The following is a 57,209-nucleotide window of genomic DNA, read 5'->3' as shown; positions in this document are numbered from 1 at the left end:
TCCCGCACCTACCAGCCGAGCCGGCCGCATCTGGAGAGTCGGCTCCGCGCCCGGATCGGGGATCTTGCGAAGATCAAGATCATCGACGAGTGCCAGGTCACCGGCCTCGAGACCACCTCGGACAATGACGCTGTCACCGGTGTGCGTGTCAGGTACGTGGGCAGCGGCTCCGAGGATGTGATCCCCGCCGATCTGGTGGTGGACGCGACCGGCCGGTCTGGACGGACCACCAAGTGGCTGGTCGAGATGGGATACGAGCCGCCGCTCGAGGAGCGTATCGACGTCGACATCATGTACACCAGCCGGTATCTGCGGCCGGCCCCTGGTTCGATGGGCCGTGAGAAGGTCGTGATCATCGGGCACGCACCGGGGAGCCCCAAGGGCGCGGAATTCCTGGAGGAAGAGGACGGCCGCTGGGTCCTGACGCTGATCGGTTACCGCGACCACCATCCGCCGACCGACCCGGCCGGGTGGGTGGAGTTCGCCAGGCCGTTGGTTCCCGAACACGTCTTCGCGGCGATCCGCGACGCTGAGCCGCTCAGCGAGATTTCAGCGCACCGGTTCCCGGCGAGCGTGCGCCGTCGCTACGAGAAGCTGCCCCGATTCCCGCGCAGGCTGCTGGTGGTGGGCGATGCGATATCCAGCTTCAACCCCATCTACGCCCAGGGGATGACGGTGGCCTCGCTCCAGGCGATGGCGCTGCGTGACTCGCTGAGCGGTGACCTGGATCAGGTCGCGCAACGATTCTTCCGCAAGGCCGCCAAGCCCATCGGCGTCGCCTGGAAGATGGCGACCGGCAGTGACCTGGCCCTGCCTCAGATCGAAGGCCCGAGGCCACTTCCCGTGCGGCTCATCAACTCCTACATGGACAAGGTGCTCGCCGCAGCCGAGACGGACATGGTCGTGGCCGAGAAATTCCTGAAAGTCCAGTATTTGCTCGAACCGCCGACAGCATTGTGCACCCCGGGCATCATGTGGCGCGTTTTGGCGGGAAATCGCCGGCGGCGTTCCCCGGCACACACCAGTTAATGGAGGTAACCAAATGCCCCTCTCCATCGCCGACAAAATCCTTCGGCTCTCCCTGACCACGTTCCCGTTCATAGACGCGTCACAGTTCTTTCCGTCGCTCTCCACGTACAAGGTTGACAGGGCCTTCGAGCTCGCCGAGTTCGAGGAGGCCATGGAGCACTTCTTCCGGGGGAATCCGCTCTTCTCCAAGTGCCACTTGGTAGAGCTGACCTTCGACACTCCTGAGGATTTCCCCCTCTCGTCGTTCCAAGCGCTCCTTGCGGAAAAGTACGAAAGCTATTACGACAGCTTTCTGCTCGCCTCCGTCACCTATCGCTCCGACCCGCACCTGCAGGGCATCTTTACGTGCATACCGTTTCCGCTGCAGGACGGATACAAGGTTTTCCGATTCCACCAGGCTCTGATGAAGACCCTGAAGACTCGGCAGGACGGCTTCCGGATCGCCGAAGGCCTCGCAGAGCTGGAGATCCGGGCTGATGAGCTGGCAGCCTTCTTGCCGCCCGCTCAGACTTCGCCCTCCGGTGCGAGCAAAGAACTCCCCGTCACCTTCACCGAAGGCTCTGAGTCGCCGGTCAAGATCGGCCCCTTCATGGAAAAGATGAGGGCAGATTTCCTTGACCGCGACAGCGCGAACATGTTCGTCCTCAAGAACAGCCTTTACTCGCCGAAGCTGCCCCTTGGCAACACGCTTCGGTTTCTGACGGTGCCGCGAAGCGTCATCGAGCAGAGCACGGGAATCCAGATCCGTGACTACTATCGCGCCGAGGAGCAGCGCGAGATAGACGCACTGTCTCGCATCGAGAGGCGAGAGGACTTCATTGAAGCCGGCCAGGCCCGGATCGGGAAGATGATTGCCACGCCCGACGTCTTTGCCGTCAACAACTACGGCAATGTATCGGCGCACGACGGCTCGGACGCCCATGCGGATCAAGGCACGCTCGTGAAGTACGAGTGGCATATGCCGCTGATCGTGTTGGGACTTACCGTGGGCGAGAGGTCCGGACTCTCGTGGACAATCACCATTCGCGACAAGGCGTTCAACTTTGCGACGGTCCGAAATTCCCCGCAGGATGACACCGCCAAGGTGGCCGCCGGAGCCAATCCGGCAGCATCCGTCGCATGAACCGCCGGTGTGCCGCTAGTATCCGCATCCTGCTTCAGGAGGTTTGGGCGCGGCGGTGACGTGCAGGAACGAGGGGTCTGAGACTCGGCCTCAGAGTAAATGGCTTGATTATGCGTGAAACACTCGAAGATTTCACGAATAATCAAAGACCGCTCGTCTTCCACCGGTCGGGTGGCCAGGGGCTCGCGCCCCTGGCCACCCGACCGCGTCCCTGCCTCCGCCGCACGTATGGAAGCTTGCCCAATGGACGCGCCGAGCGGTCCGCAACGATGCCGTGAACAGACCCGAGAGGCCTTCGGATGAGTATCCCCGCCCCGCAGACGTTAACCCTCGCCGACGACCTGAGCATCACTCGAATGGGATACGGCGCGATGCAGCTGACCGGTCCCGGTGTCTTCGGGCCGCCCAAGGATCGCACTCGGGCGATCGCCGTGCTGCGCGCAGCGGTCGAGCTCGGCATCACCCACATCGACACCAGCGACTTCTACGGGCCGACTGTCGTCAACAAACTGATCAAGGAAGCCCTGCACCCCTACCCGGCCGGTCTGCACATCGTCACCAAGGTCGGCGTCCGCCGCAGCGCCACCGGCGGCTGGATCACCTCCCTGGACCCCGCCGACCTCAAGGCCCAGGTCCACGAGAATCTCCGGCACCTCGGCCTGGAGACCCTCGACGTGGTCAACCTGCGCACGGCCGCATTCGACGGTGACGGGGCCTCCATCGCCGAGCCGTTCGGCACCTTGGCCGACCTGCGTGAGCAGGGCCTGATCCGGCACCTCGGCCTCAGCGGGATCACCGACGCACAGCTCACCCAGGCCCAGGCCATCGCCCCCGTGGTCACCGTGCAGAACCAGTACAACCTGGTCGACCGCGGCGACGACGACCTCGTCGATCGCTGCGCCGCGGAGAACATCGCCTACGCCGCGTTCTTCCCCCTCGGCGGCGGATTCCACCCACTGCGGTCACGGATCCTGCGCGAAGTCGCCCGCCGCCTCGGCGCCTCCGAGCAGCAGGTGGCGCTCGCCTGGCTGCTGCAGCGCTCGCCGTCGACGGTGCTGATCCCCGGAACCTCCTCCGTCGCTCACCTGCGGGAGAACATCGCCGCGGCTGACCTGCAACTGCCCGACGAGGCGATCGTCGAACTCAACACCATCGGGCAGTGACCCTGTGGGCACTGGTTGACGACAGCTCGAATAAGACCAGCAGGATCACGCGACACTAGAGAAGGTGGCAACCAATGAAAATTCGAGACCTCCACAACGAATTCACCGCGGACCGCGCCGCCGCCGAGCGTGCCTACTATGGGAAATTCCTCACTCTCGAGGGAATCTCGATCCGAACGGGCGAAAGCCAGTATGGTACGCCGGTGGTGGAGGTGTCAGATACCCCCGGAGGCCCGCACCTCGCCATCTTCGTGCTGCCGTTTGACCACCGAATCAAGGAATCATTCCGGCTTGTGCGAAGCGTCCCCCTGGGCGTCACCGTCACCGTCAAGGGAGAATGTCGGGTCTTCAGCGAGGACGGAACAGTGCTGGTCATCAAGGAGTGCGAACTCCTCACCCCATGAGTCCCTGCGGGCCATTTCCCAGAGCGGCAAAAGACCGGCACACGTGAGGTCGATCCAAGCTTGATCTTCAGCCTGTGCGGCATGCACTGTTTCGCCTGGCAGGGCTTCGGCGAAGTCGGCTGGCGTCCGGTTCGTGACGGTCTGCCGGGCAGGGCGGGCCAGGAAGCGTGACAGGCACGGTCTCCCGGATCATGGACTTCTCTACGCCCCGTGATCCGAATGGAAGACCGTGCCTGCCTGCGCGTCATCGTCGTCATCGCCCGCTCTTGCACCCGCTCCGCGAGGCAGTGCCGGTGCTGCCCGGCGACGCCCCGGGCCTGCTGGAACGTCTCGCCGAGGTACCGGACCCGCGTGATCCGCGCGGGGTGCGCCACCCGCTGGCCGTCGTCCTCGCCCTGGCCGCGTGCACGGTCCTGGCCGGGGCCACCTCCCTGCCGGCGGTGGGCGAGTGGATCGCCGACGCGCCCGCCCACGTGCTCGCCCGGCTCGGCGTCCGCCCCGATCCGGTGCTCCCCGCCCGGCAACGGCCCTCCGAGTCCGCGGTGCGGCGGCTGCCGGCCCGGATCGACGGCGACGCCCTCGACGCGGCGGTCGGGCGCCGGCTCGCGGACCGCCGCCCCCATGCGGCCGGGCCGCGCGCGCCGGCCGTGGACGGCAAGAGCCTGCGGGGCGCCGCGAAGGACGGCGGCCGGAGAGCCACCTGCTCGCCGCCCTGGACCACGCCACCGGCCTGGTCCTGGCCCAGCTCGACGTCGGCGACAAGACCGGCGAGATCACCCGCTTCCAGCCGCTGCTGGGCACGGTCGCCGACCTCGCCGGGGTCGTGGTGACCGCCGACGCCCTGCACACCCAGCGCGAGCACGCCGCCTACCTGCTGGGACGCCAGGCCCACTACATCGTCATCGTCAAGGGCGACATGAAGAGGCTCCGCAGGCAGCTCAAGTCCCTTCCCCGGAAGGACATCCCGCTCCAGGGCCGGGTCCGGGGCACAGGCCACGGCCTCACGGAGATCCGCCGGATCAAGGTGGCCACCGTGAACAACCCGCTGTTCCCCGGGACCCGGCAGGCCATCCAGATCAAGCGGCGGCGCACCGACCGCAAGACCGGCAAGACCACGATCACCACGTCTACGTGGTCACCAGCCTGACGGCCGAACAGACCTCCCCGCCCAGCTCGCCAAACTCGTCAAGGGGCACTGGCAGGTCGAAGCCCCGCACCACGTCCGCGAAACCGCCTTCGCCGAGGACGCCTCCCGGCTGCGGACCGGCAACGCGCCCCGCGCCATGGCCGGCTGCCGCAACCTCTCCATCGGCGCGCTCAAGCTCGCCGGGGCCGTCAACATCGCCGCCGGCCTCCGCCGCAACGCCCGCAACCCACACCGACCCCTCGCACTCCTCGGCCTCGGATGATCACAAACCGGACGCATCCCGACTACGCCGAAGCCCTGGGGCGTTGGGGGTGCGCGTGAATATCCACCACCCGGACGGTCGTCGGTGGAACGAGTCCGTCAATATTGCGTGACAAACACCGCTCGGATCACCGACTGCCTTTACTTACAGGGACACAGTCGCTCGTTCCGAAACGATCGCCCTTTCAAAGCGATCGAGAAGAACGCATGACCGCGGACACGGCCGACCCGCTCGCCAATATTGACAATGGGGACGCACACGGGTTCGCGTCCTACACGAGAAATGGAACAGTCAGTGACCACCAATCGCACCCTCGTCATTGTCGCCCACCCGAACCTCGCGGAATCCCGTGGCAATGCCACCTGGCTCGCCGGGATCAAGGACTTGGACAACGTCACCGTCCACGACCTCTACGAGACTTACCCCGATTTCAAGATCGATGCCGCACGCGAGCAGCAGCTGCTGCGCGAGCACGACACCGTCGTTCTCCAGTTCCCGGTCTACTGGTACAGCGTAACCCCGCTGCTCAAGGCCTGGTTCGACGCGGTGCTGGTGCACGGTTTCGCCTTCACCTTCGACGGTTCCGCCTCCGCGCTGCAGGGCAAGAAGGCTTGGCTGGCCGTCACGGTCGGCAGCACCCTGGAGACCTACGCCGCGGACGGCCTCGCCCGACGGACCCTCGAGGAGTACCTCGCCCCGGTCGCTCAAACGCTGGAGTTCTGCCAGCTTGACTATCAGGGTTTTCACTCCGTCTACGGCATGATCTTCGACCCGCTGGACGAGGACCTCGTCCTGAACGCCAAGGAATACCGCAGGCTCATCGCGACCAGTGAGACGCCGGTCGGCTGACCTCGATTATTCGTGAATTCTTGGAGTTCACGATTAATCGCGATGTTTGCTCTGGGGCCCCGCCCCAGGCCGCGCGTTCCGGCATGTCACTGCCGCTTCCTTCGCCGAACTCGACGGGAGTTCAGCGAAGGAAGCTCGACTCAGGCTCGGTGAAGCAGTCTTGAAACCTTACGGGCGGCGGCCGAACCAACTCCCCCTGTGCCTCCCCGCACGCCGTGCGGCCGGGGCCCGTCTGCGACCAGCAGTTCAGATCACAGTGAGGGGAGAACGGTATGTCCGCCGTGGCCGGGCTGCTCGCGATTCGTGAGCAGGTGTTGGCGGGGCCGAGTGCGGCGGCGACGGAGGCGCAGCACGCGAAGGGGAAGCTGACCGCGCGTGAGCGGATCGGGCTGCTGCTGGACGAGGGTTCGTTCAACGAGGTCGAGCCGCTGCGCCGGCACCGTGCCACCGGTTTCGGCCTGGAGGCGAAGAAGCCCTACACCGACGGCGTGATCACCGGCTGGGGTACCGTCCACGGCCGCACGGTGTTCGTGTACGCGCACGACTTCCGGATCTTCGGCGGCGCGCTGGGCGAGGCCCACGCCCAGAAGATCCACAAGATCATGGACATGGCCATCGCGGTCGGTGCTCCGCTGGTGTCGTTGAACGACGGCGCGGGCGCCCGGATCCAGGAGGGCGTCACCGCCCTGGCCGGTTACGGCGGCATCTTCCAGCGCAACACCCGCGCCTCGGGTGTGATCCCGCAGATTTCCGTGATGCTCGGCCCGTGCGCGGGCGGCGCCGCCTATTCGCCGGCGCTGACCGACTTCGTGTTCATGGTCCGTGAGACCTCGCAGATGTTCATCACCGGCCCGGACGTGGTCAAGGCCGTCACCGGCGAGCAGATCTCCCAGAACGGTCTGGGCGGCGCGGACGTGCACGCCGAGGTCTCCGGTGTGGCGCACTTCGCCTGCGACGACGAGCGGACCTGCCTGGAGGAGGTCCGGTTCCTGTTGTCGATGCTGCCGCAGAACAACCGCGAGACCCCGCCGGTGGAGATGACCGAGGACCCGGCCGACCGCCGCTGCGAGGCGCTGCTGGACCTGGTCCCGGCAGACGGCAACCGCCCCTACGACATGCGCAAGGTGATCGAGGAGCTGGCCGACGAGGGCCAGTTCATGGAGATCCACGAGCGCTGGGCCACCAACGTCATCTGCGCGCTCACCCGCATGGACGGGCAGGTCGTCGGCATCGTCGCCAACCAGCCGCAGTCGCTGGCCGGTGTGCTGAACATCCACGCCTCGGAGAAGGCCGCGCGGTTCGTGCAGCTGTGCGACGCCTTCAACATCCCGCTGGTCACCCTGCTGGACGTGCCCGGCTTCCTGCCGGGCGTGGACCAGGAGCACGGCGGCATCATCCGCCACGGCGCCAAGCTGCTGTACGCGTACTGCAACGCCACCGTGCCGCGGATCTCGGTGGTGCTGCGTAAGGCGTACGGCGGCGCGTACATCGTCATGGACTCGCGCTCGGTCGGCGCGGACCTCGCGTTCGCCTGGCCGACCAACGAGATCGCGGTGATGGGCGCCGAGGGCGCCGCCAACGTCGTCTTCCGCCGCGAGATCGCCGCCGCGGACGATCCGGAGGCCAAGCGCGTGGAGATGGTGCAGCAGTACAAGGACGAGCTGATGCACCCCTACTACGCCGCCGAGCGCGGCCTGGTCGATGACGTGATCGACCCCGCCGCCACCCGCGAGGTGCTCATCCGCTCCCTGCGGATGCTCCGCACCAAGCACGCGGACCTGCCCGCCCGCAAGCACGGAAACCCACCCCAGTGAGCGCACCGAAGGGGCAGCAGATGGACCAGGGGGACCTCCGCATCATCCACGGCGATCCCACTCCCGAGGAACTCGCCGCGCTGATCGCGGTTCTGGCGGCCCGCACCGCCGCGCAGCGTGCCGCCACTCCGCGGTTCGCCCATGGCAACCCCCGGCCGCAGGCCCGCTGGCGCCGCCTCGAGCGCGTGGCCGGCTACCGCAGCCCCGTCTCCTGGCGCTGAGGCAGCCCGCCTCGGTTCAACGTGGTTCGACCGAACGGCGTCAGCACCATGTTGTAGGCGAAGGCGAAGGCGACGGTCAGGAAGCCGATCGCCCGAGCGTCGTCACCGTGTGCAGGACGCGCCCGGTGCGACCCCACCACTTCCGCCGCCAGGCGGCTGCCGTGGCGACGACCATCGCGGCCGTCGTCGGCGTCGCCACCGAGTTCAGCGCGAGCAGCGTGGGTCAGTGAGGCCGAGCCGAGGATGACCGTCTCGTTGAAGGCGTTGCCGTCCGAGGTCGTCGTCACGAAGCCGAGGGTGAACGTCGTGGCGAGCGCGCCGGTGACGTGCGTGCAAGCGCAAACTGCGACGTGCCTCAGGGACATTCCAGGGACTTTCCGCTGCGTAAGCAGGGAAGGCCCTGACAGCGCTGAAAGAAACGAACGCGCTGGTCAGGGCCCTTTTCCCTAGCACTCGATGATGTTCACCGCGAGCCCGCCACGCGCGGTCTCCTTGTACTTGACGCTCATGTCGGCGCCGGTCTCCTTCATGGTCTTGATGACCTTGTCCAGGGAGACCATGTGGGAGCCGTCGCCGCGCATGGCCATCCGGGCGGCTGTGACGGCCTTCACCGCGGCCATGCCGTTGCGCTCGATGCAGGGGATCTGGACCAGGCCGCCCACCGGGTCGCAGGTCAGGCCGAGGTTGTGCTCCATGCCGATCTCGGCGGCGTTCTCGACCTGCTCAGGGCTGCCGCCCAGCACCTCGGCGAGCGCACCGGCCGCCATGGAGCAGGCCGAGCCGACCTCGCCCTGGCAGCCGACCTCGGCGCCCGAGATGGAGGCGTTCTCCTTGAAGAGCATGCCGATCGCCCCGGCCGCGAGCAGGAACCGTACGACTCCGTCCTCGTCGGCGCCCGGCACGAAGTTGATGTAGTAGTGCAGCACCGCCGGGATGATGCCCGCCGCGCCGTTGGTGGGGGCGGTGACGACCCGGCCGCCCGCCGCGTTCTCCTCGTTGACCGCCATCGCGTAGAGGGTGATCCACTCCATCGCGTGGGCCAGCGGATCACCCTCGGCGCGCAGCTGGCGGGCCGAGAGGGCGGCACGGCGACGGACCCGCAGACCGCCGGGCAGGATGCCCTCGCGGGTGATGCCGCGCGAGACGCAGGCCTGCATGACGCGCCAGATGCCGAGGAGCCCCTCGCGGATCTCCTCCTCGGTGCGCCAGGCCCGCTCGTTCTCCAGCATCAGGGCGGAGATCGACAGACCGGTCTCCTTCGCGAGCCGCAGCAGCTCGTCACCCGTGCGGAACGGGTACTTCAGGACCGTGTCGTCGAGCTTGATGCGGTCCTCGCCGACCGCGTCGTCGTCGACGACGAAGCCGCCGCCCACCGAGTAGTACGTCTTCTCCAGGACGAGCTCGCCCGAGGCGTCGTACGCGAAGATCGTCATGCCGTTGGCGTGGTACGGCAGGGCCTTGCGGCGGTGCAGGACCAGGTCGTCGTCGAAGGAGAAGTCGATCTCGTGCTCGCCGAGCAGGTTGATCCGGCCCGAGGACTTGATCCGCTCGACCCGCTCGTCGGCGCCCTCCACGTCCACGGTCCGGGGTGAGGCGCCCTCCAGACCGAGCAGCACCGCCTTGGGGGTGCCGTGGCCGTGGCCGGTCGCGCCCAGGGAGCCGTACAGCTCGGCGCGTATCGAGGTGACCGGGGCCAGCAGGTCCTCGTTGCGCAGCCGCCGGGCGAACATGCGCGCGGCGCGCATGGGGCCCACCGTGTGGGAGCTGGACGGGCCGATGCCGATCGAGAACAGGTCGAAGACCGAGATGGCCACGGGAACTCCTTGCTGGTTTCGCCGGACGCCGTTGTCCGACGGAGGTGGTGCGGGACTGCATGGAACGGGGCACCGCGCTCTGCTTCCAGTGTGCGCGGTGCCCCGGATATCCGTACGAAGAGAAAACGTACGGGTGAAAACATATGGCGAAGAGCCTACGAAACTACTTCAGGCCGGGGTACAACGGGTGCTTGTCGGCCAGAGCGGACACGCGGGCCTTCAGGGACTCCGTGTCGTAGGACGGCTTCAGCGTCTCGGCGATGACGTCCGCGACCTCGGTGAAGTCCTCGGCCGTGAAGCCGCGGGTGGCGAGGGCGGGCGTGCCGATGCGCAGGCCGGAGGTGACCATCGGCGGGCGCGGGTCGTTCGGGATGGCGTTGCGGTTGACCGTGATGCCGACCTCGTGGAGGCGGTCCTCGGCCTGCTGCCCGTCCAGCTCGGAGTTGCGCAGGTCGACCAGGACCAGGTGCACGTCCGTGCCCCCGGACAGGACGTCCACGCCGACGGCCTTCACGTCGTCCTGGACCAGACGCTCGGCCAGGATGCGCGCGCCGTCCAGCGTGCGCTGCTGGCGCTCCTTGAAGTCGTCCGAGGCGGCGACCTTGAAGGAGACGGCCTTGGCGGCGATCACGTGCTCCAGGGGGCCGCCCTGGAAGCCCGGGAAGACCGAGGAGTTCAGCTTCTTCGCGAAATCCTTCTTCGCGAGGATGATCCCGCCGCGGGGACCGCCGAGCGTCTTGTGCGTGGTGGAGGTGACCACGTCCGCGTACGGGACCGGGTTCGGGTGCAGACCCGCCGCGACCAGGCCCGCGAAGTGGGCCATGTCGACCCACAGGAAGGAGCCGGCCTCGTCCGCGATCCGGCGGAACTCGGCGAAGTCGAGCTGCCGCGGGTACGCCGACCAGCCCGCGATGATCACCTTCGGGCGGTGCTCCTTGGCGAGCCGCTCGACCTCGGCCATGTCGACCAGGCCGGCCTCGTCCACGTGGTACGCGACCACGTTGAACTGCTTGCCCGAGAAGTTCAGGCGCATGCCGTGGGTCAGGTGGCCGCCGTGGGCCAGGTCCAGGCCGAGGATGGTGTCGCCGGGCTGGGCCAGCGCGAACAGCGCGGCCTGGTTGGCGGAGGCACCCGAGTGGGGCTGCACGTTGGCGTACTCGGCGCCGAACAGCTCCTTGACCCGGTCGATGGCGATCTGCTCGGCCACGTCGACGTGCTCGCAGCCGCCGTAGTAGCGGCGGCCCGGGTAGCCCTCGGCGTACTTGTTGGTCAGGACCGAGCCCTGGGCCTCCATGACCGCGACCGGAGCGAAGTTCTCCGAGGCGATCATCTCCAGCGTGGACTGCTGGCGGTGCAGCTCGGCGTCGACGGCGGCGGCGACGTCCGGGTCGAGCTCGTGCAGGGGGGTGTTCATGAGCGACATGTGCGGTGGACTCCTCAGCCGGCCGTGAAGGCGGTGTACTCGTCGGCGGACATCAGGTCCTCGGGCTCGCCGGCGACGCGCACCTTGAACAGCCAGCCGCCCTCGAAGGGAGCGGAGTTCACCAGGGCCGGGTCGTCCACGACGTCCTGGTTGGCCTCGACGACCTCGCCGTTCACCGGGGAGTACAGGTCGCTGACCGACTTGGTCGACTCCAGCTCGCCGCAGGACTCGCCCGCGGCGACCGTGTCACCGACCTCCGGGAGCTGGGCGTAGACGACATCGCCGAGCGCGTTGGCCGCGTACTCGGTGATGCCGACCGTCGCGACGCCGTCCTCGGCGACGGACAGCCACTCGTGCTCCTTGCTGTAACGCAGCTGCTGGGGGTTGCTCATGACCTGAATTCTCCTGTACGCGGTGGAGTGCTGATGGAGGGAAGCGTGGGTGACCGGGCGGATGTGCCCAGGGTCACGTCCGGGGCCCGGCGAAGGGCGCCCGTCGGTACCGGCGCCCGACAGGCATCCGGTTCATGTCCGGCCGGTGCGGACCAGTGTCACTTCTGCCGCTTGTAGAACGGCAGCGCCACGACCTCGTACGGTTCGTGGCTGCCCCGGATGTCCACGCCCACACCGGTCGTGCCCGGCGCGGCGTGCGCGGCGTCGACGTACGCCATGGCGATGGGCTTGCCCAGGGTCGGGGACGGGGCGCCGGAGGTGACCTCGCCGATCACCTTGCCGCCGGCGACGACGGGATACCCGGCGCGCGGCACGCGGCGGCCCTCGGCGATCAGCCCGACGAGCACGCGCGGCGGCTCGGAGGCGGCACGTTCGGCGGCTTCGGCCAGGGCCGCGCGCCCCACGAAGTCGCCGTCCTTCTCGAACTTCACGACCCGGCCGAGGCCCGCGTCGAAGGGGGTCAGCGCGGTGGTCAGCTCGTGCCCGTACAGCGGCATGCCGGCCTCCAGGCGCAGCGTGTCGCGGCAGGACAGGCCGCAGGGGACGAGACCGGCCGGGGTGCCCGCGTCGGTCAGCGCCTGCCACACCTTCTCGGCGTCGGCGGGGGCGACGAACAGCTCGAAGCCGTCCTCGCCGGTGTAGCCGGTGCGGGCGATCAGGGCCGGAACGCCGGCCACCGTGCCCGGCAGGCCCGCGTAGTACTTCAGGCCGTCGAGGTCCGCGTCGGTGACCGCCTTGAGGATGCCGGGGGACTCGGGGCCCTGCACGGCGATCAGCGCGTACGCGTCACGGTCGTCGCGCACCACGGCGTCGAAACCGGCGGCACGCCCGGTCAGCGCGTCCAGCACCACCTGGGCGTTGGAGGCGTTGGCGACGACCATGTATTCGTGATCGGCCAGCCGGTAGACGATCAGGTCGTCCAGAATGCCGCCGTCCTCCTGGCAGATCATGGTGTAGCGGGCGCGGCCGACGCCGACGGTGGCGATGTTGCCGACCAGCGCGTGGTTCAGGAGGGCCGCGGCCTCGGGGCCGGTGACGGTGATCTCGCCCATGTGGGAGAGGTCGAAGAGACCGGCCTTCGTGCGGACGGCTACGTGCTCGTCACGCTCCGAGCCGTAGCGCAGGGGCATGTCCCAGCCCGCGAAGTCGGTCATGGTCGCGCCGAGCGAACGATGCAGGGCATCGAGCGCGGTGTGACGGGGTGCATTGCTGCTCATCGGTCTGGCTCCCAAGGCATGACGGCGAGGTCGTTCCTCCCCATCTGTCATCGGAACCTGAGAGGTTCATCACGACCACACGAATCGGTGGTCCTGACTTGCACCTTGGGTGGAGCCGCCGGAGCGGCCCGCTTTTCAGATGTGCCTCGCCCGCGCGGTAACGGTGCCTGAGAGATTCAAGGGAGGGACTTGCTCCTTCGGCGCCCGGGTACACGTACCCAGGACTCTCCCGCGCGGATTCAAGCGGCCGGTATGCAGTTGGCGCGGCCATCATCGCACGCGCTGTCGGATCACGGCAGCCCGCCATCTGTGACCGGGCTGTGGCAGTCCGCGTACGGAAATGGGAAGCGCCGGGCATTACCTTCTCTTTACACTCGATGGGGATGGGACTCCACATCCCAGGGGAGGACGGTCACGGTGAACAGGACCACGGCGTACGCGACGACCTCGGGTCTCGCACTGCCCGAGCAGCCCGGCGCACCGGCCCGGGAGGCCCGCGGAGCGCGTCCCGCGGTCGTCGTGCGGGATCTCCGCGACCGGGTCGGGCGCAGTCCGCACGGCCTCCGCTTCGGGGCGCAGGACCTCGTCGTCGTCACCGGGCTGCCCGGCAGCGGCAAGTCGACGCTGATGCGGCGGGCCGTGCGGGGCACCCGCGTCGACTCCCAGGACACCCGCGAGCGCTGGGACGGCCGGATGGCCGGCCTGCTGCCGTACGCGGTCTACCGTCCCCTCGTCCGCCTCGCGCACTACGCCGGCCTGCGCCGCGCCCTGCGCGAGGGCGGCGGACTCGTCGTGCACGACTGCGGTACGCAGGCCTGGGTGCGCCGCTGGCTCGCCCGCGAGGCCCGGCGCCGTGGCGGCGCGCTGCACCTGCTGCTGCTCGACGTCACACCCGGCACCGCGCTGGACGGCCAGCGCGAGCGAGGCCGGGGCGTCTCGCGCTACGCCTTCGCCCGCCACCGCGGCGCGGTCGCCCGGCTGCTGCGCTCCGCCGAGACGGGAGACCTGCCCGAGGGATGCGGCTCGGCGGTACTGATCGACCGGGACGCGGCGGACGTGCTGCGCAGGATCGACTTCGGCCACTGACCGGTCACGGTGGCCCACTAATCTTTCCAGCCGGAACAGTGGTTCGAAGCGGGCGGTAGACAGATGGACTTTCCGGCACAGGCACACCCCCATCCGCACAGCGGTTGGCCCGGCAACGAGCTGGAGGAGGTGTTGTCCTCCTCCCTGGGCGTGCCCGGGCCCTCGGCGGGCGCTCGCATCGTCGAGGTGCTCGGCCGCAGCTTCGTATGGGTGCCGCTGCCCAATGGCGGCGGCCCGAACAGCGGTCCGCTCGATCTGCCCACGATGGACATCGGGGGCCAGGTCTTCGTCCCCGTCTTCAGCTCCGAGGAGCAGTTCCGCCAGGTCGTCGGCGGTCACATGTCGTACACGATCGCGCCCGCCGTGGAGTTCGCCCGCGGACTTCCCCCGCAGGTCGGCATCGTGGTGAACCCGGACGGCGTGGTCGGCGTGCCGCTGCCGCCGATGGCCGTGGCCGAATTGTGCCGGGCCGGGCGGAGCGAGCTGGACGGGGCGGCCAGCGGCGGCCGGGTGCGGCTCTTCGAGCCCGACTGGCAGGACGATCCGGTGGACTTCCTCGCCGCGGCCTCGGCGGAGTTCGCCGCGACGGGTGTCGTCCTGAGCGCCCGCCGCTGTCTGGCCAGCATCGAGGGCGACGAACCGGTCATGTTCATCGGCGTCGAGCTCGCGGCGTGGGAGGGCGACGCCCGCGCCCTGCCGCTGGACGCCCTGGGGCGTGCCCTCGGCCGCGTCCCGGTCGGTATTCCGGTGAACCTGGTCCTTCTCGACGTGACGCAGGACCCGGTCGGCGACTGGATGCGTGCCCAGGTGCGCCCCTTCTACCAGCACGGTCACTGAACGGCGCCCGCGCCGGGAGTGCCCGGCCGGACCTCCGGCCCGCCGCGCGGGGCCCTCGGCCGCCCCGCGCGACGGTTCCCGGCTCTCGACTGCTTCCCCCGGCGGAGCACGATCGCCGCATAAGCTGGTTTCATGGCCTGGTCGAGGTGTTGACGCATGTCGGTAACCGGTGCCTCGGGCGTAAGGGATGAGTTCGTCGTGAATTGTTCGCGAAGGGGCGGTTGAAGGTGAGCGCGTCGGGCACGGCCGCGGCCGGGCAGGTCGAGCACATGCTGCGCCAGGTGACTCCCGGGCGTTACGACGCCTACGAGGCGCTCCTTCGCGCGCTCGCGACCCCGTCGTCCGGCCAGGTGTGGATGCTGCTCTGGCACGGGCAGGCCGGCTCCCCGGACGCCCAGTACGGGAACATGCAGGTGGACGGCTTCGGGTACGCGCCCTGTGTCACCTCCGCGCAGGAACTCTCGGCCAGTGGCTGGAACCGCAGCTACGAGGTCGTGGACGGGCTGGACGTCGCCCGCACCCTGTACCCCGACCACTTCGGTCTCTGGCTCAATCCGCATGCCCCGGGCGGCGGCCTCGGCATCCCGTGGCTGGATCTGCGCCGGATCGCCACGGGCCTGGAGCGACAGCCCGCGGGCCCGCTGCGACTGTCCGAACCGGCCATCGAGATCCCGCAGTTCTACGCCCTGCTCACGCAGAACGCCCATCTCACCCCGGCCGTACGGTCGTTGCGCCGAGCCTGGGTCCAGCCCACGCTCGGGGCGCCGTATCTGGCCATCGGCCTCGACGTGTACGACACTTCACCGCCCGCCGTCGACTCGGTGCGGGCGATGATGCAGCAGTCCATCGGCGCCGTCCCGGACGGGCTGCCCGTCTCCACCGTCGCGATGTCGGACGAGTTCGACCCGGTGGCGATGTGGCTGCGTGCCAACGCACGCCCGTTCTACGACCGCGAGGCGCACGCCGCTCCGGCACAGGCGCCGACAGCGGGCGGTTACGGCTATCCGCCGGCCCGCGGCGGCTACTGAGAGCGTCCCGAATTCCGGACCTGTCGCATGCCCGTGCGAGAACGGCTGGCATCATGAGTCTGCACACGGCCTTCACGAGGTGTGCGCTCCATGCTGCTGACCTGCGGGGAAGCGGACGCATGCGTCAATTGTCCTATTTTGGTGGGACTTCTGATTCAAAAGACCCTTATGGGTTCTTTGGGGTCAATTGGCAGTCGTCCGACTCCTGTTACCCACTGTTCGGATAACGGAATCCCCCAACAAGCATCACGGTTGCGCATAGTTTCTCCATGAGGCCTGGCAACTGATCGTGGCGGCACTGAAGACTCGCCCATCAGACACGGGACATCGCTCCTGTGAGCGAGTGCCAGTCGAATCATCAGCCGGGTCATCGGACCGCACCATCTGCGGTCAACCTCCCGGCGAGCAAGTGAACCAAGCCGCAGACAGCGGCAGTCGTAGGCCGGTCACCACCGGCGAGAGGGGTCGGGTCACTGTGACCGCACCGATCGAGACCACCGCGGCGGCATCGGAAGCGCAGCCAGAGGCTGTGCTTGCCGGAGCCGGCAAGGGGCAGATCGAGGGCCGTTCCCTGGGACAGATCGCCTGGACGCGCTTCAAGCGCGACAAGGTGGCGGTCGCCGGCGGTGTCATCGTCGTACTGCTCATCCTGGTGGCGATCCTCGCCCGGCCCCTTCAGTCGATGCTGGGACTGGACCCGAACGCCTTCAACCAGGACCTGATCGACCCGAACACCTCGCTGCCCAAGGGCGGTATGGGTGGCATGAGCGGTGACCACCCGCTCGGTGTGGACCCGAAGTTCGGCCGCGACCTCGCCACCCGCCTCCTGGAGGGTTCCTGGGTGTCGCTGGTCGTCGCCTTCGGCGCCACCATCCTGTCGAACGTGATCGGCGCGATCCTGGGCGTCGTCGCGGGCTTCTACGGCGGGCGGGTCGACTCGATCATCAGCCGTCTGATGGACACCTTCCTCGCCTTCCCCCTCCTGCTGTTCGCGATCGCCATCTCGGCGACGCTGCAGGGCGGCGCGTTCGGCCTCGAAGGGCTCCCGCTCCACCTGAGCGTGCTGATCTTCGTGATCGGCTTCTTCAACTGGCCCTACCTGGGCCGGATCGTCCGAGGCCAGACCCTCGCCCTGCGTGAGCGGGAATTCGTGGACGCCTCCCGGGGCATGGGCGCCAAGGGCCCGTACATCCTGTTCCGGGAGCTGCTGCCCAACCTGGTCGGCCCGATCATCGTCTACTCGACGCTGCTCATCCCGACCAACATCCTCTTCGAGGCGTCCCTCAGCTTCCTCGGGGTCGGCATCCAGCCCCCGCAGGCATCCTGGGGCGGCATGCTCCGTGAAGCGGTGACCTACTACGAGGTCGACCCGCAGTTCATGATCGTGCCCGGCCTCGCCATCTTCGTGACCGTCCTCGCCTTCAACCTGCTGGGCGACGGTCTCCGCGATGCTCTCGACCCGCGCAGCCGCTGATGCCTGACGGACACCGAGAGACCACCAAGTTTCCTACAATGAAGGGGAACCCGCCCATCATGCGAAGGTCAGCGCTGGCCGCAATTGCGGCCATCGGCTCCGCGAGTCTGCTCGTTGCAGGCTGCAGCAAGGCCGATGACAACAAGAACACCGACAACACGAAGTCAGCTGGGGCCAACGCAGCGACCACGGACGTCGTCAACGCCTCCACCCAGAAGGGGGGCACGGTCACGTACGAGTACTCCGACGTGCCGGACTCCTTCGACCCGGGCAACACGTACTACGCGTACATGTACAACCTCTCGCGTCTGTACGCCCGCCCGCTGATGACGTTCCAGCCCGGCGCCGGCGAGAAGGGCAACACCCTTGTCCCGGACCTCGCGGCCAGCGCGGGTGTCCCGAGCGACGGCGGCAAGACCTGGACGTACAAGCTGCGTGCGGGTCTGAAGTACCAGGACGGCACCGCGATCACGTCCAAGGACGTCAAGTACGCGGTCGAGCGCTCCAACTTCGCGCGTGACGTGCTCTCCCTCGGCCCGAACTACTTCCAGCAGTTCCTCGTGGGCGGCGACAAGTACAAGGGTCCCTACAAGGACAAGAGCGCCAAGGGCCTCTCGTCCATCGAGACCCCGGACGACACCACCGTCGTCTTCCACCTGAAGACCGCCTTCCAGGAGTTCGACTACCTGGTCGCCTCGCCGCAGACGGCGCCGGTCCCGCAGGCCAAGGACAACGGCGTCGACTACGTCAAGAACATCGTGTCCTCGGGCTCGTACAAGTTCGAGAGCTACGCCGACGGCAAGCAGGCCGTCCTCGTGCGCAACGAGAACTGGGACGCGAAGACGGACCCGCTGCGCAAGCAGTACCCGGACAAGATCGTCGTGAACCTGAAGGTCGCCGCTGAGACGATCGACAAGGACGTCCTCGCGGGCGACGCGATCGACCTCGGTGGTGGCGGTGTCCAGGCCGCGACCCAGGCGCAGGTCCTGAGCTCGGCCGACAAGAAGGCCAACACGGACAACACCTACGGTGGCCGTCTCGTCTACATGGCGATCAACACCAAGGTGAAGCCGTTCGACAACGTCGCGTGCCGCAAGGCCGTGCAGTTCGCGATCGACAAGGTCTCGGTGCAGACCGCCGAGGGTGGTCCGGTCCGCGGCGACATCGCCTCCACCGTCCTCCCGCCGGACATCCCGGGCTACGCCAAGTCGGACGTCTACGCGTCCGCCGGCAGCAAGGGTGACGAGGCCAAGGCCAAGGACCAGCTCAAGGCCTGCGGCAAGTCGTCGATCAACACCAACATCTCGGCTCGCAGCGACCGCCCGCAGGAGATCGACGCGGCCACCGCGATCATCAACTCGCTGAAGAAGGTCGGCATCAACGCCAGCCTGAAGCAGTACCCGTCGGGCAAGTACTTCACCGACTACGCGGGTGTCCCGAAGTTCACCGAGAAGAACAACATCGGTCTGATCATGATGCAGTGGGGTGCCGACTGGCCCTCCGGCTACGGCTTCCTGCAGCAGATCCTGAACGGCTCCGCGATCGGCGCCTCGGGTAACACCAACCTGTCGCAGTACGACAACAAGGACGTCAACGCCCTCCTCGAGAAGGCGATCGGTACGCAGGACAACGCCGCGCGCAACGGCCTGTACACCGAGATCGACAAGAAGACCATGGACGACGCCGTCCTCGTGCCGCTGACCTACTTCAAGGTTCTGCTGGCCCGACCGCAGTACGCGACCAACCTGGTCTCCACGGCGGCCTTCAGCGGTCAGTACGACTACCTCAACATCGGCACCACGAAGAAGTAGCAGCCCCGGAAGGCAGGTGAAGGCATTGGTGCCCGCGGGCTTAGCGGCCCGCGGGCACCAGCGCCGATCCCCGTGATCTCGTACATCCTCCGTCGGACGGCAGCGGCAGTGATCCTGCTCCTGGTCGTCTCCGCGGTCACCTTCGCCATCTTCTTCCTGCTGCCAAGACTGGCCGGCCAGACCGCCGACCAGCTCGCGCAGCAGTACATCGGGAAGAGCCCGTCGAAGGCCGACATCCTCGCGGTCAAGCACAACCTCGGTCTGGACCAGCCCGTCTACGTCCAGTACTGGCACTTCATCAAGGGGATCGTCAGCGGCGCGACCTATGACCTGGGTCCCACCACGGCGCACTGCGACGCACCGTGCTTCGGGTACTCCTTCAAGACGCACCAGGCTGTCTGGCCGGAGCTCACCTCGCGCCTCCCGGTGACGCTCTCGCTCGCCGTCGGTGCCGCGGTGCTGTGGCTGGTGTCCGGTGTGACGGCCGGTGTGATCTCGGCGCTCAAGCCGCGTTCCATCCTCGACCGCACGTTCATGGGCATCGCGCTCGCCGGTGTCTCGCTGCCCATGTTCTTCACGGGCAACCTGGCGCTGCTGCTCTTCACCATCAACTGGCCGATCTTCGGCCGGACCTACGTCCCGTTCACCGAGAACCCCGCACAGTGGGCCAACACCCTCTTCCCCGCGTGGTGTTCTCTCGCTCTCCTGTACTCCGCCATCTACGCGCGGCTCACCCGCTCGGGCATGCTGGAGACGATGAACGAGGACTTCATCCGCACGGCCCGTGCCAAGGGCCTGCGCGAGAGCAAGGTCGTGGTCCGGCACGGACTGCGCGCCGCCCTCACTCCGATCATCACCGTCTTCGGCATGGACATCGGTCTGCTGCTCGGCGGCGCCGTGATCACCGAATACGTGTTCTCTCTGCACGGCATCGGCCAGTACGCGGTGCAGGGCATCACCGACAACGATCTGCCGAAGATCCTCGGTGTGACCCTTCTCGCCGCGTTCTTCGTCGTCGTGGCAAATCTTCTGGTGGACATGCTCTACGCGGCCGCCGACCCGCGGGTGAGGCTCTCATGACCGAACTGTCCAAGACCGGCGCCGCGCTGGGCGAGCCCGTCTCGTCGCCGTCGAACGCTCCCAAGGCGTTCCTCGACGTGCGCGACCTCAAGGTGCACTTCCCGACCGACGACGGTCTGGTCAAGTCCGTCGACGGGCTCAGCTTCTCGGTGGAGAAGGGCAAGACCCTCTGCGTCGTCGGCGAGTCGGGTTCCGGCAAGTCCGTGACCTCGCTGGCGGTCATGGGCCTGCACCGGCTCGGCGCGCGCGGCAAGAACGTCCAGATGTCGGGCGAGATCTGGCTGGACGGCAAGGAACTGGTCAACGCCTCCCCGGACGAGGTGCGCAAGCTCCGCGGCCGCGAGATGGCGATGATCTTCCAGGACCCGCTGTCGGCGATGCACCCGTACTACACGATCGGCAACCAGATCGTGGAGGCGTACCGCAACCACCACAAGGTCAGCAAGAAGGTCGCCCGCACCCGGGCGATCGAGATGCTCGACCGCGTGGGCATCCCGGAGCCGGGCAAGCGCGTCGACAGCTACCCGCACGAGTTCTCGGGCGGTATGCGCCAGCGCGCGATGATCGCGATGGCGCTCGTCAACAACCCCGAGCTGCTCATCGCGGACGAGCCGACGACCGCCCTCGACGTCACCGTCCAGGCGCAGATCCTCGACCTCATCCGCGACCTGCAGAAGGAGTTCGGCTCCGCGGTCGTCCTCATCACCCACGACCTGGGTGTGGTGGCCGAGATCGCCGACGACGTCCTCGTGATGTACGGCGGCCGGTGCGTGGAGCGCGGCTCCGTCGAGCGGGTCTTCGAGCAGCCGCAGCACCCCTACACCTGGGGCCTGCTCGGCTCGATGCCGCGTATCGACCGCGACACCTCCGACCGGCTCATCCCGGTCAAGGGCCAGCCGCCGAGCCTCATCAACATCCCCTCGGGCTGCGCCTTCCACCCGCGCTGCCCGTACGCGGACCTGCCCAAGGGCAATGTCACCCGCACCGTGCGCCCCGAACTGCAGCTTGTTGGCAGCGATCACTACACCGCCTGCCACCTCTCGCAGGAGGACCGCACGCGGATCTGGACCGAAGAGATTGCGCCGAAGCTGTGAGTGAGAACAACAAGACGGACGGCGCCGGCGCGGTGATTCCGCAGCAGGCCGCGGGTCCCGCGCACCGCGCGAAGTCCTCGGACAGCAGTGAGGTCCTCCTCCGGGTCCAGGGGCTCCAGAAGCACTTCCCCATCCGGAAGGGCGTTCTCCAGCGTCAGGTCGGTGCGGTCAAGGCGGTCGACGGCATCGACTTCGAGGTCCGCAAGGGCGAGACGCTCGGCGTCGTCGGCGAGTCCGGCTGCGGCAAGTCGACCATGGGCCGGGTCATCACCCGTCTCCAGGACCCGACCGGCGGCACCATCGAGTTCGAGGGCCAGGACATCACCCGGCTCAGCGCCTCGAAGATGCGTCCGCTGCGCCGTGACATCCAGATGATCTTCCAGGACCCGTACGGGTCGCTGAACCCCCGTCACACCATCGGCTCGATCGTCTCGGCGCCGTTCCGGCTCCAGAACGTGCAGCCCGAGGGCGGTGTGAAGAAGGAGGTCCAGCGGCTCCTGGAGCTGGTGGGTCTGAGCCCCGAGCACTACAACCGCTACCCGCACGAGTTCTCCGGCGGTCAGCGCCAGCGCATCGGCATCGCCCGCGCGCTCGCCCTGAAGCCGAAGCTGGTCGTGGCGGACGAGCCGGTCTCGGCGCTCGACGTGTCGATCCAGGCGCAGGTCGTGAACCTGATGGACGACCTCCAGTCCGAGCTGGGCCTGACGTACGTGATCATCGCTCACGACCTCTCCGTCGTGCGCCATGTCTCGGACCGCATCGCGGTGATGTACCTCGGCAAGATCGTCGAGCTCGCCGACCGCTCCTCGCTGTACGAGGCGCCGATGCACCCGTACACCAAGGCCCTGATGTCGGCCGTGCCGGTGCCGGACCCCAAGCGCCGTGGCGCCAAGAGCGAGCGGATCCTGCTGCGCGGCGACGTGCCCTCGCCGATCGCGCCGCCGAGCGGCTGCCGGTTCCACACCCGGTGCTGGAAGGCCACGCAGGTCTGCAAGACGACCGAGCCGCCGCTCATCGAGCTGAAGCCCGGTCAGCAGGTCGCCTGCCACCACCCGGAGAACGCCGCGGACCAGGCTCCGCAGGACGTCGTCCTGCTCTCGGCCGCCCGCGAGGCCGTCGAGCTGGTGTCCGGCGTGGAATCCGCCGAGGTGTCGGGCGAGGCTCCGGCCGAGCTCGCCGCCACCGGTGAGGAGGCCGACTCCGCGTCGGACTCCGCGGTTGCGGAAGCCGATCGTCAGGAGTCAACCGGCAAGTAGGCCGTGACGACTTGGCAAAGTCATGAACATGCCTGAACGGGAGAGTGCAGAGTCCTGCGTGTCCGTCTGATCGGAAACGATCGGCACGCGTACGAAAGGGACGCTGATGGCACTCTCCCGTTCGGCACGTTCAGGGGCACTCGCGACCGCGATCGCCTCCTTACTTCTCGTCGCCGCCTCCTCCGCCCCCACCTCCGGCGCGGACGGCATCGGTGACACGTACTTCCCCCAGCTCGGCAACGGCGGCTTCGACGCCCGCCACTACGCCCTCGACGTGGCGTACGACCCCGGCACCGACCGCCTCGACGGCCGTACGACCCTCACCGCCCGCGCCACCCAGAACCTCTCCGCCTTCGACCTGGACCTCCAGAAGCTGGACGTCACGAGGGTCGAGGTGAACGGCAGAGCGGCCCGCTTCACGCGGGAGGGCGACGAGATCCGCATCACCCCGCGCGGCACGCTGCCCAAGGGCAAGAACTTCACGGTGACCGTCACCTACGGCGGAGTCCCCGAGCCGCTCAACGGCCCGATCGTGTTCGGCTCCGACTACGGGTGGATGAAGACCACGGACGGCGTGTTCGTCGCCTGCGAGCCCAACGCCGCCTCCACCTGGTTCCCCTCCAGCGACCACCCGTCCGACAAGGCGACCTACGACATCCGCATCACGGCCCCCAAGGGCCTGACGGGGGTGTCCAACGGACGTCTGGTGTCGACCCGCGACAAGGGCGCCGTCACGGTCACGCACTGGCGCGAGAGCCGCCCCATGGCCACCTATCTCGCGACGGCGACCATCGGGAAGTTCGACGTGAGGACCGGCACGACCCCGGCCGGGACACCGATCTACGTCGCCATCGACCCGGTGCTCGCCAACAGCAACAGCGTCGACGTGTACGCCGTCACCGCCGAGGCCACCGACTACTGGTCGCAGGTGTTCGGCCCGTACCCCTTCGAGGAGACCGGCGCCATCGTCGACGACATGCCCGAGGCGGGATTCTCGCTGGAGGTCCAGTCGAAGCCCGCGTACTCGGCGGTGCGCTCGGAGTTGACCATCGTGCACGAGCTGGCCCACCAGTGGTTCGGCGACTCCGTCTCGGTGGCGCACTGGAAGGACATCTGGCTCAACGAGGGCTTCGCGACCTACGCCCAGTGGCTGTGGGCCGAGCACAAGGGCGTCCGCTCGGCGCACGACTCGTTCGTCGCCGGGTACAAGCAGCGGCCCGCGGACGCCGCCTTCTGGCAGACCACGGTCGGTGACCCGCAGCGGGACACGATGTTCGCCTCGGCGGTCTACCAGCGGGGTGCGATGACGCTCCAGATGCTGCGCGAGCGCATCGGTGACACGGCCTTCTTCAAGCTGCTGCCGGCGTGGACGAAGCTGCACCGGTACGGGAACGCGGACACCGCCGCCTTCATCGCCCTCGCCGAGCGGATCTCCGGCCAACAGCTCGACGACCTCTTCGGGACCTGGCTGTTCACCACAGGCAAGCCGGCCGTCTAGACCTTCCTTCGTAGGGTCGAGCCTGCCCTCCAGGCCTTCTTTCGTAAGGTGCATACCCCGCGACAGGTGAGAATGTGGGGGTGCTCCAGCAACTGTTCAATCCCTCCGTCCAGCACACGCTCGACCTGATCGGCATCTTCGTCTTCGCGATCTCCGGCGCCCTGCTGGCCGTCCGCAAGAACTTCGACGTCTTCGGGATCGCCGTCCTCGCGGAGATCACCGCGCTGGGCGGAGGGCTGCTGCGCGACGTGATCATCGGTGCCGTACCCCCGGCGGCCTTCACCGACCTGGGGTACTTCACCACACCGCTCGTCGCCGCCCTGCTCGTGTTCTTCATGCACCCGCACGTGGAACGCATCCAGGTCGGCGTGAACGTCTTCGACGCGGCCGGGCTCGGACTGTTCTGTGTCACCGGCACCGTCAAGGCGTACGACTACGGGCTCGGCCTGACCGCCTCCGCCGCCCTCGGCCTCGCGACCGCCGTGGGCGGCGGTGTGCTGCGTGACGTCCTCGCCAACGAGGTCCCCTCCCTGCTGCGCTGGGACCGTGACCTCTACGCGGTCCCGGCGATGGTCGGCGCCACGATGGTGGTGCTCTGCATCCGCTTCGACGCGCTCACCCCGTTCACCAGCGGTCTCGCCGTCGTCACGGCCTTCGTGCTGCGCCTGTTCGCGATGCGGTTCCACTGGCGGGCTCCGCGCGCGTGGAACCGCCGTTCGACGGTTCGTGAGGAGGAGAGCCCTTGATCCGGTCGGCGCCGACCGCTCCGCCGGCGTCTCCGGGACCGCCCGTCCCGCTCTCCGCCCCTTCCGCCCTTTCCGTCCCTGGAGTCCCTGCCGCGCCGACCCCGCCGGAGTCGAACCGTTCGGTCAGCCAGCGGAACACCTCCGGGAGCTGCGGCCGCCACAGTCCCATGTCGTGGCCGCCCGCGCTGCGCGGCAGCAGCACCACGTCCACGCTCGTCGGCGGTTTCGCGATCGCCTGGATCGCGGTGCCCGCCTGGTATCCGTCACCGGACTCGCCGGAGAAGTAGAGGGCGATCCGGGGGTGGACGGGGGCGGCGCGCAGCAGCAGGCGGGGATTGTTCCGCCGGCGCAGTTCGAGGGTCCGCCCGGCAAGTGAACTGCGTTCGCCCCGGGGGTCGTTGTAGCCGGACATGCTCACCGCGGCCCGGTAGCGGTCGGGATGGGCGACGGCCAGCTTGGTGGCGCAGTGCGCCCCGGCCGAGTATCCGGCCGCGGCCCAGCCGTCCGGGGCGGGCTCGGCGCGGAAGTTGTCCATGACCATCCGCGGTACGTCGATGCTGAGCCAGCTCTCCGCGTTCACCGTTCCGGGGATGTTCGCGCAGCCGGTGTCCGCGCGGGCCAGCAGGTTGGTGCGGGGCGCGACCAGGATGAAGGGCGCGACCCGGCCGTCGAGCATCATCGGCCGCAGTTGCTCGTGCACCCTCAGGGAGCCGAACCACGCCTTGGCGGAGCCCGGATATCCCGGCAGCAGCTCCACCACGGGGAACGCGCGGTGCCGGTAGGCGGGTTCGTCGTACTGCGGCGGCAGCCAGACGTAGACCTCGGCGTTCACCCCCGAGATCCGTCCCCTCAGGTCGGTGACGCGCACTCCGCCGGCCTGTCGCATACGCGGCCCGCCGGCCTGCCGGAAGGTCTGCCGCACCGAGGGCAGGTTCTTCGGCGAGATCCCTCCGGTGCCGTCCACGCCGAGGTCGGCGGCCTGCTGGACGTGGTTGCCGGTGCCGAGGAGGTCGGCCCAGTCGTCGTACAGGTTGTTGGCGTTGTTCACGAGGACGAACACGAGGCTGATCGCCGTCCCCTGGACGAGCAGCAGCATCAGGAGCCGGGCCGCGGCGCGCACCGGCGCCGGTCCTGGCACCCGGGACCACAGGACCAGGGGCAGCAGAAGGGCGACGGCGCACAGCACGAAAGAGGTCAGGAGGAATGATGTCCCGGTGAGGCTCATGTCCCATCAGAGGAGAACCCGGACCGATTGGTTACGGATGATTACGGACACTTGACAGGAAATTGCCGAATCCTCACCTGAACGGTCGGATGATGGGGGAAGCGACGGGGGCGCCCGCGCCTCCGAATGGGTGAAAGCTACCGCTTAGTAATTTCCTGTTGTACCGTTCACGTATGCCAGAAGCAGCTTCGGTACAGGCCGCACGGGCCACGATCGGCGACAGCGAGTTCGACCGGGACACCGCCGTCACCCCGCGCGGGGCCGGCGTCTACGACGTCGACCTCTCCGCCGGGTGGACGATCATCAACGCCGTCAACGGCGGCTATCTGCTGGCCGTCCTCGGCCGGGCGCTCGCCGACGCCCTCCCGCACTCCGACCCGTTCACGGTCTCCGCGCACTATCTGACCGCGTCCCAGCCGGGTCCCGCCGTCATCCGCACGGACGTCGTACGCACCGGCCGGACGCTGTCGACCGGACAGGCCTCCCTCTTCCAGTACGACGACGAGGGCCGCGAGGTCGAGCGCATCCGCGTGCTCGCCTCGTACGGCGATCTCGACACCCTGCCCGACGACGTCCGCACGACCGCGCTGCCGCCCGCGATCCCGCCCATGGACCAGTGCTTCGGTCCCCAGGACGCGCCCGCCCCGATCCCCGGCAGCTCGGCGATCACCGACCGGCTGTTCCTCAAGCTCGACCCCGCGACCCTGGGCTGGGCGCTCGGCGCGCCCTCCGGGAAGGGCGAGATGCGGGCGTGGTTCGGACTCGCCGACGGCCGGGACGCCGACCCGCTCTCGCTGCTCCTCGCGGTCGACGCGCTGCCGCCGACGGCCTTCGAGATCGGCCTGTCCGGCTGGGTGCCGACCGTCGAACTGACCGTGCACGTGCGTTCCCGCCCGGCGCCCGGCCCGCTGCGGGTGTCGATCACCACCCGTAACCTCGCCGGGGGCTTCCTGGAGGAGGACGCGGAGGTCTGGGACAGCGAGGACCGCCTGGTCGCCCAGTCCCGCCAACTCGCCCGCGCCCGCCTCGCCTGACCCGCCACGGCCGCTTCCGGCCCGCCCCGGACGGCCGGGGCTCCGGACCCCGGCCTCCGAGCCGTGAGCCCGGTGCGGGACAGCCTGCGGCGCTCTCGCGGCTTCGGAGGCACCCCTGCCTGCCCGGGTGCCCCGTCCCGCCCGTGGTGCGGTGCTCCGCGCCGTCGGGCGGCCACCGTCAGGTCGCCACCGTCAGGCAGTCGGCAGCGGGAGCCGGCCACCAGCGGGCAGTTACCGTCAGGCGGTCACCAGCGGGCGGCGGCCCATCCAGGCCGCCAGCCGCCCGTACGCGTCGGCACCGTCGGGAACCGGCGCCACCGCTCCGAAGGGCAGTTCGGGGTCCTCGCGCCCCTCGTCGGGCAGCACCCGGGCCGCGATCGTGAGCGCGAACTCGGCCAGTTCCGGATCGAGTTCGAGCGGCCGCCCCAGCGCCTCCGAGAGGTCCCAGGTGTGCGTGACGGCCTCCATGACGTACCCGGCGAGCGCGATCCGTCCGGTCGCCTCACCCCACGGCACCCGCACCGGCGCCTCCAGCCGCGCGTCGTCCGCCCATCCGGCGCGGACCTGGGCCCTGGCCTCCTCGTACGCGGCGCTCCAGCCGTCGTCCGGCACCCCGTCGGCGAACGGCCGCACCGCGAGCCCGTCGCCGCCCGCCCCGATCACGGCGATCCGCCGGGTGCCGCCGACCATGTGCGACAGCAGCAGCCGTACGTCGAACTCGGTGCACGGGGTGACACCGCCGAGCTGCTCCGGCCGGACGGTCGCGATCAGCGACGCGATCTGAGCGGCGGCGCGGGCGTACAGGGGGCGGGGGTCCATGGCGTTCATGACTACCTCTTCCGTGTCTCGGTGTGCCCTCACCCTCGACGCATAACCTGACAGTTTCCGTCAGCATTTGTGGACGGCCCGAGGCGGGCGCGATCCTGGGCGCGTGAAGTCCGACCGCCTGCTCTCGATCCTGCTGCTGCTCCAGACGCGCGGACGCGTCCCGGCGCACGAACTCGCCGAACGGCTGGAGGTGTCGGTGCGCACCATCTACCGGGACGTCGAGGCCCTGTCCGCCTCGGGCGTCCCGGTCTACGCCGAACGCGGGCGGCACGGCGGTATCGAGCTGCTCGCCGGATTCCGTACGGACGTCACGGGACTGACCGCGGACGAGTCCCGCTCGCTGTTCATCCTGGCCGCGCAGGGCGCGCACGCCGCCCTCGGCCTCGACGCGGCGCTCGGCTCGGCCCTGCGCAAGGTGATGGCCGCGCTGCCAGCGCCCTTCAGACCCGCCGCCGAGGTCACCAGCCGGCGGATCCTCGTCGACGCCACACGCTGGAGGGGCGGTCCCCGGCGGGCGGTGGATCTGGACGTGCTGCAGGACGCCGTCTTCTCCGACCGCCGGCTGCGGCTGCGCTACCGCCACGGCGGGGACACCGAACCGAGCACCTGCACCGTCGACCCGTACGGCCTCGTCTCCAAGGCCGGTGTCTGGTACCTCGTCGCCGACCGGCGCGGAGCTCCGCGGCTGTTCCGCGCCGACCGGGTCCGTTCGGCCACCCTGCTGCCGGACCCGGTGCGGCGCCGTCCGGGCGTCGAACTCGCCGACGCCTGGGAGGTGCTGCGCCGTCAGGTCGAGGAGCGGCCGGGGGGTGTCGACGTCACGGTTCGGGTACGGCGCTCCCGCCTCGACATGTTCGTACGCCTTCACGTGGCCTCCCTCGCGGAGCTGCCCGAGGACGACGGCGACGGCGAGTGGGTCACCGCGCGCCTCTCCCTCGGCTCGGTGCGTGAAACCCGCACGCTGCTGGCCTTCGGGGACGCGCTGGAGGTCCTCGCGCCGGCCGAGGCACGCGAGGAGCTGGCGGAGACGGCGGCCGCCATCAGCGCGGTGTACGAAGGGGGTTGAGCACCGGCGCCGGGCCCGCGCCGCACAGCAAGGCACAGCTCCGGCACAGCGCGGCCCTACGTGGATCTGGTCCGCTGTCTCCCGCTCGTCCGGCCCTCGTCGGCCGACTTACGTGACCTGACCGGGAGTTGCCCCATGAACCGTCGTGCACGACTCGTTCCCTTCGTCGCCGTCCTCGCGCTCTCGCCCCTGCTGGCGGCCTGCGGCTCCGGTGACTCGTCGTCCTCGGACGGCAAGACCTCCGGCGGGCAGAACTGCACGCGTCCGTCCGGGATGCCGGGCGGAGCCTCCGGACGCCCCAGCGGTGCGCCCTCGGGCATGCCCTCGCGGTCCGGTGCCCCTTCGGGCATGCCCACCGGGAACGCCCCCTCCGGGTTCCCCTCGGGTATGCCGAGCGGTGGCCCCGGCGGTGGCGCGGGCGGCGGTCAGGGCGGCTGCGGCGGCGGTCCCGGCGGCGGCCAGATGAGGCAGGGGCAGTCGGCCGCTCAGGGCTGAGACGGGGGAGGACCCGCTGCCGTACGGAGGCGGTGTCACGCCGGTACGGCGGGGCCCGCGGAGCCGAGGGCGAGTGACGGTGCGGCGCGTCCGGGGAACGGGCGCGCCGCCGGCCTGTGTCGCTGTCCTGGCCCCGCGGCGGGGCTGATCAGCCGAGCCAGTGGCGGCGGCCGATGCTGATCAGCCGCATCTGGCGGCTCGCCGTCCTGGCCACCCGTTCGCGTTCCGCCGGGGAGCCGTCCAGCGCCTCCAGGAACGCCGAGGCGGCCATCAGCATGTGGTCGACGTACAGGCCCGCCAGCATCAGCAGATCGTCGTCGTTCCACCCCGCCGACTCGGGGTGCTCGGCCAGCGCGTCCCTGACCTCCTCGGCGAACCGGGCCAGTTGCTCGCTGATCGCGTCCCGCACCGGCTGGACACCACCGTGCCGCTCGCGTGCGATGAAGCGGACGTGCGCCGGGTGCGTCGCGACGTGGTGGGCGATCAGTTCCACGGCGCGCGCGATGCGTTCGTCGCCGTCGCCGGCCGTCGACACGATGTCCTCGATCATCGGGTGCAGGCTGCCGAGCGCCTCCTCGACCAGCGCCGCACCGAGATCCGCCGTCGAGCGGAAATGCCGGTAGAAGGCGGTCGGAGCGACTCCGACGGCGCGGGTGACCTCCCGCAGTCCCAGGCTGCTCAGGCTCTGATCCTCCAGAAGCCCCAACGCGGCGTCCAGCAGCGCCTGTCGGGTTTTCTGCTTCTGCGCCTGGCGGATGCCGAGAGTGTGACTCATGCCATGCAGTTAACAACTGTTCTCCGGAATTTTAAAGCCGTGGAGCGCGCTAGACTCAAGAGTCAGTGAACAACTGTTACTACAACCGTTCACTGAGCTGTCAAGTCCCGGAAACATCGGGCCCTCACCGTTGAGGTCCCGGATGTTCCAGGACCGGACTTCGAGACTTCTTCGAGAGGCATCTCATGCTGTTCCTCGTCGCCGCACTCCTGCTGCTCGGCGTCGTGATGGGCTCCGTGGCGCACGCGCCGCTGTCCTTCACCCTCGTTGCCGCGGCCGTCATCGGCGTCTGGCTGATCGTCTTCGCGCTGCGCGAGCGCGGGGCCCGCCGGCGCCACCCCTCCGCCAACTGACCGTTGGTCCCGCACCTTTGCCGGCCGGCCGTTGGTCCCACACCTTCACCGACTGACCGTTTGGAGCTGACTCACGTCATGGAACTCACCGCGCGCACCACCGGCACGACCCGCTCGCCCCGCACCACCGCGACGCCCCGCACCGCCGAAGCCGTCCGCACCGCGGGCGCCACCGAGACCGTCCGCGTCACGCGCCGGACCGGCGTCAAGGACGCCGACGGCATGGCCGTGGCCTCCTTCGTCCTCGGCCTGCTCGGCCTGCTCGTGCTGAACGTCTTCCTGGGCCCCGTCGCCATCGTCCTCGCCTCCGTCGCCCTCTGGCGCGGCACGGCCCGCCGGGGCCGCGCCTTCCTCGGCCTCGGCCTGGGCATCGCCGACCTGGTGGTCCTGGTCGCCTTCATGCAGGTCGACAACACGGTGTCCTGGAGCTTCTGAGGCCGCCGCGACGGTCGGGGCCGAGGTCACGGCCCACGGCGAGCGGCGCCGGGCCGCCGTGCGAGGACCCGGGCGCGGCGCCGTGGAGCGCGCCGCAGGCCCGCGGCGCGAGGCGGGGCGGGCCGTCATGCCGCCGGGGGCAGGGGAGTAGGGGGAACGGGCCCGTAGAATCGAGCCCACCATGGCTTACCTCGACCACGCCGCGACCACCCCCATGCTTCCCGAGGCAGCAGAGGCCCTGACCGCCCGACTGAGCGTCACGGGCAACGCCTCCTCCCTCCACGCCGCCGGCCGCACCGCGCGGCGGGCCGTCGAGGAGGCCCGTGAAACCCTGGCGGACGCCCTCGGCGCCCGTCCCAGCGAGGTGGTCCTCACCTCCGGCGGCACCGAGGCCGACAACCTCGCGGTGAAGGGCCTGTACTGGTCCCGCAGAGACGCCGATCCGGCCCGTACCCGCGTTCTCGCGAGCCCCGTCGAGCACCATGCCGTCCTCGACGCGGTCCACTGGCTCGGCGAGCACGAGGGCGCCACGGTCGAGTACCTGCCCGTCGACGCCTACGGTCGCGTCCACCCCGACGCCCTGCGCGAGGCCGTCGCCCGCAACCCCGCGGACGTCGCCCTCGCCACGGTCATGTGGGCCAACAACGAGATCGGCACCATCATGCCGGTCCGCGAACTGGCGGACGTCGCGGCCGAGTTCGATGTCCCGCTGCACGCCGACGCGGTCCAGGCCTTCGGGCAGGTCCCGGTCGACTTCGCGGCCTCCGGCCTCGCCGCGATGACGGTGTCCGGCCACAAGATCGGCGGTCCCTACGGGATCGGCGCGCTGCTTCTCGGCCGCGAGTACAGCCCCGTGCCCGTGCTGCACGGGGGCGGTCAGGAGCGCCATGTGCGCTCCGGCACCCTCGACGTCCCCGCCACCGTGTCCTTCGCGGTCGCCGGGCGGCTGGCCGCCGAGCGGCAGGAGTGGTTCGCCCGCGAGATCGGCGCCCTGCGCGACGACCTGGCCGACGCCGTCGTCAAGGCCGTGCCCGACGCGATCCTCGGCGGTGACCCGGAACCCGGGGGTCGGCTGCCCGCCAACGCGCACTTCACGTTCCCCGGCTGCGAGGGCGACTCGCTGCTCCTGCTGCTCGACGCGCAGGGCATCGAGTGCTCCACCGGCTCGGCGTGCACGGCGGGCGTGGCCCAGCCGAGCCACGTCGTCCTCGCCACCGGCACCGACCCGGACCTCGCCCGTGGCACCCTGCGCTTCTCCCTCGGCCACACGTCCACACGGGCGGACGTCGCGGCGGTGGCGCGGGCCATCGGCCCGGCGGTGGAGCGGGCGCGCAGGGCGGGTCTGACCTGACGTCCCCCCGGTGAGGCGCCGGGGGATCCTCGGCAGGCGGGATTCCTCGGCAGACGGGATTCCTCGGCAGACGGGATTCCTCGGCAGACGGGATTCCTCGTCAGGCCGCTGCCGACCGGGCCCGCCGTACTAGCCGTATGTACCGGTCCCAGTCCCAGTACCGTCCGGGATCCGTGTGGTCCGTGCCCGGGACCTCGATGTGTCCGATGATGTGCTCGCGGTCCACGGGGATGCCGTACCGCCCGCATATCCTGGCCGTCAGCCGCGCCGAGGCCTCGTACATCGCGTCCGTGAACGACGAGGGGCGGTCGACGAAACCCTCGTGCTCGATGCCGACGCTGCGTTCGTTGTACGCGCGGTTGCCCGCGTGGAACGCCACGTCCAGCTCGCGGATCATCTGCGTGACATGACCGTCCCCGCGGACGACGTAGTGAGCGGCCGCCTCGTGCTTCGGGTCCTGGAAGGCCCGCACCGCGCTCGCGAAGCTGCCCTGGGTGACGTGGATGACCACCCGGTCTATCCCGTAGTCGTCGGGGCGGTCGGCCCGCCGCCAGTTCGCCGCCGAAGCCGCCACCCACTGCGCGCCCCGGAAGTCCACCGTCCCCGCGACGCGTGCCTTCTCCACGCCCGGCAGCCGCCACCACAGGTGCGACAGCTCCTCCCGGGCGAGCCCGGCCGCGCTCACGGCCGCCGCCAGACCGCCGATGAGCAGCACGCGGCGTCCGGGCGGCCGGTCGCCGTCCTTGGCTCCCGCCGCGGCCCCACCGCTCCGTGGCTTTCCCGGCTTCCCCTTTTTCGCCCCCATGCGATCTTCAACGGATACTCGCGGGTTCCGGTTCCCGCGGCCCCGTACTCTGGAGGGGTTATGACTGACACCTCGCAGCGCCCCCTCCGCGTCCTCGCCGCCATGTCGGGCGGAGTGGACTCCGCCGTAGCCGCCGCCCGTGCCGCCGAGGCCGGGCACGACGTGACGGGTGTGCACCTCGCCCTCTCGGCGAACCCGCAATCGTTCAGGACCGGCGCGCGCGGCTGCTGCACCATCGAGGACTCGCGCGACGCCCGCCGGGCCGCCGACGTCATCGGCATCCCGTTCTACGTCTGGGACCTCGCCGAGCGTTTCCGCGAGGACGTCGTCGAGGACTTCATCGCCGAGTACGAGGCCGGCCGCACCCCGAACCCGTGCCTGCGCTGCAACGAGAAGATCAAGTTCGCCGCCCTGCTGGACAAGGCGCTCGCGCTCGGCTTCGACGCGGTCTGCACCGGCCACTACGCCCAGGTGATCGTCCGCGAGGACGGCACCCGCGAGCTGCACCGCGCCTCCGACATGGCCAAGGACCAGTCGTACGTCCTCGGCGTCCTGGACGACCGCCAGCTCGCCCACGCGCTGTTCCCGCTCGGCGACACGGTCACCACCAAGGACGAGATCCGCGCCGAGGCCGAGCGCCGGGGCCTGGCCGTCGCCAAGAAGCCGGACTCGCACGACATCTGCTTCATCGCCGACGGCGACACCCAGGGCTTCCTGGCGAACCGCCTGGGCAAGGCGGAGGGTGACATCGTCGACGAGGCCGGAGCGGTCATCGGCTCCCACGAGGGTGCGTTCGGTTTCACGATCGGGCAGCGCAAGGGGCTGCGCATCGGCACCCCCGCCGCCGACGGCAAGCCGCGCTACGTCCTGGACATCTCGCCGGTGAACAACACGGTCACGGTCGGCCCGGCCGCCTCCCTGGACGTGTCCGCCCTGACCGCGATCAAGCCCCGCTGGTGCGGCGCCGCCCCGGTCGGTCCCGGCACCTACACCGCCCAGCTGCGCGCCCACGGCGGCGAGACCGAGGTGAGTGCCGGCCTGGTCGACGGCGAGCTGCGGGTCACCTTCACCGAGCCGGTCCGGGGCGTCGCCCCCGGCCAGGCGATCGTCCTGTACGACGGCACCCGCGTGGTGGGGTCGGCGACGATCGCGACGACCACGCGCGCGACGGCGGACGTCTAGACCGGCCTGCCCGGCCGGTACGGGAGAGCCCTCGGGCCGACCGGGCCGGGCAGGTGAGGGACCTCGGTGGGGCCCTCGGCTAACCGTCCGTGCCGAAGAACTCCGCCAGCACCGGGGCGAGCGCCTGGGGATCCACCATGTGGGTCTGTCCCTCCAGCGTGCGGTACGACCCGTTCGGCGCGGCCTCCGCGATGGTCCGGGCCGCCTCGCGCATCCACGCGGGGCTCGCGTCGCCCGCGACGGACAGCAGCGGCACGGAGAGCGCGGCCAGCCGTTCGCGGGGCACCCGGCCCCCGCCCATCGCGGCGTCGTCGTACGCCAGGGTCGGAGCGAGGGCTTCCATACCGGGCCAGGCGTGGGACATGCGCACTCCGGCGATCATCTCCGGGGGCGTGCCCACGAGGGTCAGGAACAGCTCGACCGCGTCACCATGACGACCCTGGCCGAGCAGCTCGGTCAGCCGCCCGGTGTACTCCGCCCGCTGCTCGGCCGCCACCTCGTCGACGGCGAACGGCGTCTCGTAGACGGCGACTTCACGGACGGGCAGCCCGCTCGCGGCCGCCTCCAGGGCCAGCGCGCCGCCCGAAGAGATGCCGTAGAGCGCCGCGCTGTCCCCGAAGGCCTCGACCAGCGCCGCGATGTCCTCGATCTCCCGGGCCACCGCGAAAGGCGCCGTGTCGCCGCTGCCGCCACGGCCCCGCCGGTCGTAGGTGACGGCGCCGAAGCGGTCCGAGAGGGCCTCGGCGAGGGGCGCGAGCGTGGCACCCGTGCACATGGCACCACCCACCAGCACGAGCGTCGGGCCGTCACCGTGGCGTTCGTACGCGATGGGTGTCCCGTCGCGCGAGATCGTCTTGTTGTCCATGCCTGTAGAGACTGCCGGGCCGGCGCGAACTCATCGCGTCACCACGCCCGCGTCCGCCCGGATCTCAGGACACGTCCGCCTCGTAGAAGCAGAGGTGGTCCTTGATCTCGGCGACGTCGGGCTTGGGATCGGGGTAGGCCCACACGAGATCGGCCGCTCCGGGCCGCGACCAGTAGGACGCGGTGCCCTTGAAGGGGCAGTACGTGTGGGTGTCGGAGGGCGTCAGCAGCTCCAGACGGACGTCCTCGGGCGGGATGTAGTAGCGGACCGGACAGCCCGTCTCGCGCAGCACCAGGGGGCGGTCGCTCTCCGCCAGAACCTGGCCGCCGTGCACGACGCGGACATGGCGCGTGCCTTGCTCGATCGTGATCGTGTGTCCTTCAGCCATACCGGGAAAGCGCTCGCGGGCCCCGAATCCTTCCCGCGTACGGTGAAGTCATGAACATCTGTGTCTTCCTCTCCGCCGCCGACCTCGACGACCGCTACACGCGCCCCGCCCGGGAGTTCGCCGAACTCCTCGGCAAGGGCGGCCACACACTCGTGTGGGGCGGCTCCGACGTCGGCCTGATGATGAAGGTCGTCGCCGACGGGGTGCAGCAGGCGGGCGGACGACTGGTGGGCGTCTCCGTGGACTTCCTGGCCGCCAAGGCCCGCCCGGGCGCCGACGAGATGGTCGTCGCCCGGGACCTGGCCGAGCGCAAGGCGCTGCTCCTGGCGAAGGCCGACGCGGTGGTCGTCATGGTCGGCGGCACCGGCACGCTCGACGAGGCGACCGAGATCCTGGAGCTGAAGAAGCACGGGAAGACCGAGAAGCCGGTGGTCCTGCTCAACACGGCCGGCTTCTACGACGGCCTCAAGGAGCAGTTCCGGCGGATGGACGCCGAGGGCTTCCTGCCGCGCCCGCTCACCGACCTGGTGTTCTTCGCCGAGGAGCCGGTGGGGGCGCTGGCCTACCTGGAGGAGAGCGTCGGCACCCGCTGAGGCGCGACAGGCACCCGCCGAGGCGCCGGGCAGGCGGTTCGAGACCGGCGCCCGGTGATGCGAGCATGGCGTCCATGGCTACACATGTGATCACCGGGGCCGGTTCCGGAATCGGCGCGGCCGTCGCCCGCCGTCTGCACGCGCGCGGGGACGAACTCGTGCTCCACGCGCGTGACGCCGGCCGCGCCAAGGAACTGGGCGCCGCGTTCCCCGGGGCGAAGACCCTGGTCGGCGACCTGGCGGACCCCGAGAAGCTCTCCTGGGCGTTCTCGCACCAGTCGCTCCCGGGCCGGATCGACTCCCTGCTGCACATCGCGGGCGTGGTCGACCTCGGTCCGGTCGGCGAACTGACCCCGAAGTCCTGGCGCCATCAGCTCAACGTCAACCTGATCGCCCCCGCCGAGCTGACCCGCCACTTCCTGCCCCAGCTCCGCCTGGCCCAGGGCCACGTGCTCTTCGTGAACTCCGGCGCCGGTCTGAACGCCCACGCCGACTGGTCCGCCTACGCCGCCTCCAAGCACGGTCTGAAGGCCCTCGCCGACTCCCTGCGCCACGAAGAACACGCGGCCGGGGTCCGGGTGACCTCCGTCTACCCCGGCCGCACCGCGAGCCCCATGCAGGCCAAGGTCCACCAGCAGGAGGGCAAGGAGTACGACGCCTCGAAGTGGATCGACCCCGAGTCGGTGGCGACGACGGTCCTGATGGCCCTCGACCTGCCCCGGGACGCCGAGGTCAACGACCTGACGGTGCGCCCGGGCGGCTGACCTCCCCGCGGGATTCCGTAGGCTTCCGGGGTGAGCGAAAACAGCGAGTTCAGGTTCGGTCCCGCCACTGGGGTCGGGTCCATGCCGGGTGGCGACGCGCGGGAGGCCGCCAAGACCGCCACCGGTTCCTTCGAGGACTTCCCCTTCCTCGCCGAACTTCCCGCGCGCGGGCCCGGGGCGGACATGATCGGCCGGACCGCGGGGATGCTCGTCGAGCTGTACGCGCGCGTGGAGCCCAGCGGCTGGCGCTTCGGGGACCGGCCGGGCCGGGACACCAAGCGGGCCAGGTCGTGGCTGGGGGAGGACCTCGACGCCCTGGAGGAGTACACCCAGGGATACGAGGGCCCGCTCAAGGTGCAGGCCGTCGGTCCCTGGACCCTGGCAGCCGCACTGGAGCTGAGGAACGGCGAGTCCGCCCTCTCCGACCCCGGCGCCTGTCGCGACCTCGCCGGCTCGCTCGCCGAGGGACTGCGTCTCCACCTCGACGACGTCCGCCGGCGCATCCCCGGGGCCGAGATCGTCCTCCAGCTCGACGAACCCTCCCTCGTTTCCGTGCTCCGTGGTCAGGTGCCGACCGCCAGCGGCTACCGCACCCACCGCTCGGTCGACCGTCAGGTCGCCGAGGCCACGCTCCGGGACGTCGTCGGCGTGAACGGGGGCGGTCCCGTCGTCGTCCACAGCTGCGCGCCGGACGTCCCCTTCGCCCTGCTGCGCCGGGCGGGCGCGGCGGCGATCTCGTTCGACTTCTCCCTTCTCACCGAGCGTGACGACGACGCGATCGGTGAAGCGGTCGAAGGCGGCACTCGTCTGTTCGCCGGTGTCGTTCCCGGCGTGGACGTCCCGTTGTCGGACCCTGCCGGTAGCGTCATGGGGGTCAGGACGCTGTGGCGCAGGCTGGGGCTGCGGCCGGGTCTTCTCGCGGAGGCGGTCACGCTCACTCCGTCGTGCGGACTCGCGGGGGCCTCCCCCGACTTCGCGCGCAGGGCGCTGGCCCACTGCGTCCGGGCGGCGAGATCTCTCGCGGACAACCCAGAGTAACGGGAGGACACAACGGTGGCCGGCGAACAGCACGCAGAGCCCACATCGGTACCCGCCGACGCACGGGAGCGGCACGCGCGGCTCGCCGAGGAGATCGAGGAGCACCGCTTCCGGTACTACGTGAAGGACGCCCCGGTCGTCAGCGACGCGGAGTTCGACACGCTGCTGCGTTCCCTGGAGGCGCTGGAGGAGGAGTACTCCGAGCTGCGGACACCGGACTCGCCGACCCAGAAGGTCGCGGGGGCGTACGCCACGGAATTCACCTCCGTCCAGCACCGGCAGCGGATGCTGTCGCTCGACAACGCGTTCTCCGACCTGGAACTGGCCGCGTGGGCCGAGCGCGTGGCCAAGGACGTGGGCGCCTCCGACCACCACTTCCTGTGCGAGCTGAAGGTCGACGGCCTCGCCGTCAACCTCACGTACGAGCACGGCCGTCTCACGCGCGCGGCGACCCGCGGCGACGGCCGTACGGGCGAGGACATCACGCCCAACGTCCGTACGATCACGGAGATCCCGGACCGTCTGACCGGTGATCACGTCCCCGACCTCGTCGAGATCCGCGGCGAGGTCTACTTCCCGATGGAGAAGTTCGAGGAGCTCAACGCCCGGCTGGTGGAGGCGGGCGACAAGCCCTTCGCCAACCCGCGCAACGCGGCGGCCGGTTCGCTGCGCCAGAAGGACCCGCGCGTCACCGCGACCCGCCCGCTCCACATGGTCGTCCACGGCATCGGCGCCCTGGAGGGGTTCGAGGGCCTCGGCAGGCTCTCCGAGGCCTACGGCCTGCTGCACTCCTGGGGACTGCCGACCACGCGGTACGCCAAGGTGGTCGACGGCCTCGACGGCGTACGGGAGTTCATCGCGTACTACGGGGAGAACCGCCACTCCGTGGAACACGAGATCGACGGGGTGGTCGTCAAGCTCGACGAGATCCCCCTCCAGGGCCGGCTCGGCTCCACCGCGCGCGCACCACGCTGGGCGATCGCCTGGAAGTACGCGCCCGAGGAGGTCAACACCAAGCTCGTCAACATCCGTGTCGGCGTGGGCCGTACGGGCCGGGTCACGCCGTACGCGCAGGTCGAGCCGGTCACGGTCGCGGGCTCCGAGGTCGAGTTCGCCACCCTGCACAACCAGGACGTGGTGAAGGCCAAGGGCGTCCTCATCGGGGACACGGTGGTGCTGCGCAAGGCCGGTGACGTCATCCCCGAGATCCTCGGACCGGTCGCCGACCTGCGCGACGGCACCGAGCGGGAGTTCGTGATGCCGGCCGAGTGCCCCGAGTGCGGTACGGCGCTGCGGCCCATGAAGGAGGGCGACGTCGACCTCCGCTGTCCCAACGGCCGCTCCTGCCCGGCCCAGTTGAGAGAGCGGGTCTCCTATCTCGCGGGCCGGGAGTGCCTCGACATCGACCATTTCGGCAGCGTGGCCGCGGCGGCGCTGACCCGCCCGCTGGAGCCCGCCGCCCCGCCGCTCGTCGACGAGGGCGACCTCTTCGACCTCACGATCGAGCAGCTGCTCCCCATCAGGGCGTACGTTCTCGACCAGGACAGCGGCCTGCCCAAGCGCGACCCGAAGACCGGCGAGGAGAAGATCGCCACGGTCTTCGCCAACCAGAAGGGCGAGCCGAAGAAGAACGCGCTTGCCATGCTGGAGGGGATCGCCGAGGCGAAGAACCGTCCGCTCGCCCGTTTCATCAACGGACTCTCCATCAGACACGTGGGCCCGGTGGCCGCCGAGGCACTGGCCCGCGAGTTCCACTCCATCGACCGCATCGAACAGGCCACCGAGGCGGAACTCGCCGCGGTCGACGGGGTCGGCGGGATCATCGCGACGTCGCTCAAGGAGTGGTTCGCCGAGGACTGGCACCGCGAGATCATCCGCAAGTGGAAGGCGGCCGGCGTCCGGATGGAGGACGAGGGCGCGGGTGAGGACGAGGGACCCCGTCCGCTCGAGGGCCTCACCGTCGTCGTCACGGGCACGCTCGAACACCACACGCGGGACGGGGCGAAGGAGGAACTGCAGAGCCGTGGAGCAAAGGTGACCGGCTCTGTTTCGAAGAAGACATCCTTCGTCGTGGTGGGCGACAATCCCGGCTCGAAGTATGACAAAGCGATGCAGTTGAAGGTTCCGGTGCTGAACGAGGAGGGCTTCGCCGTCCTGTTGGAGCAGGGACCGGACGCGGCGGCGGAGGTCGCGCTTCCGATCGAGGAATAGCGGTTGAAGACCACCCGTTCGGCGCATATCGGTGACATGCGGGTGACCAGGTCGCATTCGGGCAACCGTCGACGACCGCTGCCCGTGGAAGCCTTCCGCGGCCTACTGTTGACGTGTGCGCCCGCCGTGCCCGGCCTCGGTCGGCGCATCCCCCGCTCCTCACGAGCCGGGGGAAGGGTTTTCCACGCGGCCACCGTTGGCGGTTGTCGTCGGCAACGGATCGTGTGGCGTGGGCACCGCCGGCAGTGAGAGGGACGGGAATGGAACCGACCGAGAGCGCCGCTCCCGACTCACGGCTGCGCCTGCGCCGGACGACCGGCGCATGGCTGACCGGCCTGCGGTCGGGACGGCCTTCGGAGCGCGCCGTCCGGAGCGGGCTCGGTGCCGTGCCGCTCCCCGTTCCCGCCGGTCCCGGCGCTCTCACCGCCGAACGCGGCACCGGCCTGCCCGGCCAGGACCCCGAACGCCAACTGTCCTGGCCCGCGCTGCCGTCGGCGGTCGTGGCCACGGCCGCGTTCGTCCTGGGCGCCGGCTTCTACCGGGCGTTCACCGGTCATCACGCCCTCTTCCCCTGCGGCGCCGTCGGCTGGGCGCTGGCCCTGCTCACCGGCGTCATCGTCGGTCACCTGGTCGCCCTCGGCCGTGCGCGCTGGTGGGGCGGCACCGGTTCCGGCGCCGCGCTGACCCTCGCGGTCCTGCTGCTGTACGGCTGGGTTCCGGCCGGCATGGTCAGTCTCACCGTCGTCGTCCTGGTGGGCACGGCCCGCCGCAACCGCTGGCGCCAAGCCGTCATGCACGGCGCCGCCGACATCCTCGGGATCGGCGCCGGAGCCCTGGTCCTCGCGTCGTTCGGGCGGTTCCCGAGCGTCGAGACGCCCTGGGCCCCCGACACCTGGACGTTCTACACCGCTCCCCAGCTCGTCCTGGTCGCCGGCTCCTATCTCGCCGTCACCCGCGTCCTGCTCTGGTACCTGAACACGCCGGTCGGGGGCCTGCCCACCGTCGCCCGTACGGCCCTGGTCAGACACGGGCTCGTCGCTGTGGCGCTGCTCGGCATCGCGCCGCTGATCTGTGTCGTGGCGATGGCCCAGCCCACGCTGCTGCCCCTGTTCTCGATCCCGCTGATCGCCCTCGACTCCACCCTGTGGATAGCCCGCGCGCGGGCCGAGGAGCAACTGCGCGACCCGCTGACCGGACTGCCGAACCGTCAGTGGCTGCTGGAGCGCACCTGGACGGCCCTGGACGACGCCGAGCGCATCGGCGCACGCTCCGCCCTCATGCTCATCGACCTGGACCGCTTCCGTTCGGTGAACGACACGCTGGGGCACCTCGCCGGTGACCGGCTGCTCCTCCAGATAGCCGACAGGCTGCGGCTCGCACTGCCGCGCGGGGCGGAGGCCGCGCGGCTCGGCGGAGACGAGTTCGCCGTCTTACTGCCGGTCGTGGACTCCACCACGTCGGCCACACGGGTCGCCCGCAATCTCGTCGCCACCCTCGGCTCGCCGCTCGACCTGGACGGGCTCACCCTCGTCCTGGAGGCCAGCGCCGGGCTCGCCGTCTTCCCCGACCACGCGCTCGACGCGGAGGGGCTGCTGCGCCGGGCGGACATCGCGATGTACCAGGCGAAGCGGGACCGCACGGGCGTGGAGGTGTACGAGTCCAAGCGGGACTCCAATACCCCCGACCGGCTGGGCCTGCTGGGCGATCTGCGCCGGGCCCTGGACACCGGCGACGTCGAACTGCACTACCAGCCCAAGGTCCGCTTCGACGGACAGGTGGCCGGTCTCGAGGCCCTGGTGCGCTGGGTGCATCCCGAGCGCGGGAAGGTTCCGCCGGACGAGTTCATCGCCATCGCCGAGTCGTCCGGGCTGATGCCGCACCTCACCGAGTACGTCCTGGAGACGGCCCTCGGACAGGTCGCGCGCTGGCGGGCGCAGGGCCTGTACGTGCCGGTCGCGGTGAACGTGTCGCCGCGCGACGTGCACACGCCGGGGTTCGCCGGCGCCGTCGCCGCACGTCTCGCCCGGCACGGAGTCCCCGCGGGAGCGCTCCAACTGGAGATAACGGAGCACGTGCTCCTGGAGGACCCGCAGCGGGCCGCCGACACCCTCGCGGCTCTCACCGGGCACGGCGTGAAGATGTCGCTGGACGACTTCGGCACCGGGTACTCCTCCCTGGTCCATCTGCGCCGGCTGCCGGTCAGCGAACTGAAGATCGACCGTTCGTTCGTCGCGCGCCTCGCCGTGGACGCCGAGGACGCCGAGATCGTGCGCTGCACCATCGACCTCGCCCATTCGCTGGGGCTTCTCGTCGTGGCGGAGGGCGTCGAGGACGACGAGACGTGGGAGCGGTTGCGGGACCTGGGCTGTGACGCAGTCCAGGGGTGGCTGGTCGCCGCGGCGATGCCTCCGGAGGAGGCCACGGCGTGGCTGCTGGCCCGCGGTTCCCGTGGCTGGCAGCGCCCGCGAGCCGCCCTTCCCGCCGCCGAGTAACTCCGGTCCGGCCTGCGGCCGGATGCCTCCCACCCACGCACCACCCGTGACAGTCTTCCGACAGGCTCGGCCCCCTCGTGGTGTCTTCCCGCCGCAGGCGTCGTGCGGTTGGGAGGGGACACGGCCGCAGACGCGGCCTCCCGCGCCCTCCGGCGCGGCGGACGCCGACGGCGAGAGGCGGTGCGCGGGTGGGAGGCGTCCGGCCGGAGACCGGGGAGCCGTTCGGCCGATCGCCGCCGACGGTGGGACGGCTGAACGGGAGAGCTCACCTGTCCGGAGACAGTCACGGGTGGTGCGCGGGTGGGAGGCGTCCGGCTGGAGGCCGGGAGCCGTTCGGCCGATCGCCGCCGACGCTGGGACGGCCGAACGGGAGAGTTCGGCTTGCCGGGGGACGGTGAATGGGTGGTGCGCGGGTGGGAGACGACCGGCCGGAGGCCGGGCCGCGGGCGTGCCCCGGCAAACCCGGGCGCGGGCATCGGCCCGGGCCCCATAGGATTGGGCCAAACCACACCGCACTCACCCCAGAGGATCGCTGCATGCCTGGCATCACGCGCGAGGAGGTCGCCCACCTCGCACGGCTGGCGCGTCTGGAGCTGAAGGGCGAAGAGCTCGACCACTTCGCAGGCCAGCTCGACGACATCATCGGCGCGGTCGCCCGCGTCAGCGAGGTCGCCGACCAAGACGTACCGCCGACCTCTCATCCGCTGCCGCTGACGAACGTCATGCGCGTGGACGAGGTCCGTCCGTCGCTCACCCCCGAGCAGGCGCTCTCCGGCGCCCCGGCCCAGGAGCAGCAGCGTTTCAAGGTGCCGCAGATCCTGGGGGAGGACTAATCACCATGACGGACACCAACGTCAACATCATCAAGCTCACCGCGGCCGAGATCGCCGGGAAGATCGCGGCCGGCGAACTCACCGCCGTCGAGGTCACCGAGGCCCACCTCGCCCGGATCGAGGCCGTCGACGAGAAGGTGCACGCCTTCCTGCACGTCGACCGCGAGGGCGCCCTCGCCCAGGCGCGTGCCGTGGACGCCAAGCGGGAGGCCGGCGAGAAGCTCGGCCCGCTCGCCGGTGTGCCCCTCGCGCTCAAGGACATCTTCACCACCGAGGGCATCCCGACCACGGTCGGCTCGAAGATCCTCGAAGGCTGGATCCCGCCGTACGACGCGACGCTCACCAAGCGGCTCAAGGCCGCCGACGTCGTCATCCTCGGCAAGACCAACATGGACGAGTTCGCCATGGGGTCCTCGACCGAGAACAGCGCGTACGGGCCGACCGGCAACCCCTGGGACCTCACCCGGATCCCCGGCGGCTCGGGCGGCGGCTCCTCCGCGGCCCTCGCCTCCTACCAGGCGCCCCTCGCCATCGGCACCGACACCGGCGGCTCCATCCGTCAGCCGGCCGCCGTCACCGGCACGGTCGGCGTCAAGCCGACGTACGGCGCGGTCTCCCGCTATGGCATGGTCGCCTTCTCGTCCTCCCTCGACCAGGGCGGCCCCTGCGCCCGTACGGTCCTGGACGCCGCCCTGCTCCACGAGGTCATCGCCGGGCACGACCCGCTCGACTCGACCTCCATCGACGCCCCGGTCCCGCCGGTCGTCGAGGCCGCCCGCAACGGCAGCGTGACGGGCATGCGCGTCGGTGTCGTCAAGCAGTTCCGCGGCGAGGGCTACCAGGCCGGTGTCGTGCAGCGCTTCGACGAGGCCGTCGCGATGCTCAAGGAGCTGGGCGCCGAGATCGTCGAACTGGACTGCCCGTCCTTCGACCTGGCGCTCTCCGCGTACTACCTGATCGCCCCGTCGGAGTGTTCGAGCAACCTCGCCCGCTTCGACGGCCTGCGCTACGGCGCGCGCGTCGGCGACGACGGCACGCACTCCGCCGAGGACGTCACCGCGCTGACCCGTGAGGCCGGCTTCGGCCCCGAGGTGAAGCGCCGCATCATGCTCGGCACGTACGCGCTCAGCTCCGGCTACTACGACGCGTACTACGGCAGTGCCCAGAAGGTCCGCACGCTCATCACGCGCGACTTCGAGAAGGCGTTCGAGCAGGTCGACGTGATCGTCAGCCCGACCACGCCCACCACCGCCTTCCCGATCGGCGAGCGCGCCGACGACCCGATGGCGATGTACCTCGCGGACCTGTGCACCATTCCGACCAACCTGGCCGGCAACTCCGCCATGTCGCTGCCCTGCGGTCTCGCCCCGGAGGACAACCTCCCGGTCGGACTGCAGATCATCGCTCCGGCGCTGAAGGACGACCGTCTGTACAAGGTCGGAGCCGCCGTGGAGGCCGCCTTCGTGGAAAGGTGGGGGCACCCGTTGCTTGAGGAGGCTCCGTCGCTGTGAGCAAGGCAATGTCCAAGGCCAAGGGCTTCAAGAAGTCCAAGTCCGGCACGTATCTGTCCATGGCGGGCACGGCGTTCGGCGCCCTCGGTGTCGCGAAGCAGGTCAAGAAGGCCCGCAAGGAACACGACACGCTGCGCCTCATCGACGCGGCCGTGTCCGCCGCCGCCATCGTCACCGGCCTCGCCATCCTCTACCGGGAGCTCAAGCGCCTGGGCGACGACGACGTCCTGCTGGGCTGAGAGGGAAGTTTTCACCGTGACCACCACGATCGACCTGGTGTCGTACGAGGACGCACTCGCTACGTACGACCCCGTCATGGGCCTCGAGGTCCATGTCGAACTCGGCACCAAGACGAAGATGTTCTGCGGCTGCTCGACCGAGCTGGGCGCCGAGCCCAACTCGCAGACCTGCCCGACCTGCCTCGGCATGCCCGGCGCCCTCCCGGTCGTCAACGCGACCGGTGTCGAGTCCGCCATCAAGATCGGCCTCGCGCTGCACTGCGAGATCGCCGAATGGTGCCGCTTCGCCCGGAAGAACTACTTCTATCCGGACATGCCGAAGAACTTCCAGACCTCCCAGTACGACGAGCCGATCGCCTTCAACGGCTATCTGGACGTCCAGCTGGAGGACGGCGAGGTCTTCCGCGTGGAGATCGAGCGCGCCCACATGGAGGAGGACACCGGCAAGTCGCTGCACGTCGGCGGTGCCACCGGCCGTATCCACGGCGCGTCCCACTCGCTGCTCGACTACAACCGGGCGGGCATCCCGCTCATCGAGATCGTCACCAAGCCGATCGAGGGCGCGGGCGAGCGGGCCCCCGAGGTCGCCAAGGCGTACGTCGCCGAGCTGCGCGAGCTCATCAAGGCGCTCGGTGTCTCCGAGGCCCGTATGGAGCAGGGCCAGATGCGCTGCGACGTGAACCTCTCGCTGCGCCCGCACGGGCGTGACAAGTTCGGCACGCGTTCCGAGACGAAGAACGTCAACTCCCTGCGTTCCGTCGAGCGTGCCGCCCGCTTCGAGATCCAGCGCCACGCCGCGGTGCTGAACTCCGGCGGCACGATCATCCAGGAGACCCGCCACTTCCACGAGGACACCGGGTCCACGACCTCGGGCCGTGTGAAGGAGGAGGCCGAGGACTACCGGTACTTCCCGGAGCCCGACCTCGTCCCCGTCGCCCCGTCCCGTGACTGGGTCGAGGAGCTGCGCGCCGGACTGCCCGAGCAGCCGCTGGCCCGTCGCAACCGGCTGCGCGAGGAGTGGGGAGTCAACGCCCACGACATGCAGTCGATGCTCAACGCCGGCGCGATCGACTCGATCGTCGCGACGATCGAGGCCGGTGCCGACTCCGCCTCCGCCCGCAAGTGGTGGATGGGCGAGCTGGCGCGCAGCGCCAACGAGTCGGGCAAGGCGCTGGAGGACCTGCCGATCACCCCGGCGCAGGTCGCCCGGGTGGCCGAGCTGGTCACCTCCGGAGATCTGAACGACAAGCTGGCCCGTCAGGTCATCGAAGGCGTCCTCGCCGGCGAGGGCACCCCCGACGAGGTCGTCGACAAGCGCGGCCTGAAGGTCGTCTCGGACGAGGGCGCGCTGACCGCCGCCGTCGACGAGGCCATCGCCGGGAACCCGGGCATCGCCGACAAGATCCGCGGCGGCAAGGTCCAGGCCGTCGGCGCGCTCGTCGGCGCGGTCATGAAGGCCACCCGCGGCCAGGCCGACGCCGCTCGCGTCAAGGAGCTCATCCTGGAGAAGCTGGGCGTCTCCGAGGGCTGAGATCCGGGTTTTCCCACATCCCAGGGGGTGCATCGCAACCGATGCACCCCCTGGGGTCTGTGTCAGCGTGCTCAGGTCAACGCGCTACGCTCCCGCGCCATGAGTGGAAGCACCGACTCCGAGACGCACGACCGCACGACGCAGGACCAGAAAGAGCGGGACCGAGAAGCACGGGATCAAGAAGCACGGGACCGAGAAACACGGGATCAAGAAGCGCAGGGCCGAAGGAACCAGGGCCCGGAGGAGCAGGGCCAAGAGGAGCAGGACCGGGACCGGCCGGAGCGAGCGGGGTCGGAGCCGGAGGAGTCGGCGCGGGGCGAGCGGGACCGGGGTGAGGCGGACCCCGACGATCCGCGTCCCGGGAGCCAGGGTTCTGACGATCCGGGCTCGGACGATCCGGGTCCCGAGAACCAGGGCTCCGACGGCCCCGACCGCGAGGACCACGAGGACCACGCGGACCACGGCCCTGAGGATCCCGACGACGAGGATCCGGACCCGGAGGTGCGCCGGGCGCGCTGGACCGCGGTCGGGACGGGCGTGCTGCTGACCGTCGCCGGACTCGCCGCGTCGGTGATGCGCACCGCCGGCTCGGGGACCGCGCTCATACCCCTCTCCTATGCCTCGGGGGCCGTCCTGTGCGCCGGCGCGTCGGCGCTCGGGGCCAAGGGTCGCACCCGGCGGGCGCTGTGGCTGATGATCGCCGGCGCGATGGTCATGGCTGTGGGTGACCAGCTCGACTGAGCTGTGGCAGGCGGGGCGGCAGAGGCCACCCGTATGCGCTGTGACGTCGGACGCAACCCTGTGAGTAAGCCCACGAATGCGACAAAGGATCACTTCAGGCTGTAAGAGTGATGACGCATTAGTCATGTGTTCTTTGCGGGCAGTTCCCGATAAAGATCCACAAATCCCCCAGGGAGCTCGCTCGTGGCAGCCCTTGCACGGTGGTGCGTCCAGCATCGCCTCGTCGCCGTACTGCTCTGGCTTCTCGCCTTCGGTGGTGTGACCGCGGCCGCTGCCGTGACGGGCTCCGCGTACTCCAACGACTACGAGGTCCCCGGCACCGAATCGGGCCACGCGACGCAGCTCCTGAACAGCGGCTTCCCCGGCCTCGGCGGCGACAGTGACACCGTTGTCTGGCACACCGGTTCGGGCACCGTGCGCTCCGCCGACGTCGAACAGTCGATGACCCGCGCCCTGGACAAGATCGAGAAGCTCCCCGGAGTGGCCTCCGTCGACAGCCCGTACACGCACCAGGGATCGGGCCGGATCAGCCAGGACGGCCGGACGGCGTACGCGACCGTCACCTTCGCCGACCGGGTCGAGAACCTCGACAAGGGAGAGGTCCAGGCCGTCGTCGACGCCGCGAAGGCCGCCGAGGCCAAGGGGCTCGACGTCGAGCTGGGCGGTACCGCCATCTCCCTCACCAAGGCGTCCGGCGGGCACGCGGCCGAGATCGTCGGTGTGGCCGTGGCCGCCGTGGTCCTCTTCCTCGCGTTCGGCTCGCTCGCCGCCTCCATGCTGCCCATCGCCACCGCCCTGGTCGGCGTGGGCACGGCGTACTTCGGCATCGTGCTCCTCGGACACGCCATGACCGTCGCCGACTTCGCCCCCATGCTCGGCATGCTGGTGGGCCTCGGCGTCGGGATCGACTACGCGCTGTTCATCGTGACCAGACACCGGCGCGGCCTCAAACGCGGACTGCCGGTGGCCGAGGCGGCGCAGAACGCCGTGGCCACCACCGGACGCGCGGTCGTCTTCGCCGGCGCCACCGTCTGCATCGCCCTGCTGGGCATGCTCATCCTGCGGCTCAACTTCCTCAACGGTGTGGCGATCGCAGCCTCCCTGACCGTCGTCCTCACCGTCGCGGCCTCCGTGACCCTGCTGCCCGCGCTGCTGTCCTTCATCGGTCCGCGCGCGCTGAGCCGCCGGGAGCGGCGACGCCTGGAGGAGCACGGGCCCCAGCCGGAGATGGCCACGGGGTTCGCCGCCCGCTGGTCCGCCTTCGTGGAGCGCCACCCCAAACTGCTCGGTGCCGTGGCCGTCGTCGTGATGGCCGTGCTCGCCCTCCCCACGCTCTCCCTCCACCTGGGCACGTCCGACCAGGGCAACGACCCGAGGACGACGACCACCCGGCAGGCGTACGACCTGATCTCGGAGGGCTTCGGTCCCGGAGTGAACGGGCCCCTGACCCTCGTCACCAAGGTCGGCGGCGCCGAGGACAGGCTCGCCCTGGACAACCTGGACGCCACGCTGCGGACCACCGAGGGTGTCGCCTCGGCGACCCCGGTGACGTACAACGGCACCGGTGACACCGCCTTCCTCACCGTCGTTCCGGCCTCCGCGCCGCAGTCCCAGAAGACCAGCGACCTGGTGGACCGGCTGCGCGCCGACGTCCTGCCGCGCGCCGAGTCGGGCACCTCCCTCGACGTACAGGTCGGCGGTGTCACGGCGAGCTACGACGACTTCGCGGACGTCATCATCGGCAAGCTCCCGCTCTTCGTCGGTGTCGTGATCAGCCTCGGCTGTGTCCTGCTGCTGCTCGCGTTCCGTTCGATCGGCATCCCCCTCAAGGCCGCGGCCATGAACGTCGCCGCCGTCGCCGCCGCCTTCGGAGTCGTCGTCGCGATCTTCCAGTGGGGCTGGGGGAGCGAACTGCTCGGTCTCGGCCGCGCGGGCCCGATCGAGCCGTTCCTGCCCGTGATCATGGTGTCGGTGCTCTTCGGGCTCTCCATGGACTACCAGGTCTTCCTGGTCAGCCGGATGTACGAGGAGTGGCTGGAGACCGGTGACAACCGGCGCGCGGTCCGCGTCGGTCTCGCCGAGACCAGCCGGGTGATCAACTCCGCCGCCGTCATCATGATCTCGGTCTTCCTCGCCTTCGTACTCAGCGGCGACCGCGTCATCGCGATGTTCGGGATCGCCCTCGCAGCCGCCGTCGCCCTGGACGCCTTCGTCCTGCGCACGCTCCTCGTCCCCGCCCTCATGCACCTGCTCGGCGACGCCAACTGGTGGCTGCCCCGGGCGCTCGACAAGAGGCTGCCGCGCATCAGCATCGAGCCGCCCGAATGCCGGGCCGCGCATGAGAGGCTGGCCGAGGCCACGGACGCCGAGGCGGCCGACGTACTGGGCCGCGGGGCGGCCGACGCCGGAATCCTGGACGCGGAGATGACGGACGCCGAGACGAGGGACGCCGGGGGCACCGACGTGACGACGAAGGAGCGGTGACGGGATGTACGCGATATCCCTGGGCGACGACGGAGCCGTACTGCGGCCCCTGGAACCCTGGCACGCCGAGGAGTTCCTCGCCCACCTGGACCGCGGGCGCGAGTTCATCGGGCAGTTCATCCCCTTCGGCTCCCGGTCCACGGACGTGCCGTCCGCGCGGGCACAGCTCCAGAGGTACGCCGACATGCGCTGCGCCGACACCGGGTCCCTGCACGGCCTGTGGCTGGACGGGAAGCTCGTGGGCGGTGTGCTCTTCCTGAACTTCGACGCGGACCAGGGCAACTGCGAGGTCGGCTGCTGGCTGGAACCCGCCGCCTCCGGGCGGGGTCTGGTCACCCGGGCGATGCGGGTCCTCATCGACTGGGCTGTCGAGGAGCGCGGGATCCACCGCGTGGAGTGGGTCGCCGCGGCGGGCAACGTCCCGAGCCTGAACGTGGCCCGGCGGCTCGGCATGAGCCGGGACGGCGTGTTCCGGGAGAAGCACACCCATCACGGGGTCCGGCACGACCTCGAGGTGTGGTCCCTGCTCGCACCCGAGTGGCGTGCCGCACGCGCGGACGCCGCCCACAAGGATCATTAAGGAACTTCTCAGACGGCATCCGTACGGTGCCCGCATGGGAACCAAGACAGTTGACGAGGCCGGGGCCGAGACCGGCACCGAGGCACAGCGCGACGAGCGGACCGAGGACGCCACCGAGGCCGGCACGACCGGGGCGTCCGCGGACGAAGCGACCGGGACCCCGGCCGGGGCCGAGGAGCGGGACGAGGACCTGGACGAGGGGGACGAGGCCGACGAGGACCTCGCCGGCCTCGATGACACCGGCACGGGCCGGGACGCCGGTGTCGGCCAGGGTGCCGCCGCCGTGGTGTCCGCCGGACTCGGCGTGGTGTCGCTGACCGGCAGCTGGGTCGCCACCGTGGCCGCCGCCCGGGAGACCCTGATCGGCCAGCTCCAGACCTCGTCGTCCGCGAGCGTGGCCACGCAGGTCAAGGAGGTCTACGGCGACGCCTGGGCGACCACCGCGCTGGTCGGCGGCCTCTTCGCGCTGGCCGCGCTGATCGTCGGCGTCGTCGTGCTGGTCCGGCCCGCGTTCGGCGCCCCCGGCAAGCCGCAGGCCGCCTGGATCAAGTCCGTCGCCTGGGCGGGCGTCTCGCTCGGCGTCGTAGGACTGGTGCTGGCGGTCGCCAAGTACTCCGACATCCTCCTCGGACTGCCCTCCACCAGCTGAATCCCGCAGCGCCGACACCACCGACGAACGACGACTCAGAGGGGCCTTAGGGCCGGCACGGGAAACCGGCCGCCGCTCTAAGGCCCTTCGCGTTCCCGAGATGCGGAACTCTCCCGATGTGGCGCACCCCCCTGGGAGACGAAGGTTGAGGCATCGCGAACGAGCGAGACCGAAACCGAGTCTTCACGAGGGGTACAAGATGTTCGAGTTCGAGCTCCAGCAGATCCGGTCCGAGGAACTGATCCGCAGGGCCCAGACCTACCGGCTCGCCAGGGAGGCCGCGAGCGGCCGCCGGGCCGCCCGCCGCGCCGCCGCCCTCCGGTCCGCACAGGACGGCACCGAGGAACGCGCCCATAGCGGCCGCCCCCGCCGGCACCGGTCGGCCCGCACCGCATGACTGCCGGGGCGCCCGTGGACGGCCGGGCACCGTCCGGCCGTCCACAGGCTGTGCGGGACGGCGCCCCCGCGGCGGCCGGCCGTCTCCCACCGGGCGGCGGCCGGCCGGCGGGCGGGGCACTGACCGCCGTCCCGACGACCGGTGCCCCCCTGTCGGACCCCTGTGCCATGCTCGGGCCCGTGGAGACCAGGTCCGTCAGCCCGGTGTTCGTCGGACGCGCCGACGAACTGGAGGTGTTGAACGACGCGCTCGCCCGCGCCGCCGCCGGGGGAGAACCGCAGGCGTTCCTGCTCGGCGGCGAGGCCGGCGTCGGCAAGACCCGCTTCCTGGAGGAGTTCTCCGCCGCCGCCACCGGCGAGGGCGCCGTCGTCGCCTTGGGCGGCTGCGTCGAGATCGGCGCCGACGGCCTCCCCTTCGCCCCCTTCTCCACCGCCCTGCGCGCCCTGCGCCGCGCCCTGCCCGACGAACTCGCCGCCGCGGCCGCCGGACAGGAGGAGGAACTCGCCCGCCTCCTGCCCGAGCTCGCGCAGACGACCCGGGGACGGCAGTACGAGGAGGACGGCATGGCCCGCCTCTTCGAGCTCACCGCCCGCCTCCTGGAACGGGTCGCCGCGGACCGCACGGTCGTCGTCGTCCTCGAAGACCTGCACTGGGCCGACGCCTCCACCCGCCATCTGCTCGCCTACCTCTTCCGCACACTGCGCAGCGGCCGTCTCGTCGTGATCGCCACCTACCGCGCCGACGACATCCACCGCCGTCATCCGCTGCGCCCCCTGCTCGCCGAGCTCGACCGCCTCCGCACGGTCCGCCGCATCGACCTGGGCCGCTTCAACCGGGCCGAGGTCGGCCGCCAGATCGCCGGAATCCTCGCCCGCGAACCCGACACCGCCCAGGCCGACGAGATCTTCGCCCGCTCCGACGGCAACGCGTTCTTCGTCGAGGAACTCGCCGTCGCCGGCCGCGAAGGCTGTCCCACCGGACTCACCGACACCCTGCGCGACCTGCTCCTCGTCCGCGTCGAGGGACTGCCCGAGAGCGCCCAGCGGGTCGCCCGGATCGTCGCCGAGGGAGGCAGCACCGTCGAGTACCCGCTGCTCGCCGCGGTGGCACGGCTCGCCGAGGACGACCTCATCGAGGCCCTGCGCGCCTGCGTCGGCGCCAACATCCTGACCGCCTCGCCCGGCGGCGACGGCTACCGCTTCCGCCACTCCCTGGTCCGCGAGGCCGTCAGCGACGACCTGCTGCCCGGCGAACGCTCCCGCTTCAACCGCCGCTACGCCGAGGCCCTGGAGGCCGACCCGGCGCTCGTACCGGCCGACGAGCGCGTCACCCGGCTGGCCAGCTACTGGTACCACGCCCATGACGCCGCCAAGGCCCTGCCCGCCGTCCTCGACGCCTCGGTCGAGGCCCGCCGCCGGCACGCCCACTCCGAGCAACTGCGGCTCCTGGAGCGGGCGATGGAGCTGTGGGAGACGGTCCCCGGCACCGTACGGGCCGAACTGCGCCCCATCGACTACGTGGAGGCCTACCCCCCTCCCCTGTCCGAGGGGCACGGGGAGACTTCCGACGGCCGCGGCTCCGCGGCCGCACCCCTGAGCTACCTGGACCTGATGGCCGAGGCCGCCGTCGCGGGCCGGCTGTGCGGGGAACGCGAACGCGCCCTGAAGACGACCGGACGGGCGCTGCACCTCCTGGAGGACGCGGGCGACCCGCTGCGCGCCGCCTGGTTCTGGATCCAGCGCTCCCGGCTCGTCCAGGCACAGGTCCGCGGCGACGGCTGGAAGGAACTCGCCACCGCCCAGGACCTGGTACGCGGTCTGCCGCCCTCCCAGGTGCACGCCGAGGTCCTGTCCATGGTCGCCGCCTGGTGCATGGTGCACCAGCCGGGCCACGGCGCCCTCTCCGCGGCCGAACGCGCCGTGGAGTACGCGCACATGGTGGGCGCCCGGGACACCGAGCTGAACGCCCGGCTCACCCTCGGCGGGCTGATGGTCGACGCGGGGCAGATCGAGGACGGGCTCGCGGAGATGTACCGGGTCAGGGAGCGGGCGAACCGCCAGGGCGCCGCGTACGTCGTGGGCCGTCTGCACATCAACCTGCCCTCCCATCTGGAGTCGGTGGGCCGCTCCCGCGAGGCCGTCGCCATCCTGCGCGAGGGCATAGAACTCGCCTGCCGGAACGGCCTGTTGGACACCCAGGCCTGGGTCTGGGGCAACCTCTCCGAATCGTTGTACGCGCTCGGCCGCTGGGACGAGGCCGCCGAGGCCGCCCGCAACGCCCTGGCCGTCGGACTCGGCGGCAAGGCCTCCGGGGTGGGCGCGTCCCGGCTCGCGCCCGTGGCCCTGGCCCGCGGCGACCTCGCCGAGGCGGGCCGCCGGCTGACCGCCGCCCGCGGCCACTTCGGCAGCCACGACCCGATGCCCCAGCACGCCCTGCCGCTGCTGTGCACCACCATCGGCGTCGCCGCGGGCGAGGGCCGCTTCCTCGACGCCCGTGCCGCCCTGGACGAGGCACTGGCCGCGGGCTTCCCGCCCGGCACCCAGCGCTACGCCTGGCCGCTGCTGCTGGCCGCCGTCACCGCGGAGGACGACGCCCACGACCTGCCCGTCGCGGCCCCCGGCCGCGCCCCGGCCCTGGAACGCGTCCGCACGGCCGCGCGGACCCTGGCCACCGGGGCGCCCGTCTGGCTCGCCCACGCCGCATGGGTGGGTGCCGAACTCCGGCGGGCCGACGGCGCGGGCACCCCGGACCAGTGGTCGGAGGTGGTCGAGGCTTTCGAACCCCTGGAGCGCCCCTACGACCTCGCCCGGGTCCGCCTCCGCCTCGCCGAGTCCCTGCTGCTCACGGGCGCGGACGACGACGAGCGCGCCCGCGCCGCGGAACTCCTCCGGCTGGCCGGCGCCGCCGCCGGACACCTGGGCGCCCGTCCGCTCGGTGACGCGGTCGCGCTGCTCGCCCGGCGCGCCCGCCTCACCCTGGAGCACACCCGTGAACGGTCCCGGACCGCTCCCGCCGACCCCGCGGCCGCGTTCGGTCTCACCAGCCGCGAGCGCGATGTCCTGCGCCTGGTCGCGGCCGGGCGCAGCAACCGTCAGATCGCCGAGGAACTCTTCATCTCCCCGAAGACGGCCAGCGTCCACGTCTCGAACATCCTGGCCAAGCTGGACGTCTCGGGACGGGGGGAGGCGGCCGCGCTGGCCCACAGGCTGCGGCTCTTCCCGCCGGACACCCCGGCCGCCCGAGCGGCCGGCTGAGCGCGCGCCCGTGAGGGAAACCGGCCGAGGGCGAGCCGCGTCCGCCGCGGCCCGCCGCCGTCCTACTTCACCTCCAGCTCCAGAAGCCGGTCGTCGCCCTTCACGGGGGTGCCGCGGCTGTCGGTCTCGCTCGTGGTCAGCCAGAGCCGGTCGCCGCCCGCGGAGACGACCGTGCGGAGGCGGCCGTACCTGCCCGTGAGAAAGGCCTCGGGCGCCGCGGACGCCTCGGTGCCGTTCAACGGGACGCGCCACAGGCGCTGCCCTTTGAGAGCCGCCATCCACAGGGACCCCTCGGCGTAGGCGATCCCGCTCGGAGAGGCCTCGTCGGTGTGCCACTGGACGATCGGATCGTGGTACCTGGAGTCGTGGCTGATGCCTTCCACCACCGGCCAGCCGTAGTTGTCGCCCGGCTTGATCTGGTTCAGCTCGTCCCAGGTGTCCTGGCCGAACTCCGAGGCCCACAGCCGCTGTTTGTCGTCCCAGGCCAGACCCTGGACGTTGCGGTGCCCGTACGAGTACACGACCGAGTCGGGGAACGGATTGCCCGGCGCGGGCTCGCCCTCCGGCGTCATGCGCAGGATCTTCCCGGCGAGCGACTTCTTGTCCTGGGCCAGGCCCCGGTCACCCGTCTCGCCGGCGCCCGCGTACAGCATCCTGTCCGGGCCGAAGGCGATCCGGCCACCGTTGTGGATCATGCCCTTGGGGATGCCCTTGAAGATCGTGTCCGGCGCGCCGAGTTGTTCGCCGGACGGCCTCCGCTCGTCGTACAGCATGCGGACGATGCGGTTGTCGGACGCCGTGGTCAGGTACGCGTAGACCATGTGGTCGGAGGCGTAGTCCGGCGAGAGGGCTATGCCCAGGAGACCGCCCTCACCGGCCGGGGCCACCCCGGCCACCTCGCCCAGCAGTGTCTTCCTGCCGGTCTTCTCGTCGATCCGGGTGATCGTCCCCCTGTCCCGCGAGGACACCAGCAGACCGCCCCCGGCCAGCGGCGCGAGGCCCCAGGGGGTGTCGAGGTCCTCGGTGACGGTGCGCAGGACCTTCACCGAGCCCTTCGCGGGCGGTGTCGCCTCGGCGGTCGCGCTCTGGGCGGACGACGAGTGCGGGGACGTGCTCCCGGCGCCCGCGGACGTGCCCGGGCCCGCCGGGCCCGGGCGGCCGCCGGAGGAGCAGCCTGCCGTCACCAGGAGCGCGGCCGTGGCCAACACGACTGTCACTGCTCGAACTTGCACCATCAATGTCCCTTCGACGCGGCGGTCCTCCTGTTCATACACCGCTCGCGTTCCCCGGGGTCCCGGTCCCGGCCGGGCAGTCCGCGCCGGGCTCCGCGATCGCCGGTCAGTCCCAGGATCCCAGCGCCCCCGGCAGTGCCGCCACCTCGGCGAGATCCTCCGCCGTCAGCCGCAGTCCGGCCGCCCCCGCGTTCTCGACGACCCACCGCTCCCGCTTGGCCCCCGGCACCGGGACGACGTGCGGACCCTGCGCCAGCACCCACGCCAGCGCCACCTGCGCGGGTGTGACGGGACGGGCACCGCCCCCGTGCCGCCGCGCGACGTGCCGCAGACCGATGACGATGGGCTGGTTCGCCGCCATCATCTCGGCGGTGAAACGGGGGTGGCGGGCCCGCGGATCGTCGGGCTCGAAGCCCTCGCCGGGGGTCAGCGTGCCGGTCAGGAAGCCGTTGCCGAGCGGCATCGCGGCGAGGAACCCGACGCCGCGCGCCGCACACCACGGCAGCAGCGCGTCCAGCGCCTCCGCCGACCACACCGACAGCTCGGCCTGCACGGTGCTCACCGGGAAGACCTGCTGCACCCGCTCCAGCAGCCGGATCGTTCCGTCGTGCAGCCGCGCCCCCGCCCGGCGGCCGGACCCCGCGCCCACCGCGCACAGCCCGAGCGAACGGACCTTTCCGGCCGCGACGAGCTCGGCCATCGCGCCCCACGTCTCCTCGACCGGCACTTCCGGGTCCGCGCGGTGCAGCTGGTAGAGATCGATCACGTCCGTCTGGAGACGGCGCAGCGACGCGTCGCAGGCCCGCTTCACATAGCCGGGGCGGCCGTTGGCCACGAGGTGCTGATCACCCACGAGCAGGCCGACCTTGGTCGACACGAAGGCCTCGGAACGCCGCTCCTTCAGGACGCGCCCGACGAGCAGCTCATTGGTGAAGGGCCCGTACATGTCGGCCGTGTCGAGCAGCGTCGACCCCCGGTCCAGTGCCGCGTTCACCGCGCGCAACGACTCCTCGCCACGCTGTTGCGACCC

55 protein-coding genes and 2 riboswitches (2 of these 57 running past the window's edge) are annotated in these 57,209 nt (G+C 70.4%); of the genes, 42 read left to right on the top strand and 13 right to left on the bottom strand.

From position 1 onward, the window contains the following. From OG780_RS13445 to OG780_RS13400, 10 genes are all read left to right on the top strand, one after another. On the top strand, positions 1-1,029 hold the 3' portion of the coding sequence (locus OG780_RS13445; RefSeq protein WP_328447918.1) for an FAD-dependent oxidoreductase. The gene continues 330 nt to the left of window position 1, outside the view; only the last 1,029 of its 1,359 coding nucleotides appear in the window; its start codon lies beyond the left edge, outside the window; it ends in the stop codon at positions 1,027-1,029. A 13-nt stretch (positions 1,030-1,042) separates the two neighbouring features. Further along, on the top strand, positions 1,043-2,152 hold the full coding sequence (locus OG780_RS13440; protein WP_328447916.1) for a hypothetical protein: 1,110 nt from the start codon (positions 1,043-1,045) through the stop codon (positions 2,150-2,152). A gap of 299 nt (positions 2,153-2,451) precedes the next feature. Further along, positions 2,452-3,315 carry an oxidoreductase gene (locus OG780_RS13435; protein WP_328447914.1) on the top strand — a complete coding sequence of 288 codons (864 nt, stop codon included), beginning with the start codon at positions 2,452-2,454 and terminating at the stop codon, positions 3,313-3,315. Between the two features lie 74 nt (positions 3,316-3,389). Beyond that, the gene (locus tag OG780_RS13430; protein ID WP_328447912.1) at positions 3,390-3,719 is read left to right on the top strand and encodes an OB-fold protein; all 330 of its coding nucleotides are present in this window, start codon (positions 3,390-3,392) and stop codon (positions 3,717-3,719) included. Positions 3,720-3,985: 266 nt separating this feature from the next. Continuing rightward, the gene (locus OG780_RS13425) at positions 3,986-4,549 is read left to right on the top strand and encodes a transposase family protein (protein ID WP_328447910.1); all 564 of its coding nucleotides are present in this window, start codon (positions 3,986-3,988) and stop codon (positions 4,547-4,549) included. Continuing rightward, positions 4,432-4,866 carry a transposase gene (locus OG780_RS13420; RefSeq protein ID WP_328458096.1) on the top strand — a complete coding sequence of 145 codons (435 nt, stop codon included), beginning with the start codon at positions 4,432-4,434 and terminating at the stop codon, positions 4,864-4,866. Before OG780_RS13425 ends, OG780_RS13420 begins: the two co-directional genes overlap by 118 nt. 136 nt (positions 4,867-5,002) lie before the next feature. Next, complete coding sequence (locus OG780_RS13415; RefSeq protein WP_328447908.1) at positions 5,003-5,128, top strand: hypothetical protein; 126 nt, start codon at positions 5,003-5,005, stop codon at positions 5,126-5,128. Between the two features lie 294 nt (positions 5,129-5,422). Next, complete coding sequence (locus OG780_RS13410) at positions 5,423-5,977, top strand: NAD(P)H-dependent oxidoreductase (protein ID WP_328447906.1); 555 nt, start codon at positions 5,423-5,425, stop codon at positions 5,975-5,977. 272 nt (positions 5,978-6,249) lie between these two features. Further along, positions 6,250-7,791 carry an acyl-CoA carboxylase subunit beta gene (locus OG780_RS13405; RefSeq protein ID WP_328447904.1) on the top strand — a complete coding sequence of 514 codons (1,542 nt, stop codon included), beginning with the start codon at positions 6,250-6,252 and terminating at the stop codon, positions 7,789-7,791. Continuing rightward, positions 7,788-8,012 (top strand): acyl-CoA carboxylase epsilon subunit, encoded by a 225-nt coding sequence (locus OG780_RS13400; RefSeq protein WP_443062154.1) that lies wholly within the window; start codon positions 7,788-7,790, stop codon positions 8,010-8,012. Before OG780_RS13405 ends, OG780_RS13400 begins: the two co-directional genes overlap by 4 nt. Here OG780_RS13400 and OG780_RS13395 read toward each other — a convergent pair. The 5 genes from OG780_RS13395 to gcvT form a co-directional block, all read right to left on the bottom strand. Continuing rightward, positions 7,985-8,377, bottom strand: a complete 393-nt coding sequence (locus OG780_RS13395; protein WP_328447902.1) for a hypothetical protein — start codon at positions 8,375-8,377, stop codon at positions 7,985-7,987. The genes OG780_RS13400 and OG780_RS13395 overlap by 28 nt on opposite strands. Positions 8,378-8,458: 81 nt before the next feature. Further along, the gene (locus tag OG780_RS13390; RefSeq protein ID WP_328447900.1) at positions 8,459-9,826 is read right to left on the bottom strand and encodes an L-serine ammonia-lyase; all 1,368 of its coding nucleotides are present in this window, start codon (positions 9,824-9,826) and stop codon (positions 8,459-8,461) included. Positions 9,827-9,989: 163 nt separating this feature from the next. Then, positions 9,990-11,249, bottom strand: coding sequence for a serine hydroxymethyltransferase (glyA, locus tag OG780_RS13385; RefSeq protein WP_328447898.1), 1,260 nt, complete (start codon positions 11,247-11,249; stop codon positions 9,990-9,992). 14 nt (positions 11,250-11,263) lie between these two features. Next, positions 11,264-11,641: a glycine cleavage system protein GcvH gene (gene gcvH, locus OG780_RS13380; protein WP_328447896.1), complete on the bottom strand. Its 378-nt coding sequence runs from the start codon at positions 11,639-11,641 to the stop codon at positions 11,264-11,266. Between the two features lie 158 nt (positions 11,642-11,799). Further along, positions 11,800-12,918: a glycine cleavage system aminomethyltransferase GcvT gene (gene gcvT, locus OG780_RS13375; protein ID WP_328447894.1), complete on the bottom strand. Its 1,119-nt coding sequence runs from the start codon at positions 12,916-12,918 to the stop codon at positions 11,800-11,802. A 34-nt stretch (positions 12,919-12,952) separates the two neighbouring features. Beyond that, positions 12,953-13,063, bottom strand: a riboswitch (glycine riboswitch). Further along, a riboswitch (glycine riboswitch) is annotated at positions 13,064-13,160 on the bottom strand. 175 nt (positions 13,161-13,335) lie between these two features. On the opposite strand from gcvT, the gene OG780_RS13370 reads away from it, so the two are divergent. From OG780_RS13370 to OG780_RS13325, 10 genes are all read left to right on the top strand, one after another. Further along, entirely contained in the window at positions 13,336-14,004 is a 669-nt protein-coding gene (locus OG780_RS13370; RefSeq protein ID WP_328447892.1) for an AAA family ATPase, read from the top strand. Between the two features lie 63 nt (positions 14,005-14,067). Then, on the top strand, positions 14,068-14,841 hold the full coding sequence (locus OG780_RS13365) for an enhanced serine sensitivity protein SseB (protein ID WP_328447890.1): 774 nt from the start codon (positions 14,068-14,070) through the stop codon (positions 14,839-14,841). A 227-nt stretch (positions 14,842-15,068) separates the two neighbouring features. Continuing rightward, positions 15,069-15,869: an enhanced serine sensitivity protein SseB C-terminal domain-containing protein gene (locus OG780_RS13360; RefSeq protein WP_328447888.1), complete on the top strand. Its 801-nt coding sequence runs from the start codon at positions 15,069-15,071 to the stop codon at positions 15,867-15,869. 475 nt (positions 15,870-16,344) lie between these two features. After that, a complete protein-coding gene (locus OG780_RS13355) occupies positions 16,345-17,343 on the top strand; it encodes an ABC transporter permease (protein WP_328447886.1) in 999 nt (332 codons plus the stop codon). Between the two features lie 59 nt (positions 17,344-17,402). Beyond that, positions 17,403-19,154, top strand: a complete 1,752-nt coding sequence (locus OG780_RS13350; RefSeq protein WP_328447884.1) for an ABC transporter substrate-binding protein — start codon at positions 17,403-17,405, stop codon at positions 19,152-19,154. Between the two features lie 72 nt (positions 19,155-19,226). Then, positions 19,227-20,234: an ABC transporter permease gene (locus OG780_RS13345; RefSeq protein ID WP_328447882.1), complete on the top strand. Its 1,008-nt coding sequence runs from the start codon at positions 19,227-19,229 to the stop codon at positions 20,232-20,234. Then, positions 20,231-21,328, top strand: a complete 1,098-nt coding sequence (locus tag OG780_RS13340) for an ABC transporter ATP-binding protein (RefSeq protein WP_328447880.1) — start codon at positions 20,231-20,233, stop codon at positions 21,326-21,328. The genes OG780_RS13345 and OG780_RS13340 overlap by 4 nt, the downstream gene beginning before the upstream one ends. Further along, the gene (locus OG780_RS13335; protein ID WP_443062153.1) at positions 21,325-22,584 is read left to right on the top strand and encodes an ABC transporter ATP-binding protein; all 1,260 of its coding nucleotides are present in this window, start codon (positions 21,325-21,327) and stop codon (positions 22,582-22,584) included. Before OG780_RS13340 ends, OG780_RS13335 begins: the two co-directional genes overlap by 4 nt. Before the next feature lie 106 nt (positions 22,585-22,690). Beyond that, positions 22,691-24,082: a M1 family metallopeptidase gene (locus OG780_RS13330; RefSeq protein ID WP_328447878.1), complete on the top strand. Its 1,392-nt coding sequence runs from the start codon at positions 22,691-22,693 to the stop codon at positions 24,080-24,082. 80 nt (positions 24,083-24,162) lie between these two features. Continuing rightward, positions 24,163-24,828, top strand: coding sequence for a trimeric intracellular cation channel family protein (locus tag OG780_RS13325; RefSeq protein ID WP_326785392.1), 666 nt, complete (start codon positions 24,163-24,165; stop codon positions 24,826-24,828). Here OG780_RS13325 and OG780_RS13320 read toward each other — a convergent pair. Further along, complete coding sequence (locus OG780_RS13320; protein WP_328447875.1) at positions 24,728-26,053, bottom strand: alpha/beta hydrolase; 1,326 nt, start codon at positions 26,051-26,053, stop codon at positions 24,728-24,730. The genes OG780_RS13325 and OG780_RS13320 overlap by 101 nt on opposite strands. A 173-nt stretch (positions 26,054-26,226) precedes the next feature. Here OG780_RS13320 and OG780_RS13315 point away from each other — a divergent pair, with 173 nt between their 5' ends. Next, positions 26,227-27,087, top strand: coding sequence for a thioesterase family protein (locus OG780_RS13315; protein WP_328447873.1), 861 nt, complete (start codon positions 26,227-26,229; stop codon positions 27,085-27,087). Positions 27,088-27,324: 237 nt separating this feature from the next. Here the strand turns inward: OG780_RS13315 and OG780_RS13310 are convergent, their stop codons facing one another. Continuing rightward, positions 27,325-27,915, bottom strand: coding sequence for a TIGR03086 family metal-binding protein (locus OG780_RS13310; protein WP_328447871.1), 591 nt, complete (start codon positions 27,913-27,915; stop codon positions 27,325-27,327). A gap of 103 nt (positions 27,916-28,018) precedes the next feature. Here OG780_RS13310 and OG780_RS13305 point away from each other — a divergent pair, with 103 nt between their 5' ends. Beyond that, complete coding sequence (locus OG780_RS13305) at positions 28,019-28,981, top strand: helix-turn-helix transcriptional regulator (protein ID WP_328447869.1); 963 nt, start codon at positions 28,019-28,021, stop codon at positions 28,979-28,981. Positions 28,982-29,116: 135 nt separating this feature from the next. Continuing rightward, positions 29,117-29,476 (top strand): hypothetical protein, encoded by a 360-nt coding sequence (locus OG780_RS13300; RefSeq protein ID WP_328447867.1) that lies wholly within the window; start codon positions 29,117-29,119, stop codon positions 29,474-29,476. A 148-nt stretch (positions 29,477-29,624) separates the two neighbouring features. On the opposite strand, the gene OG780_RS13295 is transcribed toward OG780_RS13300, so the two are convergent. Beyond that, a complete protein-coding gene (locus OG780_RS13295) occupies positions 29,625-30,251 on the bottom strand; it encodes a TetR family transcriptional regulator (RefSeq protein ID WP_328447865.1) in 627 nt (208 codons plus the stop codon). 185 nt (positions 30,252-30,436) lie between these two features. Here OG780_RS13295 and OG780_RS13290 point away from each other — a divergent pair, with 185 nt between their 5' ends. From OG780_RS13290 to OG780_RS13280, 3 genes are all read left to right on the top strand, one after another. Continuing rightward, a complete protein-coding gene (locus OG780_RS13290) occupies positions 30,437-30,604 on the top strand; it encodes a hypothetical protein (RefSeq protein ID WP_326785385.1) in 168 nt (55 codons plus the stop codon). 222 nt (positions 30,605-30,826) lie between these two features. After that, entirely contained in the window at positions 30,827-31,039 is a 213-nt protein-coding gene (locus OG780_RS13285) for a DUF4190 domain-containing protein (RefSeq protein WP_328458090.1), read from the top strand. 181 nt (positions 31,040-31,220) lie between these two features. Next, positions 31,221-32,390, top strand: coding sequence for a cysteine desulfurase family protein (locus OG780_RS13280; protein WP_328447863.1), 1,170 nt, complete (start codon positions 31,221-31,223; stop codon positions 32,388-32,390). 100 nt (positions 32,391-32,490) lie between these two features. Here the strand turns inward: OG780_RS13280 and OG780_RS13275 are convergent, their stop codons facing one another. Next, the gene (locus tag OG780_RS13275; RefSeq protein WP_328447861.1) at positions 32,491-33,195 is read right to left on the bottom strand and encodes an N-acetylmuramoyl-L-alanine amidase; all 705 of its coding nucleotides are present in this window, start codon (positions 33,193-33,195) and stop codon (positions 32,491-32,493) included. Positions 33,196-33,255: 60 nt separating this feature from the next. On the opposite strand from OG780_RS13275, the gene mnmA reads away from it, so the two are divergent. Continuing rightward, a complete protein-coding gene (gene mnmA, locus OG780_RS13270) occupies positions 33,256-34,377 on the top strand; it encodes a tRNA 2-thiouridine(34) synthase MnmA (RefSeq protein WP_328447859.1) in 1,122 nt (373 codons plus the stop codon). 79 nt (positions 34,378-34,456) lie between these two features. Here the strand turns inward: mnmA and OG780_RS13265 are convergent, their stop codons facing one another. After that, positions 34,457-35,242 carry an alpha/beta fold hydrolase gene (locus OG780_RS13265; protein ID WP_328447857.1) on the bottom strand — a complete coding sequence of 262 codons (786 nt, stop codon included), beginning with the start codon at positions 35,240-35,242 and terminating at the stop codon, positions 34,457-34,459. 64 nt (positions 35,243-35,306) lie between these two features. Continuing rightward, positions 35,307-35,630 (bottom strand): DUF427 domain-containing protein, encoded by a 324-nt coding sequence (locus OG780_RS13260; RefSeq protein ID WP_326785379.1) that lies wholly within the window; start codon positions 35,628-35,630, stop codon positions 35,307-35,309. A 50-nt stretch (positions 35,631-35,680) separates the two neighbouring features. On the opposite strand from OG780_RS13260, the gene OG780_RS13255 reads away from it, so the two are divergent. From OG780_RS13255 to OG780_RS13185, 15 genes are all read left to right on the top strand, one after another. Continuing rightward, entirely contained in the window at positions 35,681-36,223 is a 543-nt protein-coding gene (locus OG780_RS13255; RefSeq protein ID WP_328447853.1) for a TIGR00730 family Rossman fold protein, read from the top strand. 65 nt (positions 36,224-36,288) lie between these two features. After that, entirely contained in the window at positions 36,289-36,987 is a 699-nt protein-coding gene (locus tag OG780_RS13250; protein ID WP_328447851.1) for an SDR family oxidoreductase, read from the top strand. 30 nt (positions 36,988-37,017) lie between these two features. After that, entirely contained in the window at positions 37,018-38,025 is a 1,008-nt protein-coding gene (locus OG780_RS13245) for a methionine synthase (RefSeq protein ID WP_328447849.1), read from the top strand. A gap of 15 nt (positions 38,026-38,040) precedes the next feature. Beyond that, entirely contained in the window at positions 38,041-40,236 is a 2,196-nt protein-coding gene (ligA, locus tag OG780_RS13240; protein WP_328447847.1) for an NAD-dependent DNA ligase LigA, read from the top strand. A gap of 260 nt (positions 40,237-40,496) precedes the next feature. Then, complete coding sequence (locus OG780_RS13235; RefSeq protein WP_328447845.1) at positions 40,497-42,728, top strand: putative bifunctional diguanylate cyclase/phosphodiesterase; 2,232 nt, start codon at positions 40,497-40,499, stop codon at positions 42,726-42,728. A 536-nt stretch (positions 42,729-43,264) separates the two neighbouring features. Then, positions 43,265-43,561, top strand: coding sequence for an Asp-tRNA(Asn)/Glu-tRNA(Gln) amidotransferase subunit GatC (gene gatC, locus OG780_RS13230; protein WP_037622623.1), 297 nt, complete (start codon positions 43,265-43,267; stop codon positions 43,559-43,561). Positions 43,562-43,566: 5 nt separating this feature from the next. After that, positions 43,567-45,072, top strand: a complete 1,506-nt coding sequence (gene gatA, locus OG780_RS13225) for an Asp-tRNA(Asn)/Glu-tRNA(Gln) amidotransferase subunit GatA (RefSeq protein ID WP_328447843.1) — start codon at positions 43,567-43,569, stop codon at positions 45,070-45,072. An 8-nt stretch (positions 45,073-45,080) separates the two neighbouring features. Then, positions 45,081-45,311 (top strand): hypothetical protein, encoded by a 231-nt coding sequence (locus tag OG780_RS13220; protein ID WP_326790784.1) that lies wholly within the window; start codon positions 45,081-45,083, stop codon positions 45,309-45,311. Positions 45,312-45,327: 16 nt separating this feature from the next. Continuing rightward, positions 45,328-46,842 carry an Asp-tRNA(Asn)/Glu-tRNA(Gln) amidotransferase subunit GatB gene (gatB, locus tag OG780_RS13215; RefSeq protein WP_328447841.1) on the top strand — a complete coding sequence of 505 codons (1,515 nt, stop codon included), beginning with the start codon at positions 45,328-45,330 and terminating at the stop codon, positions 46,840-46,842. Between the two features lie 99 nt (positions 46,843-46,941). Beyond that, complete coding sequence (locus tag OG780_RS13210) at positions 46,942-47,583, top strand: hypothetical protein (RefSeq protein WP_328447839.1); 642 nt, start codon at positions 46,942-46,944, stop codon at positions 47,581-47,583. Positions 47,584-47,766: 183 nt separating this feature from the next. Continuing rightward, entirely contained in the window at positions 47,767-50,067 is a 2,301-nt protein-coding gene (locus tag OG780_RS13205; protein WP_328447837.1) for an MMPL family transporter, read from the top strand. A gap of 4 nt (positions 50,068-50,071) precedes the next feature. Further along, positions 50,072-50,647 carry a GNAT family N-acetyltransferase gene (locus OG780_RS13200; RefSeq protein ID WP_328447835.1) on the top strand — a complete coding sequence of 192 codons (576 nt, stop codon included), beginning with the start codon at positions 50,072-50,074 and terminating at the stop codon, positions 50,645-50,647. 34 nt (positions 50,648-50,681) lie between these two features. After that, positions 50,682-51,296 carry a hypothetical protein gene (locus tag OG780_RS13195; protein ID WP_328447833.1) on the top strand — a complete coding sequence of 205 codons (615 nt, stop codon included), beginning with the start codon at positions 50,682-50,684 and terminating at the stop codon, positions 51,294-51,296. 199 nt (positions 51,297-51,495) lie between these two features. Beyond that, on the top strand, positions 51,496-51,693 hold the full coding sequence (locus OG780_RS13190) for a hypothetical protein (RefSeq protein ID WP_328447831.1): 198 nt from the start codon (positions 51,496-51,498) through the stop codon (positions 51,691-51,693). 167 nt (positions 51,694-51,860) lie between these two features. Beyond that, positions 51,861-54,947 carry a helix-turn-helix transcriptional regulator gene (locus OG780_RS13185; RefSeq protein WP_328447829.1) on the top strand — a complete coding sequence of 1,029 codons (3,087 nt, stop codon included), beginning with the start codon at positions 51,861-51,863 and terminating at the stop codon, positions 54,945-54,947. Between the two features lie 62 nt (positions 54,948-55,009). On the opposite strand, the gene OG780_RS13180 is transcribed toward OG780_RS13185, so the two are convergent. Both OG780_RS13180 and OG780_RS13175 read right to left on the bottom strand, forming a co-directional pair. Then, a complete protein-coding gene (locus tag OG780_RS13180) occupies positions 55,010-56,182 on the bottom strand; it encodes a PQQ-dependent sugar dehydrogenase (RefSeq protein ID WP_328447827.1) in 1,173 nt (390 codons plus the stop codon). A 103-nt stretch (positions 56,183-56,285) separates the two neighbouring features. Continuing rightward, positions 56,286-57,209 carry the 3' portion of an aldo/keto reductase gene (locus OG780_RS13175; RefSeq protein ID WP_328447825.1) on the bottom strand. Its footprint extends 84 nt past the window's final position, so 924 of the gene's 1,008 nt are visible here — the last part of the coding sequence; its start codon lies beyond the right edge, outside the window; the stop codon is at positions 56,286-56,288.

The organism is Streptomyces sp. NBC_00386, from assembly GCF_036063235.1.
Classification (GTDB): domain Bacteria; phylum Actinomycetota; class Actinomycetes; order Streptomycetales; family Streptomycetaceae; genus Streptomyces.
The sequence above is the reverse complement of the archived record's forward strand: the minus strand, read 5'-3'. Positions and strand labels throughout refer to the sequence as shown.

Coding starts and splice junctions, on each gene's coding strand:
- OG780_RS13440 (WP_328447916.1), top strand. CDS start 1,043: ATGCCCCTCTCCATCGCCGACAAAATCCTTCGGCTCTCCCTGACCACG.
- OG780_RS13435 (WP_328447914.1), top strand. CDS start 2,452: ATGAGTATCCCCGCCCCGCAGACGTTAACCCTCGCCGACGACCTGAGC.
- OG780_RS13430 (WP_328447912.1), top strand. CDS start 3,390: ATGAAAATTCGAGACCTCCACAACGAATTCACCGCGGACCGCGCCGCC.
- OG780_RS13415 (WP_328447908.1), top strand. CDS start 5,003: ATGGCCGGCTGCCGCAACCTCTCCATCGGCGCGCTCAAGCTCGCCGGG.
- OG780_RS13405 (WP_328447904.1), top strand. CDS start 6,250: ATGTCCGCCGTGGCCGGGCTGCTCGCGATTCGTGAGCAGGTGTTGGCG.
- OG780_RS13395 (WP_328447902.1), bottom strand. CDS start 8,377: ATGTCCCTGAGGCACGTCGCAGTTTGCGCTTGCACGCACGTCACCGGC.
- glyA (WP_328447898.1), bottom strand. CDS start 11,249: ATGTCGCTCATGAACACCCCCCTGCACGAGCTCGACCCGGACGTCGCC.
- gcvH (WP_328447896.1), bottom strand. CDS start 11,641: ATGAGCAACCCCCAGCAGCTGCGTTACAGCAAGGAGCACGAGTGGCTG.
- gcvT (WP_328447894.1), bottom strand. CDS start 12,918: ATGAGCAGCAATGCACCCCGTCACACCGCGCTCGATGCCCTGCATCGT.
- OG780_RS13365 (WP_328447890.1), top strand. CDS start 14,068: ATGGACTTTCCGGCACAGGCACACCCCCATCCGCACAGCGGTTGGCCC.
- OG780_RS13350 (WP_328447884.1), top strand. CDS start 17,403: ATGCGAAGGTCAGCGCTGGCCGCAATTGCGGCCATCGGCTCCGCGAGT.
- OG780_RS13340 (WP_328447880.1), top strand. CDS start 20,231: ATGACCGAACTGTCCAAGACCGGCGCCGCGCTGGGCGAGCCCGTCTCG.
- OG780_RS13330 (WP_328447878.1), top strand. CDS start 22,691: ATGGCACTCTCCCGTTCGGCACGTTCAGGGGCACTCGCGACCGCGATC.
- OG780_RS13320 (WP_328447875.1), bottom strand. CDS start 26,053: ATGAGCCTCACCGGGACATCATTCCTCCTGACCTCTTTCGTGCTGTGC.
- OG780_RS13315 (WP_328447873.1), top strand. CDS start 26,227: ATGCCAGAAGCAGCTTCGGTACAGGCCGCACGGGCCACGATCGGCGAC.
- OG780_RS13310 (WP_328447871.1), bottom strand. CDS start 27,915: ATGAACGCCATGGACCCCCGCCCCCTGTACGCCCGCGCCGCCGCTCAG.
- OG780_RS13300 (WP_328447867.1), top strand. CDS start 29,117: ATGAACCGTCGTGCACGACTCGTTCCCTTCGTCGCCGTCCTCGCGCTC.
- OG780_RS13295 (WP_328447865.1), bottom strand. CDS start 30,251: ATGAGTCACACTCTCGGCATCCGCCAGGCGCAGAAGCAGAAAACCCGA.
- OG780_RS13290 (WP_326785385.1), top strand. CDS start 30,437: ATGCTGTTCCTCGTCGCCGCACTCCTGCTGCTCGGCGTCGTGATGGGC.
- OG780_RS13285 (WP_328458090.1), top strand. CDS start 30,827: ATGGCCGTGGCCTCCTTCGTCCTCGGCCTGCTCGGCCTGCTCGTGCTG.
- OG780_RS13280 (WP_328447863.1), top strand. CDS start 31,221: ATGGCTTACCTCGACCACGCCGCGACCACCCCCATGCTTCCCGAGGCA.
- OG780_RS13275 (WP_328447861.1), bottom strand. CDS start 33,195: ATGGGGGCGAAAAAGGGGAAGCCGGGAAAGCCACGGAGCGGTGGGGCC.
- mnmA (WP_328447859.1), top strand. CDS start 33,256: ATGACTGACACCTCGCAGCGCCCCCTCCGCGTCCTCGCCGCCATGTCG.
- OG780_RS13265 (WP_328447857.1), bottom strand. CDS start 35,242: ATGGACAACAAGACGATCTCGCGCGACGGGACACCCATCGCGTACGAA.
- OG780_RS13260 (WP_326785379.1), bottom strand. CDS start 35,630: ATGGCTGAAGGACACACGATCACGATCGAGCAAGGCACGCGCCATGTC.
- OG780_RS13255 (WP_328447853.1), top strand. CDS start 35,681: ATGAACATCTGTGTCTTCCTCTCCGCCGCCGACCTCGACGACCGCTAC.
- OG780_RS13250 (WP_328447851.1), top strand. CDS start 36,289: ATGGCGTCCATGGCTACACATGTGATCACCGGGGCCGGTTCCGGAATC.
- OG780_RS13235 (WP_328447845.1), top strand. CDS start 40,497: ATGGAACCGACCGAGAGCGCCGCTCCCGACTCACGGCTGCGCCTGCGC.
- gatC (WP_037622623.1), top strand. CDS start 43,265: ATGCCTGGCATCACGCGCGAGGAGGTCGCCCACCTCGCACGGCTGGCG.
- gatA (WP_328447843.1), top strand. CDS start 43,567: ATGACGGACACCAACGTCAACATCATCAAGCTCACCGCGGCCGAGATC.
- OG780_RS13220 (WP_326790784.1), top strand. CDS start 45,081: ATGTCCAAGGCCAAGGGCTTCAAGAAGTCCAAGTCCGGCACGTATCTG.
- OG780_RS13210 (WP_328447839.1), top strand. CDS start 46,942: ATGAGTGGAAGCACCGACTCCGAGACGCACGACCGCACGACGCAGGAC.
- OG780_RS13200 (WP_328447835.1), top strand. CDS start 50,072: ATGTACGCGATATCCCTGGGCGACGACGGAGCCGTACTGCGGCCCCTG.
- OG780_RS13195 (WP_328447833.1), top strand. CDS start 50,682: ATGGGAACCAAGACAGTTGACGAGGCCGGGGCCGAGACCGGCACCGAG.
- OG780_RS13190 (WP_328447831.1), top strand. CDS start 51,496: ATGTTCGAGTTCGAGCTCCAGCAGATCCGGTCCGAGGAACTGATCCGC.
- OG780_RS13185 (WP_328447829.1), top strand. CDS start 51,861: ATGCTCGGGCCCGTGGAGACCAGGTCCGTCAGCCCGGTGTTCGTCGGA.
- OG780_RS13180 (WP_328447827.1), bottom strand. CDS start 56,182: ATGGTGCAAGTTCGAGCAGTGACAGTCGTGTTGGCCACGGCCGCGCTC.